This is a genomic window from Allobosea sp. FW305-C-101, assembly GCF_058783685.1.
On sequence record NZ_JBYSYT010000002.1, the window covers coordinates 1116172 to 1170890 of the forward strand.

General features: G+C 67.4%; 56 protein-coding genes (2 of these 56 only partly in view). 29 read left to right on the plus strand and 27 right to left on the minus strand.

The window, feature by feature from the left end:
• The 6 genes from AC3WMA_RS12930 to AC3WMA_RS12955 form a co-directional block, all read left to right on the plus strand.
• On the plus strand, nt 1–225 hold the 3' end of the coding sequence (locus tag AC3WMA_RS12930) for an NAD(P)/FAD-dependent oxidoreductase (protein WP_492285755.1). It extends 903 nt beyond the left edge of the window; the window shows 225 of its 1128 coding nt (coding positions 904–1128); its start codon lies off the left edge, out of view; its stop codon occupies nt 223–225.
• Nucleotides 206–514, plus strand: coding sequence for a (2Fe-2S)-binding protein (locus AC3WMA_RS12935; RefSeq protein ID WP_492285756.1), 309 nt, complete (start codon nt 206–208; stop codon nt 512–514). The genes AC3WMA_RS12930 and AC3WMA_RS12935 overlap by 20 nt, the downstream gene beginning before the upstream one ends.
• The gene (locus tag AC3WMA_RS12940) at nt 511–1965 is read left to right on the plus strand and encodes an FAD-dependent oxidoreductase (protein ID WP_492285757.1); all 1455 of its coding nucleotides are present in this window, start codon (nt 511–513) and stop codon (nt 1963–1965) included. Before AC3WMA_RS12935 ends, AC3WMA_RS12940 begins: the two co-directional genes overlap by 4 nt.
• Nucleotides 1966–2030: 65 nt before the next feature.
• The gene (locus tag AC3WMA_RS12945) at nt 2031–3089 is read left to right on the plus strand and encodes an NAD(P)/FAD-dependent oxidoreductase (protein WP_492286101.1); all 1059 of its coding nucleotides are present in this window, start codon (nt 2031–2033) and stop codon (nt 3087–3089) included.
• 22 nt (nt 3090–3111) lie between these two features.
• On the plus strand, nt 3112–3456 hold the full coding sequence (locus tag AC3WMA_RS12950; RefSeq protein WP_492285758.1) for a RidA family protein: 345 nt from the start codon (nt 3112–3114) through the stop codon (nt 3454–3456).
• A gap of 126 nt (nt 3457–3582) precedes the next feature.
• Nucleotides 3583–4740, plus strand: coding sequence for an acyl-CoA dehydrogenase family protein (locus AC3WMA_RS12955; RefSeq protein ID WP_492285759.1), 1158 nt, complete (start codon nt 3583–3585; stop codon nt 4738–4740).
• A gap of 16 nt (nt 4741–4756) precedes the next feature.
• On the opposite strand, the gene AC3WMA_RS12960 is transcribed toward AC3WMA_RS12955, so the two are convergent.
• Complete coding sequence (locus AC3WMA_RS12960; protein WP_492285760.1) at nt 4757–5992, minus strand: ROK family protein; 1236 nt, start codon at nt 5990–5992, stop codon at nt 4757–4759.
• Nucleotides 5993–6157: 165 nt separating this feature from the next.
• Between AC3WMA_RS12960 and AC3WMA_RS12965 the strand changes: the two genes are divergently transcribed.
• From AC3WMA_RS12965 to AC3WMA_RS13000, 8 genes are all read left to right on the plus strand, one after another.
• Nucleotides 6158–7417: a sugar ABC transporter substrate-binding protein gene (locus AC3WMA_RS12965; protein WP_492285761.1), complete on the plus strand. Its 1260-nt coding sequence runs from the start codon at nt 6158–6160 to the stop codon at nt 7415–7417.
• Between the two features lie 162 nt (nt 7418–7579).
• Entirely contained in the window at nt 7580–8515 is a 936-nt protein-coding gene (locus AC3WMA_RS12970) for a carbohydrate ABC transporter permease (RefSeq protein ID WP_492285762.1), read from the plus strand.
• Entirely contained in the window at nt 8515–9357 is an 843-nt protein-coding gene (locus tag AC3WMA_RS12975) for a carbohydrate ABC transporter permease (RefSeq protein ID WP_492285763.1), read from the plus strand. Before AC3WMA_RS12970 ends, AC3WMA_RS12975 begins: the two co-directional genes overlap by 1 nt.
• 5 nt (nt 9358–9362) lie before the next feature.
• On the plus strand, nt 9363–10877 hold the full coding sequence (gene argH, locus AC3WMA_RS12980; RefSeq protein ID WP_492285764.1) for an argininosuccinate lyase: 1515 nt from the start codon (nt 9363–9365) through the stop codon (nt 10875–10877).
• Nucleotides 10877–11953 (plus strand): ABC transporter ATP-binding protein, encoded by a 1077-nt coding sequence (locus AC3WMA_RS12985; RefSeq protein ID WP_492285765.1) that lies wholly within the window; start codon nt 10877–10879, stop codon nt 11951–11953. Before argH ends, AC3WMA_RS12985 begins: the two co-directional genes overlap by 1 nt.
• Nucleotides 11950–12897, plus strand: coding sequence for a carbohydrate kinase family protein (locus AC3WMA_RS12990; RefSeq protein ID WP_492285766.1), 948 nt, complete (start codon nt 11950–11952; stop codon nt 12895–12897). The genes AC3WMA_RS12985 and AC3WMA_RS12990 overlap by 4 nt, the downstream gene beginning before the upstream one ends.
• Entirely contained in the window at nt 12890–13915 is a 1026-nt protein-coding gene (locus AC3WMA_RS12995; protein WP_492285767.1) for an SIS domain-containing protein, read from the plus strand. The genes AC3WMA_RS12990 and AC3WMA_RS12995 overlap by 8 nt, the downstream gene beginning before the upstream one ends.
• Nucleotides 13916–13996: 81 nt before the next feature.
• Nucleotides 13997–14383: a RidA family protein gene (locus AC3WMA_RS13000; RefSeq protein WP_336810403.1), complete on the plus strand. Its 387-nt coding sequence runs from the start codon at nt 13997–13999 to the stop codon at nt 14381–14383.
• 28 nt (nt 14384–14411) lie between these two features.
• Here the strand turns inward: AC3WMA_RS13000 and AC3WMA_RS13005 are convergent, their stop codons facing one another.
• The 11 genes from AC3WMA_RS13005 to AC3WMA_RS13055 form a co-directional block, all read right to left on the minus strand.
• Nucleotides 14412–15143, minus strand: coding sequence for an amino acid ABC transporter ATP-binding protein (locus AC3WMA_RS13005; RefSeq protein WP_492285768.1), 732 nt, complete (start codon nt 15141–15143; stop codon nt 14412–14414).
• A complete protein-coding gene (locus AC3WMA_RS13010) occupies nt 15124–15777 on the minus strand; it encodes an amino acid ABC transporter permease (protein ID WP_492285769.1) in 654 nt (217 codons plus the stop codon). The genes AC3WMA_RS13005 and AC3WMA_RS13010 overlap by 20 nt, the downstream gene beginning before the upstream one ends.
• Nucleotides 15777–16436 (minus strand): amino acid ABC transporter permease, encoded by a 660-nt coding sequence (locus AC3WMA_RS13015; RefSeq protein WP_492286102.1) that lies wholly within the window; start codon nt 16434–16436, stop codon nt 15777–15779. The genes AC3WMA_RS13010 and AC3WMA_RS13015 overlap by 1 nt, the downstream gene beginning before the upstream one ends.
• A 124-nt stretch (nt 16437–16560) precedes the next feature.
• Nucleotides 16561–17364, minus strand: a complete 804-nt coding sequence (locus tag AC3WMA_RS13020; RefSeq protein ID WP_492285770.1) for a transporter substrate-binding domain-containing protein — start codon at nt 17362–17364, stop codon at nt 16561–16563.
• 89 nt (nt 17365–17453) lie between these two features.
• Nucleotides 17454–18431: a 2-hydroxyacid dehydrogenase gene (locus tag AC3WMA_RS13025; protein WP_492285771.1), complete on the minus strand. Its 978-nt coding sequence runs from the start codon at nt 18429–18431 to the stop codon at nt 17454–17456.
• A gap of 19 nt (nt 18432–18450) precedes the next feature.
• On the minus strand, nt 18451–19212 hold the full coding sequence (locus AC3WMA_RS13030) for a GntR family transcriptional regulator (RefSeq protein WP_492285772.1): 762 nt from the start codon (nt 19210–19212) through the stop codon (nt 18451–18453).
• A gap of 159 nt (nt 19213–19371) precedes the next feature.
• Nucleotides 19372–20151, minus strand: a complete 780-nt coding sequence (locus tag AC3WMA_RS13035) for a sulfite exporter TauE/SafE family protein (protein ID WP_492285773.1) — start codon at nt 20149–20151, stop codon at nt 19372–19374.
• Between the two features lie 145 nt (nt 20152–20296).
• Nucleotides 20297–20986, minus strand: coding sequence for an ankyrin repeat domain-containing protein (locus tag AC3WMA_RS13040; protein ID WP_492285774.1), 690 nt, complete (start codon nt 20984–20986; stop codon nt 20297–20299).
• Between the two features lie 83 nt (nt 20987–21069).
• On the minus strand, nt 21070–21561 hold the full coding sequence (locus AC3WMA_RS13045; protein WP_492285775.1) for a GlcG/HbpS family heme-binding protein: 492 nt from the start codon (nt 21559–21561) through the stop codon (nt 21070–21072).
• 126 nt (nt 21562–21687) lie between these two features.
• Entirely contained in the window at nt 21688–22293 is a 606-nt protein-coding gene (locus tag AC3WMA_RS13050) for a response regulator transcription factor (RefSeq protein WP_492285776.1), read from the minus strand.
• A complete protein-coding gene (locus tag AC3WMA_RS13055; protein ID WP_492285777.1) occupies nt 22290–23837 on the minus strand; it encodes a sensor histidine kinase in 1548 nt (515 codons plus the stop codon). The genes AC3WMA_RS13050 and AC3WMA_RS13055 overlap by 4 nt, the downstream gene beginning before the upstream one ends.
• A 195-nt stretch (nt 23838–24032) precedes the next feature.
• On the opposite strand from AC3WMA_RS13055, the gene AC3WMA_RS13060 reads away from it, so the two are divergent.
• The 4 genes from AC3WMA_RS13060 (at nt 24033) to AC3WMA_RS13075 (ending at nt 28328) form a co-directional block, all read left to right on the plus strand.
• Nucleotides 24033–25055 (plus strand): amino acid ABC transporter substrate-binding protein, encoded by a 1023-nt coding sequence (locus tag AC3WMA_RS13060; protein ID WP_492286103.1) that lies wholly within the window; start codon nt 24033–24035, stop codon nt 25053–25055.
• A 185-nt stretch (nt 25056–25240) separates the two neighbouring features.
• Nucleotides 25241–26413, plus strand: a complete 1173-nt coding sequence (locus AC3WMA_RS13065; protein ID WP_492285778.1) for an amino acid ABC transporter permease — start codon at nt 25241–25243, stop codon at nt 26411–26413.
• A 1-nt stretch (nt 26414) separates the two neighbouring features.
• Nucleotides 26415–27539: an amino acid ABC transporter permease gene (locus AC3WMA_RS13070; RefSeq protein WP_492285779.1), complete on the plus strand. Its 1125-nt coding sequence runs from the start codon at nt 26415–26417 to the stop codon at nt 27537–27539.
• Between the two features lie 105 nt (nt 27540–27644).
• On the plus strand, nt 27645–28328 hold the full coding sequence (locus AC3WMA_RS13075; protein ID WP_492285780.1) for a lysophospholipid acyltransferase family protein: 684 nt from the start codon (nt 27645–27647) through the stop codon (nt 28326–28328).
• Nucleotides 28329–28342: 14 nt separating this feature from the next.
• Here AC3WMA_RS13075 and AC3WMA_RS13080 read toward each other — a convergent pair whose 3' ends face one another.
• Nucleotides 28343–29002, minus strand: coding sequence for an EipA family protein (locus AC3WMA_RS13080; RefSeq protein ID WP_492285781.1), 660 nt, complete (start codon nt 29000–29002; stop codon nt 28343–28345).
• A 204-nt stretch (nt 29003–29206) separates the two neighbouring features.
• Here AC3WMA_RS13080 and AC3WMA_RS13085 point away from each other — a divergent pair, with 204 nt between their 5' ends.
• Nucleotides 29207–30535 carry an ATP-binding protein gene (locus AC3WMA_RS13085; protein WP_492285782.1) on the plus strand — a complete coding sequence of 443 codons (1329 nt, stop codon included), beginning with the start codon at nt 29207–29209 and terminating at the stop codon, nt 30533–30535.
• Nucleotides 30536–30550: 15 nt separating this feature from the next.
• Here AC3WMA_RS13085 and AC3WMA_RS13090 read toward each other — a convergent pair whose 3' ends face one another.
• The 8 genes from AC3WMA_RS13090 to AC3WMA_RS13125 form a co-directional block, all read right to left on the minus strand.
• Nucleotides 30551–31234: a response regulator transcription factor gene (locus AC3WMA_RS13090; RefSeq protein WP_492285783.1), complete on the minus strand. Its 684-nt coding sequence runs from the start codon at nt 31232–31234 to the stop codon at nt 30551–30553.
• A gap of 169 nt (nt 31235–31403) precedes the next feature.
• The gene (locus AC3WMA_RS13095; protein ID WP_492285784.1) at nt 31404–32045 is read right to left on the minus strand and encodes an outer membrane protein; all 642 of its coding nucleotides are present in this window, start codon (nt 32043–32045) and stop codon (nt 31404–31406) included.
• A 198-nt stretch (nt 32046–32243) separates the two neighbouring features.
• Nucleotides 32244–33119 (minus strand): alpha/beta hydrolase family protein, encoded by an 876-nt coding sequence (locus tag AC3WMA_RS13100; RefSeq protein ID WP_492285785.1) that lies wholly within the window; start codon nt 33117–33119, stop codon nt 32244–32246.
• On the minus strand, nt 33116–34147 hold the full coding sequence (locus tag AC3WMA_RS13105; protein ID WP_492285786.1) for an ABC transporter ATP-binding protein: 1032 nt from the start codon (nt 34145–34147) through the stop codon (nt 33116–33118). The genes AC3WMA_RS13100 and AC3WMA_RS13105 overlap by 4 nt, the downstream gene beginning before the upstream one ends.
• Nucleotides 34144–35136, minus strand: a complete 993-nt coding sequence (locus AC3WMA_RS13110) for an ABC transporter ATP-binding protein (RefSeq protein ID WP_492285787.1) — start codon at nt 35134–35136, stop codon at nt 34144–34146. The genes AC3WMA_RS13105 and AC3WMA_RS13110 overlap by 4 nt, the downstream gene beginning before the upstream one ends.
• Nucleotides 35133–36041, minus strand: coding sequence for an ABC transporter permease (locus tag AC3WMA_RS13115; protein ID WP_492285788.1), 909 nt, complete (start codon nt 36039–36041; stop codon nt 35133–35135). Before AC3WMA_RS13115 ends, AC3WMA_RS13110 begins: the two co-directional genes overlap by 4 nt.
• A complete protein-coding gene (locus AC3WMA_RS13120) occupies nt 36038–37015 on the minus strand; it encodes an ABC transporter permease (protein WP_492285789.1) in 978 nt (325 codons plus the stop codon). Before AC3WMA_RS13120 ends, AC3WMA_RS13115 begins: the two co-directional genes overlap by 4 nt.
• Nucleotides 37016–37099: 84 nt before the next feature.
• Nucleotides 37100–38713, minus strand: coding sequence for an ABC transporter substrate-binding protein (locus AC3WMA_RS13125; protein ID WP_492285790.1), 1614 nt, complete (start codon nt 38711–38713; stop codon nt 37100–37102).
• A 96-nt stretch (nt 38714–38809) separates the two neighbouring features.
• Between AC3WMA_RS13125 and AC3WMA_RS13130 the strand changes: the two genes are divergently transcribed.
• Nucleotides 38810–39682 carry a MurR/RpiR family transcriptional regulator gene (locus tag AC3WMA_RS13130; RefSeq protein WP_492285791.1) on the plus strand — a complete coding sequence of 291 codons (873 nt, stop codon included), beginning with the start codon at nt 38810–38812 and terminating at the stop codon, nt 39680–39682.
• A gap of 15 nt (nt 39683–39697) precedes the next feature.
• Here the strand turns inward: AC3WMA_RS13130 and AC3WMA_RS13135 are convergent, their stop codons facing one another.
• The 5 genes from AC3WMA_RS13135 to AC3WMA_RS13155 all read right to left on the minus strand — a co-directional run bounded on the left by AC3WMA_RS13135 (nt 39698) and on the right by AC3WMA_RS13155 (nt 45365).
• Nucleotides 39698–40684, minus strand: a complete 987-nt coding sequence (locus AC3WMA_RS13135) for a MurR/RpiR family transcriptional regulator (protein ID WP_492285792.1) — start codon at nt 40682–40684, stop codon at nt 39698–39700.
• A gap of 78 nt (nt 40685–40762) precedes the next feature.
• Nucleotides 40763–41608 carry an ABC transporter permease gene (locus AC3WMA_RS13140; protein WP_492285793.1) on the minus strand — a complete coding sequence of 282 codons (846 nt, stop codon included), beginning with the start codon at nt 41606–41608 and terminating at the stop codon, nt 40763–40765.
• Between the two features lie 10 nt (nt 41609–41618).
• A complete protein-coding gene (locus AC3WMA_RS13145) occupies nt 41619–42560 on the minus strand; it encodes an ABC transporter permease (protein ID WP_492285794.1) in 942 nt (313 codons plus the stop codon).
• 104 nt (nt 42561–42664) lie between these two features.
• Nucleotides 42665–44230, minus strand: coding sequence for an ABC transporter substrate-binding protein (locus AC3WMA_RS13150; RefSeq protein ID WP_492285795.1), 1566 nt, complete (start codon nt 44228–44230; stop codon nt 42665–42667).
• 247 nt (nt 44231–44477) lie between these two features.
• Nucleotides 44478–45365 (minus strand): LysR family transcriptional regulator, encoded by an 888-nt coding sequence (locus AC3WMA_RS13155; protein WP_492285796.1) that lies wholly within the window; start codon nt 45363–45365, stop codon nt 44478–44480.
• Between the two features lie 88 nt (nt 45366–45453).
• Here AC3WMA_RS13155 and AC3WMA_RS13160 point away from each other — a divergent pair, with 88 nt between their 5' ends.
• The 5 genes from AC3WMA_RS13160 to pcaDC all read left to right on the plus strand — a co-directional run bounded on the left by AC3WMA_RS13160 (nt 45454) and on the right by pcaDC (nt 49777).
• Nucleotides 45454–45894, plus strand: a complete 441-nt coding sequence (locus AC3WMA_RS13160; protein ID WP_492285797.1) for a PACE efflux transporter — start codon at nt 45454–45456, stop codon at nt 45892–45894.
• Nucleotides 45895–46076: 182 nt separating this feature from the next.
• Nucleotides 46077–46787, plus strand: a complete 711-nt coding sequence (locus tag AC3WMA_RS13165) for a CoA transferase subunit A (RefSeq protein WP_492285798.1) — start codon at nt 46077–46079, stop codon at nt 46785–46787.
• The gene (locus tag AC3WMA_RS13170; RefSeq protein ID WP_492285799.1) at nt 46787–47449 is read left to right on the plus strand and encodes a 3-oxoacid CoA-transferase subunit B; all 663 of its coding nucleotides are present in this window, start codon (nt 46787–46789) and stop codon (nt 47447–47449) included. The genes AC3WMA_RS13165 and AC3WMA_RS13170 overlap by 1 nt, the downstream gene beginning before the upstream one ends.
• Nucleotides 47446–48585, plus strand: coding sequence for a lyase family protein (locus tag AC3WMA_RS13175; protein WP_492285800.1), 1140 nt, complete (start codon nt 47446–47448; stop codon nt 48583–48585). Before AC3WMA_RS13170 ends, AC3WMA_RS13175 begins: the two co-directional genes overlap by 4 nt.
• 10 nt (nt 48586–48595) lie before the next feature.
• Entirely contained in the window at nt 48596–49777 is a 1182-nt protein-coding gene (gene pcaDC, locus AC3WMA_RS13180; protein ID WP_492285801.1) for a bifunctional 3-oxoadipate enol-lactonase/4-carboxymuconolactone decarboxylase PcaDC, read from the plus strand.
• A 6-nt stretch (nt 49778–49783) separates the two neighbouring features.
• On the opposite strand, the gene AC3WMA_RS13185 is transcribed toward pcaDC, so the two are convergent.
• The gene (locus tag AC3WMA_RS13185) at nt 49784–50659 is read right to left on the minus strand and encodes a helix-turn-helix domain-containing protein (RefSeq protein ID WP_492285802.1); all 876 of its coding nucleotides are present in this window, start codon (nt 50657–50659) and stop codon (nt 49784–49786) included.
• Between the two features lie 131 nt (nt 50660–50790).
• On the opposite strand from AC3WMA_RS13185, the gene pobA reads away from it, so the two are divergent.
• The 4 genes from pobA to AC3WMA_RS13205 form a co-directional block, all read left to right on the plus strand.
• On the plus strand, nt 50791–51963 hold the full coding sequence (gene pobA, locus AC3WMA_RS13190) for a 4-hydroxybenzoate 3-monooxygenase (protein ID WP_492285803.1): 1173 nt from the start codon (nt 50791–50793) through the stop codon (nt 51961–51963).
• Nucleotides 51964–52102: 139 nt separating this feature from the next.
• The gene (locus AC3WMA_RS13195) at nt 52103–53296 is read left to right on the plus strand and encodes an ABC transporter substrate-binding protein (RefSeq protein ID WP_492285804.1); all 1194 of its coding nucleotides are present in this window, start codon (nt 52103–52105) and stop codon (nt 53294–53296) included.
• 73 nt (nt 53297–53369) lie between these two features.
• A complete protein-coding gene (locus AC3WMA_RS13200; RefSeq protein ID WP_492285805.1) occupies nt 53370–54233 on the plus strand; it encodes a branched-chain amino acid ABC transporter permease in 864 nt (287 codons plus the stop codon).
• A 1-nt stretch (nt 54234) separates the two neighbouring features.
• Nucleotides 54235–54719, plus strand: partial view of a branched-chain amino acid ABC transporter permease gene (locus AC3WMA_RS13205; protein WP_492285806.1) — the 5' portion only. Its footprint extends 523 nt past the window's final position; only the first 485 of its 1008 coding nucleotides appear in the window; the start codon lies at nt 54235–54237; the stop codon falls past the right edge of the window.

Sequence of the window (54719 nt, forward strand, 5' to 3'; positions counted from 1 at the left end):
GTGGTCCGCACCTGGTCGGCTTTGCGCGTGATGAGCCCCGACGGCTTCCCGATCTACGACCAGTCGCAAACCCATCCTGGCGCCTTCGTCGTCACCTGCCATTCAGGCGTGACGCTTGCCGCCAATCATGCCCTGACGCTTGCTCCCGCGATCCTCGCCGGCACCTTGCCTGAGAGCGTCGCGAGCTTCACCGCAAGGAGGTTCCATGTTCCGGCCCATAGCTGACCTTGCCGCGGGCGAGGAGCTGAGCTTCACCTTCGACGGCCGGCCGCTGACGGCGCGTGCCGGCGACACGGTCACCGCTGCCCTGCTCGTGAACGGTATCACCGCCTGCCGCGAGACGCCGGTCTCCGATACGCCGCGCGCGCCCTATTGCCTGATGGGCGCCTGCTTCGACTGCCTCGTCGTCATCGACGGCATTGGCAACCGGCAAGGCTGTCTCGTCCCGCTCGCGGATGGCATGCGCATCGAGACCCAGCATGGCCGCCGCCATCTCACGGAGGCCGCGGAATGACACCGGTCGCAAGCATCCAACAGCTCTCCGAGAGCTACGACCTCCTCGTCGTCGGCGCCGGCCCGGCCGGCCTCTCGGCCGCGACGCGTGCCGCCGAACTCGGCCTCTCCGTGCTGCTCGCCGACGAGAACCCGGCGCCGGGCGGCCAGATCTACCGCGCCGTGACCACGACGCCGGTGAAGAACCGCGCCATCCTCGGCGAGGACTATTGGCGCGGCGGCGAGATCGTCGCCCGCTTCGAGCGCTCGCAGGCCACCTACGCGCCGCGCTGCACCGTCTGGTCGATCGGCCCGGACGAGACCGCGCCCGGTACATTCGAGCTCGGCCTCTCGCTCGACGGCAAGGCCCGCATCATCGGCGCCAAGCAAGTGATCCTCGCCACAGGCGCGCAGGAGCGCCCCTTCCCCATCCCCGGCTGGACCTTGCCCGGCGTGATGACCGCGGGCGCCGCCCAGATCGCGCTCAAATCCGCTGGCGCCATTCCATCGGGGCGCACGGTCATCGCCGGCTGCGGCCCGCTGCTTTACCTGCTGGCAGGCCAGCTCGCCGCCGCCGGCTGCCAGATCGCCGCCGTGCTCGATACGACGCCGTCCGCCAATTGGTCGAAGGCGCTCGCCGCCGTCCCGGACTTCCTGCGCTCGCCCTATCTCGCCAAGGGTCTCAAGCTGATGCTGACCGCGCGACGCAAGCTGCGCTTCGTCTCCGGCGTGACCAGCCTGACGGCGACCGGCAGCGGAAAGCTCGCGACGGTACAGTTCGAGCAGGGTGGCCGCACCGGCACCATCGCTTGCGATACGCTGCTGCTGCATCAAGGCGTGATCCCAAGCGTCAACTTCTCCAATGCCGCCGGCTGCGCTCATGATTTCGATACCGAGCAGCACGCCTGGCTACCGCGCGTCGATGCCTGGTTCGCCTCGACCGTGCCCGGCATCGCCATCGCCGGTGACGGGGCCGGCATCGGCGGCGCGGAAAGCGCCGCCCTGCGCGGCGAGATCGCGGCCTTCGGCGTCGCATCCCGGCTCGGCAAGCTCAGCGAGGCCGAGCGCGACCGGCAGGCGGCCCCGATCCGTACCGAACTCGACAAGAAGCTGCGCGGGCGGCGCTTCCTCGATCTGCTCTACAAGCCGGCGCCACAATTCCTGGCGCCGCCCAAGGACGAGACGATCGTCTGCCGCTGCGAGGAGGTCACTGCCGGCCAGGTCCGCGACGCCGCCAAGCGCCTCGGCGTCACCGGCCCCAACCAGATGAAGGCCTTCCTGCGTTGCGGCATGGGCCCCTGCCAGGGCCGCCTCTGCGGCCCGACCGTCGTCGAGTTGATCGCGCAGACGCGCGGCACGACCCCGGCCGAGACCGGCTATTACCGCCTGCGCCCGCCGATCAAGCCGGTGACGCTGGCCGAGCTTGCGGCCTTGCCGCAGACCGAAGCCTCGGTGAAGGCGGTCGTGCGGTGAGCACATCCGGCAATAGCGCCGATGTCATCGTCATCGGCGGCGGCATCCATGGCTGCTCGACCGCGATGCATTGCGCGCTGCGCGGGCTCTCGGTCATCCTGATCGAGAAAGACCATGCCGGGCGCCACGCCTCCGGCGTCAACGCCGGCGGCGTGCGCCAGCTTGCCCGCCATGTCGCGGAAATCCCTCTCTCCAACACCTCGATGGCGCTCTGGCACAACATCGCCGAACTGGTCGACGACGATTGCGGCTTCACCAGCGACGGGCAGGTTTTGGTTGCCGAGGACGAGGCTGACCTCGAAGGCTGCCGCGCCCGCGTCGCCGACCTGACGCTGCGCGGCTTCCACCATGAGGAGATGATCGACGCGAAAGAGCTGCGCGAAATCGTCCCCGCCGTTTCCGAGAGCTGCCCGGGCGGCGTGATCTCGCGCCGCGACGGCGCCGCGATCCCCTTGCGCGCGACGCAGGCCTTCAAGCGCAAGGCCGAAAGCCTCGGCGTCGCCATCCGCGAGGGCGTTCGCGTCACCAAGGTCGAGCAGGACGGGCCGAACTGGCGCGTCCTAACCGATGCCGGCGACTTCCTTAGCCCTCGCATCGTCAATGCCGCCGGCGCCTGGGCAGACCGCATCGCCAGCGATCTCGGCGAGCCCGTGCCGCTCTCGGTCATCGCGCCGATGCTGATGATCACAGCGCCGTTGCCGGCCTTCATCAAGCCGGTGGTGATCCTGCGTGGACGAAAACTCTCCTTCAAGCAGTTCGACAACGGCACGGTGCTGATCGGCGGCGGGCATCTCGGCACCCCCTTGCGCGACGAGAACGTCACCCTGCTCGACTGGCGCAAGCTCGCAATCAGCGCCGGCACGGTCTGGGACCTCTTCCCGATCATGCGCGGCGCGCCGGTCGTGCGCGCCTGGGCCGGCATCGAGGCGCGCATGCCGGACGACCTCCCGGTCTTCGGCAGGAGCGCCAAGCACGAAGGCGTCTACCACCAGTTCGGCTTCTCGGCTCATGGCTTCCAGCTCGGACCGGGAGCCGGTGCCGTGATGGCCGAGATCATCGCGACCGGCCGCTCGAACGTGCCGATCGACGGCCTCGACATCACCCGCTTCACCACCACCCACTGAATTTCAACGCAGGAGAAGACCCATGGCCATCAAGCGCTCCATCCGCACGCCGATCCAGAACCGCATCGTCGAGACCGGCAATCTCGTCTTCGTCGGCGGCGTCATCGCCGACGACACCAAGCAGTCGATGGGTCCGCAGACCCAGAACATCCTCGGCAAGATCGAGGGCTATCTCGGCGAGGTCGGGCTCGACCGCAAGGCGATCGTCGCCGCGCAGATATTCGTCACCGACCTCTCCCAGAAGAAGGAGATGGACGCCGCCTGGACCGGCTTCTTCGGCGAGGACATGCCGACCCGCGCCACCGTCGGCGTCGCCGATCTCGGCGGCGGCGCGATCATCGAGATCGTGGTCACCGCCGCGCGCTGAGCGGCTTGGATGGGAGAGCTGCAGGCGCGGCGCGCCTGCAGCTGATCCGGGGAAAGCGGGAACAGGGGTGCCCAACCTCCCGACGCTGGCCTAGGGTCGCGGCCTGACGCCAGCTCCGAGACCAGCATGCAGCACGCTTCCGACCATTCCGAGATCCGCGACGCCGTCGCCAGGCTCTGCGCGGATTTCCCCGGCGAATACTGGCGCAAGCTCGACCGCGAGATGGCTTATCCGACGGAGTTCGTGACGGCGCTGACCGAAAGCGGCTTCCTCTCGGCGCTGATCCCCGAAGAGTACGGCGGTGCCGGCCTCACGCTCTCGGCGGCTGCCGTCATCATGGAGGAAATCCAGCGCCAGGGCTGCAACGGCGCCGCCTGCCATGCGCAGATGTATGTGATGGGCACGGTACTCAGGCACGGCACCGAGGACCAGAAGCAGCGCTACCTCCCCAAGATTGCCTCCGGCGAACTCAGGCTGCAGGCCTTCGGTGTCACCGAGCCGACCAGCGGCACCGACACCACAGCTCTGCGCACCACCGCCCGCCGCGAAGGCGACCACTACGTCGTCAACGGCCAGAAGATCTGGACGAGCCGCGCGGCGCAGTCGGACCTGATGCTGCTGCTCGCCCGCACCACGCCCCGCGATCAGGTGCAGAAGCGCACCGACGGGCTCTCGGTCTTCATCCTCGACATGCGCGAGGCGCTGAAGGATGGCCTGACCATCCGACCGATCCGCACGATGATGAACCATGCCACGACCGAGGTTTTCTTCGACAATGTGAAGGTGCCGGCCGAAAACCTCGTCGGCGAAGAAGGCAAAGGCTTCCGCTACATCCTCTCCGGCATGAATGCCGAGCGCATCCTGATCGCCGCGGAATGCGTCGGCGATGCCAAATGGTTCATCGACAAGGCCTCGACCTATGCCAGGGAGCGTCATGTCTTCGGCCGGCCGATCGGCCAGAACCAGGGCATCCAGTTCCCGATCGCCAAGGCCTACGCCAATATGCGCGCCGCCGAACTGATGGTGCGCGAGGCGATCCGGCTCTACGAGGCCGGCGCCAATCCGGGCGCCGAGGCCAACATGGCCAAGATGCTGGCGGCCGATGCCTCCTTCGAAGCCGCCAATGCCTGCGTGCAGACCCATGGCGGCTTCGGCTTCGCCGAGGAATACGATGTCGAGCGCAAGTTCAGGGAGACGCGGCTCTATCAGGTCGCGCCGATCTCGACGAACCTGATCCTGTCCTACCTCGCCGAGCATGTGCTGGGCATGCCGCGCTCCTACTGACGCTGGCCTCTGCCTCCTAGTCCGAGGCAGGAGCCTCGGGCGTCAGGCTGACACGGTCGAGCTTCGGTGTCATCGTGTCGAGCAGGGGCAGCGCCGCCGCGCCAAGCGCTGCCGTCAGACGCCCGGTTCCGCCGCGCTGGACGCGCGGGATCGTTCGGCCGGGCCGGTTCGCCACCGAGATCGGCAAGGGCGACATCGCCGCGATCAGCGCATCGATGACCGTGTCCGGCATCTCGCCACCGAGGATGACGGTCTCCGGATCGAACAGGTTCTCCAGCATCGTCACGACAGGGGCCAGCAGCCCGGCCGCCTCGGCTATCCAACCGGTCAGAGCGGGATCCCCTTGCGCATGCAGGCGCGCGACGTCCTCCGGCCCAAGCTCGGCAATGCCGGCCTCGCGCAAGGTCTCCGCCAGCGCATGGAAGGAAGCGTAGCGTTCGAGGCAGCCATGCCCGCCGCAGGCGCAGGCGCGCCCGTCTCGGACCACCGGGATATGGCCGATCTCGCCGGCATTGCCGAAGGCGCCGCGATGGGGCTGGCCGGCGACGATGACGCCGAGGCCGAGGCCCGCGCCGAAATAGATCTGGCAGAAATGGCGCAGGTTGCGGCCGAGCCCATGGAGATGCTCTCCGACCGCCGCCGCATTGGCGTCGTTCTCGATCACCACTGGCGTGTTGAGCGCGTCCTGCAACAGCTGCGCCGCATCCTGCCCGGCCCAGCCAGGCAGCGGCGAGGTGCCGACCGAGTTCATGCCCTCGATCTCGAAGGGGCCGGGCATCACGACGCCGCAACCAAGCAGGCGCTCGGGCAGGCCGACCTCGCGCCTGATCGCGGCCAGCTCCGCCGCGGCCGTCCTCTGCACCCCAACGACTGTGGTGTCCGCGAGCGGCGCAATGCGCTGCGCCCTGATCCGCCCGGCGAGGTCGACGAGGACGGTCGTGACGTGGTCGGCCGCGATTTCCATCCCCGCCGTCATCCCGCCCTCGGGATTGACGGCGAATTCGACCGGCGGCTGGCCCCGCGCCGTCCGGCGCCGGCCAAGCTCGGTCAGGAAGCCCTCCTCGACCAGTTCGGCGACGATATTGGAGACCGCCTGTGCCGTGAGCTTTGTCAGCACCGCGATGTCGGACCGGCCGAGCTGGCCGTGCTGGCGCACGGTTTCCAGCACCACCCGGCGGTTATGGCTGCGCGTCCGCTCGGGATTGGTACCGACGGCGACGCTGCGGGAAGGAGGGACGGGACGGTTCGGCATAGGCTGTCGCGCTGGGTCGGGCGGACAGCCTGCTCCGGCAATTAATCCAACTCAAGTGAATTAATTGATTGACAGCCGCGGGCCGGTAAGACGACGATATCAGCGAGCCTCCCGAATGCCGTCCGCCGGCAGGGACGGAGGACGACGAAATCAGGGGAGAGGGTCATGCGCGGCTTACGCGGGATGCTGTTGGGTCTGATGGTCTCGGTCGGCGCGGTCGCCGGCGCCAAGGCGCAGACCATCGAGATCGAATACTGGCAGTACGTCTTCGACGCGCGCGTCAAGGCGATGACGGAGCTGATCAAGCGCTTCGAGGCCGCCAATCCGAACATCAAGGTCAAGCAGACGACCTTCCCCTATGCCGACTACCAGACCAAGATCGCCGCCGCGATGCCGGCCGGCCAGGGCCCGGATGTCGTGCAGCTCTTCTATGGCTGGCTCGACAACTTCGTCGGCGCCAAGTTCATCCAGCCGTTGCCACGTGACGCCTTCCCGCCCGCGATGATCGAGAAGGAATTCTACCCGATCGTCTCGGCGATGAAGCGCGACGGTGAGTATTACGCGCTGCCGACGGCGGTGCGCTCGCTCGCGCTGTTCTACAACAAGAAGCTCTTCCAGGAGGCCGGGCTCGACCCGAACACGCCGCCCAAGACCGTCGAAGAGCTGCTCGACATGGCCAAGAAGACGACCAAGCGCGACGGCGCCGGCAACATGCTCTCGGCCGGCATCACGCTCGACTTCCCCGGCCAGGACTATCATTGGTGGCGCGAGACGCTGCTCCGCCAGAACGGCGGCGCGCCCTATAGCGACGACAACCGCAAGGTGACCTATGACAGCGAGGCCGGCGCCAAGTCGCTGAACTGGTATGCTGACCTGCAGCGCACCCACAAGGTCGGCCAGGTCGGCTTCATGGACGAAGGCCAGGCCGCCTTCCGCGCCGGCCGCGCCGCGATGACCATCGACGGCTCGTTCCGCCTGGGCGCCTTCGGCGGCATCAAGGCCTTCGAATGGGGCGTCGCCGAGCTTCCGGCCTCGGCCGACGGCAAGAAGGCGAATTTCGCCAGCTACTGGGTCAACGCCATCACCACCAAGCCGACCGGCCCGAAGCTGGAGGCGGCCAAGAAGTTCCTCGCCTTTGTCACCACGCCCGAGGCGATGCAGCTCTGGCTCGAAACCGTCGGCGAGTTGCCGGCGCGCAAGGAAGCGGCCGAGACCGAGAAGAACCTGAACCACCCGGTCTATGGGCCGTTCCTCAAGGCGCTCAACTACTCGCACGCCACGGTCTTCGTCGACGAGCTGGCCCAGCGCCAGGTCGCGCTCGACATGATCAACCGCGTGCTGCTGCAGAACCAGGATGCCAAGGCCGCGCTCGCGGAGGCCGCCAAGGCCGAGCAGGCCATCCTCGACCGCTTCTACAAGAAGTGAGAGCCCGCGCGTGAACCACGCCGTCATCCCGGCCGCAGCGAAGCGGAGCGCCGGGATCCATCGTAAGGCTCCCGCGCTCGACGATGGATCCCGGATCTGCGCTGCTGCACAGCTTGTCCGGGATGACGCGGCGGTTCCCGCGCATGCTTCGGACCAATCGCGATGAGTTTGTCCCAGAAAGCCGACGATGCCGGCGCACGTCTCTCGTCGGGCCTCGGCATGCGCCAGAAACAGGTCCTCTGGGCCTGGTCCTTCCTGGCCGTGCCGGTGCTGTTCTATGCGGTGGTGCGCTTCTATCCGACGCTCGAAGCCTTCTGGATCGCCACCACCAACTGGAACCTGCTGACCAAGCCCTCCTTCATCGGGCTGGCCAATTTCAAGCGGCTGATGGCCGATCCGGTGTTCTGGCAGGTCTTCCGCAACACCGCGCTTTACCTGCTACTGGGCACGCCGATCAGCCTGCTGCTCGCCTTCACCATCGCCTATCATCTCGACCGCGTGCGCTTCCTGCACGGCTTCATCCGGGCGCTGTACTTCCTGCCTTTCCTGACGACCGCTGCAGCGATGGCCTGGGTCTGGCGCTGGTTCTACCAGCCGGTGCCGATCGGTCTGTTCAACAACCTGCTCGCCGGGCTCGGCATCGCCCAGCAGCCCTTCCTGCGCTCGACCACCCAATCGCTGCCGGCCGTGCTGGCGCCCGCCATCTGGGCCGGGCTCGGCTTCCAGGTCGTGATCTTCATGGCGGGCCTGCGCGCCATTCCGACCACCTACTACGAAGCCGCCCGCATCGACGGCGTCTCGAACGGGACGATCCTGCGGCGGATCACCCTGCCGCTGCTCAAGCCGACGATCGTCTTTCTCGTCGTCTTCTCCTCGATCGGGTTCCTGCGCATCTTCGATCAGGTCTACAACATGACCAGCCAGACGAGCAGCGATCCCGGCGGCCCCTTGAACGCCACCAAGCCGCTCGTGCTGATGATCTACCAGACGGCCTTCTCCTCCTTCGACATGGGCTATGCCGCGGCCCAGACCGTCGTGCTCTTCCTCGTGCTGCTCGTGGTCTCGCTGCTGCAGCTTAGGCTGCTAAGGGATCGCTGATGAGCGCCGCCGCCTCCCCCCTGGCCCTGCGCATCGAGCCCGGTCGCATCCTCGCCTGGCTCCTGCTCTTCGGCGGCGGCCTGCTGATGGTGACGCCGCTCGCCTTCATGTTCGCGACCTCGCTAAAGGATTCCTCCGAGATCTACGATCTCGCCTTCTTCCCGGCCCACCCGACACTCGCCAACTACGTGACCGTGCTCTCGGACGGCCGCTTCCTGCGCTGGTTCGCCAATTCCTTCGGCATCGCGGTTGCGGTCACGCTCTCGAACGTCTTCTTCGACAGTCTCGTCGGCTACACCTTGGCCAAATTCCAGTTCCGCGGCCGCTATCTCGTCTTCATCGCGATCCTCTCGACGCTGATGATCCCGACCGAGATGCTGGTCATCCCCTGGTATGTCATGGCCAAGAACTTCGGCTGGCTCGATAGCTACTGGGGCATCATGTTCCCGGGCATGATGACGGCCTTCGGCACCTTCCTGATGAAGCAGTTCTTCGAGACGGTGCCGAATGACTTCCTCGAAGCCGCCCGCATCGACGGCCTCAACGAATTCGCAATCTTCTGGCGCATCGCCATGCCGCTGGTGACGCCGGCCCTCTCGGCGCTGGCGATCTTCACCTTCCTCAGCAACTGGACCGCTTTCATCTGGCCGCTGATCGTGACGACGAGCAAGGAGCTTTACACCTTGCCGGTCGGCCTCACGAGCTTTGCGGTGGAATCGCAGGTCCAGTGGGAATTGATCATGACGGGCGCGGCGCTCGCCACCTTGCCGACGCTGACCGTCTTCCTGCTGCTCCAGCGCTATATCGTGCGCGGCGTGGTCCTCGCCGGTCTCAAGGGCTGATTGCCATGACGAAAACCGATCCACGGGCGAACGATACGTCCGTCTTCCCCGATCCGGTCTACAAGGAAACCGTGCTGCGCCCGCTCTTCGACGGCGCCAGGACGCATCACGTCCAGAGCTTCCGCGCCATCGATCGCGCCCATCTCGTCATGCTTGCCGAGACCGGCATCCTGCCGCGCACTACCGCCGGCCGCATCGCCCGCGCGCTCGCCGCAATCGATGCCGACATCGACCCGGCCGCGCTGAGCTATGACGGCACGGTCGAGGATTACTTCTTCCTGATCGAGGCGGAGCTGAAGAAGCGCCTGCCGGCGGATGATGCCGGGCGCCTCCATACCGGCCGCTCGCGCAACGATATCGACCACACCCTGTTCAAGCTCGCCTTGAAGCCGCGGCTCGACCATATGGCCGGCCTGCTGCGTGCATTGATCACCGCGACCCTCGACCTCGCCGAGCGCGAGAAGGCGACATTGATCGTCGCCTATACCCATGGCCAGCCGGCCCAGCCGACCACCTTCGGCCATTACCTCTCGGCCGCGATCGAGGTGATGCTGCGCGACCATGAGCGATTGGTGCAGGCGCGCGCCCTGCTCGACCTCTCGCCGATGGGCGCGGCCGCGATCACCACCTCGGGCTTCCCGCTGGATCGCGCCCGCGTCGCGCATCTGCTCGGCTTTGCCGCTCCGCTGCAGAATTCCTATGGCTGCATCGCCGCGATCGATTACCTCACCGCGACCTATAGCGCGATCGAGCTCGTCTTCCTCCATCTCGGCCGGCTGATCCAGGATTTGCAGGTCTGGACCGCCTTCGAGGTCGGCCAGCTCTATGTGCCCAACGCCTTCGTGCAGATCTCCTCGATCATGCCGCAGAAGCGCAATCCGGTGCCGATCGAGCATCTGCGCCATCTGGCATCGCAGACCGTGGCGCGCGCCCGGATGGTCAGGGACATCGTCCACAATACGCCCTTCACCGACATGAACGACGCCGAGGGCGAAACCAACGAGGCCGGCTACCAGGCCTTCGCGACGGGCGAGCGTGTGCTCAGCCTCCTCACCGCGCTGCTGCCGGCATTGCAGGTCGACGGCCGGCGCGTCGCCGAGAACATCCGCCGCTCCTGCATCACCATCACGGAGCTGGCCGACACGCTGGTTCGGTCGGAAGGCCTGTCCTTCCGCGCGGCCCATGAGATCGCCGCCGATGTCGCTCGTGCCGTGGTCGCGGCCGATGGCGACCTACCGCGCGACGGCTACGCACCCTTCCAGAAGGCCTTCCGCGAGCATGCCGGCCGCGAACCGGAACTGAACGAAGCCGCCTTCGCCGAGGCCGTTTCGCCCGAGCATTTCGTCGCGGTGCGCGAGCGCTTCGGCGGGCCGGGGCCGCAGGCGCTGGCCACCGCCTTCGCCGGTTATCGCGGCGTTCTGGTCGCTGCTGGCCTGGCCGCAACCGCGACCGCTGCGCGCGAGGCTTCCGCGCGCCATGAACTCGACGCCGCCTTCGCGGATCTGATGGGAGCAGCCTGATGGCGGGTATCGAGCTTCAGGGGCTGGTCAAGCGCTACGGCAAGACGCAGGTCGTCCACGGCATCGACCTCACGATCGAGGATGGTGAATTCGTCGTCTTCGTCGGCCCCTCCGGCTGCGGCAAGTCGACGACCTTGCGCATGATCGCGGGCCTGGAGGAGATCGACGATGGCATCATCACCATCGGCGAGCGGCCCGTGAACCGGCTGGAGCCGAAGGAGCGGAACATCGCCATGGTGTTCCAGAACTACGCGATCTACCCGCATATGAGCGTCGCCGAGAATATCGGCTTCGGCCTCTATACCGCGAAGCTCGACAAGGCCGAGAAGCGCCGCCGCATCGAGGAGACAGCCCGCATCCTCGGCCTCGAACCGCTGCTCGAACGCAAGCCCTCGGCCTTGTCCGGCGGCCAGCGCCAGCGCGTCGCCATCGGCCGCGCCATGGTGCGCGACCCCGCCGCCTTCCTGTTCGACGAGCCGCTCTCCAATCTCGACGCGCAACTGCGCGCCCAGATGCGGCTGGAGATCAAGCGCCTGCACCAGCGGCTCGGCCGCACCATCGTCTTCGTCACCCATGATCAGGTCGAGGCGATGACGCTGGCCGACCGGATCGTGGTGATGCGCGACGGCCGCATCCTCCAGGTCGGCGCGCCGATGGAGCTTTACGAGAAGCCGGCCGACGTCTTCACCGCCCGCTTCATCGGCTCGCCGACGATGAACATCCTTCCCGGCAGGACGAGCAACACCGACGGAAAGCCGAAGCTGGAGCTGGCCGGCAATACCATCGCCCTTCCGACACGCCCGGCCACGCTCCCCGCCGAGGTGCTGGTCGGCGTCCGCCCGCAGGAACTGCGCGTGCTGGCACCCGGCGACAATGCCGATCTCGTGCTCACCGGCAAGGTCGCGGTCGTCGAGCCGCTGGGCTCGGAGACCTTCGTCCATGTCGAGCATGGTGACGGGCTGATCCTCGCCTCGGCCTCCGCCAAGGCGCCGCCGGTCGTCGGCCACGAGGTCCGGCTCGGTGCCGGCATCGATGCCCTGCGCCTGTTCGACGCGGCGACCGAGCGCGCCCTATGAGCACCGGGCGCGACCTCGTCCTCAGCATCGGCCGGCTCTACTGCGACATCGTCTTCCGCGGCTTCGACGCATTGCCGCGCCTCGGCGAGGAACGTTTCGCCGAGACGGTGGCGATCGTGCCCGGCGGCGGCGGCTTCATCACGGCCGCCCATCTCGCCGCGCTCGGCACGCGGTCGGCCTTGCTCGCCCGGATCGGCACGGACCCGCTCTCCGGCACGCTTGCGCCGGCGCTGACGGAAAGCGGCGTCGATCTCCGCTGGCTCGAACGCACGCCCGAAGCCGGTCCGCAGCCGACCGTCGTCATGGTCCAGGACGGCGAGCGCGCCTTCCTGTCACGGCGCGCCGGCGGCGCCCGCCCGGCGACGCTGGACGCAGCGCTCGCCGACCCCGCCGCGCGCCATCTCCACATCGCCGAATTCGCGACGCTCGCCGAGATCCCCGACCTGATCGAGAGGGCGAAGCATGCCGGCCTGACGGTCTCGCTCGATCCGAGCTGGGACGATGACTGGATCCGCCGGCCAGACCTGATCGCGCGCGCCGCCGGCGCCGATATCTTCCTGCCCAACGCAACCGAGGCCCGTGCCATCGCAGCTTGCGAGGACCTCGATCAAGCCGGCATCCGCCTCGCCCGGCATTTCCCGCTCGTCGTCATCAAGGATGGCAGCAATGGCGCCCGCCTCTTTGATCGCGACGCCGCCACCGCCCTGCCTGCGCCCGAAGGCGGACCGGTTCTCGACACGACCGGCGCGGGTGACGCCTTCAATGCCGGTTTCCTCGCCGCCTTGCTTGCCGGACGCGCACCCAAACACGCGCTGGCGGAAGGGATCGCCTGCGGTACCCTGTCCGTCCGGTCCGTCGGCGGGGCCGGCACACGGCTTGACCGCGCCGAGGTCGAAGAGATCAGCCGGAACCTGCTGCACAGCCATGAGCGGATCGATGCCTGAAGCCATTCTCACCCGCGAAGCCGCCGAGGCGGCCGAAGTCGCCGCCTGCCAGATTTCGGCCAATGCCGGCGCGATGGCGCAGCTCGGCGAACAGCTCCGGCGGCGCAAGCCCGCCTTCATCGCGACCTGCGCGCGCGGCTCCTCCGACCATGCCATGACCTATGGCAAATACCTGCTGGAGCGCACGCTCGGGCTGCCGGTCGCCTCGCTCGGCCCGAGCCTCGCCTCGGTCTATCGCGAGGAGCTCGATCTTTCAGGCGCCGTCTTCATCGCGGCCTCGCAATCCGGCCGCAGCCCGGACGCGCTGCAACTGACCGAGACGGCCAAGCGCGGCGGCGCGTTGACGGTCGGCCTGATCAACGACATGGACTCGCCGCTGGCGGCTCTGGTCGATGTCGCCCTGCCGCTCGCCGCCGGCCCCGAGACCAGCGTCGCCGCCACCAAGAGCTTCCTCGCCACTGGCATCGCCCTCCTGCATCTCACGGCCGCCTGGAGCAGCGAGCGCGCCCTTTCGGACGCGCTCGTGCGTTCGCCGGAGCTGCTGCGGCAGGCTGGCCTCTGCGACTGGTCACCTTTTCTCCGCCGCCTCGAACAGGCGACGAGCCTCTATGTCATCGGGCGCGGGCTCGGCCTCGGCATCGCCCAGGAGATGGCGCTGAAGTTCAAGGAGACTTGCCGCATCCATGCCGAGGCCTTCAGTGCCGCCGAAGTGCTGCACGGCCCGCTGGCACTGGTCGGGCCGGGCTTCCCGGCGCTCGTCCTCGACCCCGCCGACGAAGGCAGCGAAAGCACGCTTTCGGTCGCCCGCAACTTCGCAGCGCTGGGAGCGGAGGTCGCCTATGCCGGCTCCGATGCGGCACCGGGCATCGCCCTGCCCGTGCCGGCCGAGGCGCCGCCCGTGCTGATGCCGCTGCTGCAGGCGCGCGCGTTCTATGGCGGCATCGCCGCGCTGGCAGCGGCCCGCGGGCTCGACCCCGACCGCCCGCCGCATCTGCGCAAGGTCACGCAGACGATGTGAGTGGGGCGAGAGCCTTGGTTTCGTTGCGCCGCGCGATGTCCTAGACCTAGCGCGCCCGCTACGCCCACGGATCGTCAGTTCATGAAACAGCCCCTCACGCCCGCTTCGCTCGCCCCGCCTTTCGGGCAGTATTCCCATGGCATGAAGGCCGACGCGCAAGGCGTCCTCCTGACATCCGGCCAACTCGGCATCAACAGCGACGGCAGCGTCCCGGAGGATGCCGGCGAGCAGGCCCGCATCTGCTTCGAGAGCATCGCCGCGATCCTGCGCGAAGGCGGCCTGTCGATGGCGAATATCGTGCGCCTCAACGCCTTCGTCACCGACCGCAAGCATATGCCGGCCTATATGAAGGCCCGCGACGAGGCGTTGGCCGATTGCCCGGTGAAGCCGGCATCGACGCTGGTCATCGTCTCCGGCTTCAGCCGCCCGGAATTCCTGGTCGAGGTCGAGGCGACGGCCGTTTACTGAGCCGGCTGAGCTTCAAACTCATGGGCGCTCAGTGGGCGCCCGCCTTGACGAAATTGGCGAGTTCCGGCGTCTGCGGATTGGCGAAGAGCTCCTTCGAAGGCCCGCTCTCCCAGATCAGCCCCTGATGCATGAAGACGGTGGTGTCCGCCACGGTGCGCGCGAAATTCATCTCGTGCGTCACCAGCAGCATGGTCATGCCGCCCTTGGCGAGCTTTTCCATCACCAGCAGCACCTCGCCGGTCAGTTCCGGATCGAGCGCCGAGGTCACCTCGTCGAACAGCATCACCTTGGGCTGCATGGCGAGCGAACGGGCGATCGCGACGCGCTGCTGCTGGCCACCGGAGAGGTTGTCGGGATAGCTGTCGAACTTCTCGGAGAGGCCGACCTGCGCCAGCACCTCCTTGGCCAGCGCCAGAGCCTGCGCCTGCGGCACGTTCTTGGTGATGCGCGGCGAGAGCATGATGTTCTGCCCCACCGTCAGATGCGGGAACAGGTTGTAGCTCTGGAAGACGATGCCGACATCCTTGCGCAATTCGCGCAGCTTCGTCGGGTCCTGCGTCATCGTGTGGCCGGCGACCTCGATCTTGCCGGCATGGAAGCTCTCGAGCCCGTTGATGCAGCGCAGCAGCGTCGACTTGCCCGAACCCGAGCGGCCGATGATCGCGACGACCTGTCCGGTATCGACGCTGAGCGAGACGCCTTTCAGCACCTCCAGCGAACCGAAGCGCTTGTGGATGCCTTCAATGAGAACGGCTGGCATTCATCACCTTTTCGAGATGGCGGCTGAGCCGGGAGAGCGGGAAGCAGATCGCGAAATAGATCGCCCCGACGAGCGTGAAGATCTGGAAGGCCTGGTAGGTCGCGTTGTTGACCAGCATGCCGGCGCGCATCAGGTCGACGAAGCCGACGACCTGCACGATCGAGGTGTTCTTCACGAGCTGGACGAGGAAGCCGACCGTGGGCGGCAGCGAGATGCGGATCGCCTGCGGCAGGATGACATGGGCGTAGGTCTGGGCGGTCGTATGCGCCAGCGAGGCCGAGGCCTCCCATTGCTGGCGCGGCACGGATTCGATCGAGCCGCGCCAGATCTCGGCGAGATAGGCCGAGACATAGATCGAGAGCGAGGCCGAGGCCGCGAGGAAGGGCGGCAATTCGATGCCGAGCGCCGAGAGCCCGTAATAGCTCATGAACAGCACCATCAGCACCGGGATCGACTGGATCACCAGGATGTAGCCGGCCGCAAAACGGCGCAGCCAGCGGATGCGCGACAGGCGCATGATCGCGAAGGCGCCGCCGATGATGCTGCCGATGAAGAAGGCGATCGCCGTCAGCGCCAGCGTCCAGCCGGCGGAACGCAGGATGAAGAGGGCCTCTGGCCAACCGAAGGTCTGCATCAGGCGGCCTCCCCATGCGCTTCGGTGAGGCGCGCGAGGCCCGAGACCTGCGGGAAGAGCCTCCGGCCGAGCCAGTTGAGGAAGAGTTTGAAGGAGAGCGCCAGCACCAGATAAAGCACGGTGACGACGATATAGGTCTCGAACGAGCGGAACGTGTCCTGCTCGATGATCGCCGCCGTGCCCGACAATTCCTGCACCGAGACGAAGGAGCAGATGCTGGAGGCCAGCATCATCAGCACGAACTGGCTCGACAGCGCCGGCCAGACCCGGGCGAAAGCCGGCTGCAGCACGACATGCTTCAGCACCTGCCACCGGGTCATGGCGAGCGCGAGCCCGGCCTCGATCTGCGATTTATGGATGGAGTCGACGCCGGCGCGGATGATCTCGGTCGCGTAGGCCGCGAGATTGAGCGTCATCGCCAGCAGGGAAGCTTCGAGCCCGTTGAGGCGGATGCCGATCTGCGGCAGCCCGAAGAAGATCATGAAGAGCTGCACCAGAAACGGCGTGTTGCGCATCAGCTCGACATAGGCATCGACGATGTAACCGGCCCAGCTGCCTGCGAGGCTGCGCAATGCGGTCATCGCCGTCGCCAGCAAGAGCCCGAGCCCGATCGCGACGAAGGACAGCACGATCGTGAGCCAGACCCCGTTCAGGATCATCGGCCATTTGGAAAAGACGTCTTGGAAGAGCAATGGCCCGCTCCTTCGGCCTCAGGGGTAGGTCGAGGTCGCCGGCGCGCACTGGGCGCGCCGGCTGTTCGGCAGATCCGGTGGAAAAGGCGGATCAGAAGGTCGGGAGCGGCGGCAGCGGGCTGCCGACCCACTTCTGGGCGATCGCGTCGAGTTCGCCATTCTGCTTGACGTAGTAGATGAAGTTGTTGAGCCACTGGCGCAGCTCATAGGCGTCCTTGCGCATGGTCATCGAGTTCGGCTGCATGCCGAAGACGAACTTGAGCTCGGTCTCGGTCTCGCCGCGCGCCTTCATGGCGGCGTTGGCCTGCGCGTCGGGGCCGGCAATGGCCTGGACCTGGCCGGAGAACAGCGCCTGCATCGTGGTCGCGTCGTCCTCGAAGCGCAGGATGGTGAGATTCAGTTCCTTCTCGCGATTGGTGAACTCGCGCTCGACGCTGGAGCCGCGGTTGACGCCAACCTTCATGCCCTTGAGATCCGCCCAGGTTTTGATCGCGACGTTCTTCTTGGCGTAGATGCCGGTCTGGAAGGCGCTGTAGGGGATCGAGAACATCACCGCCTTGGCGCGCTCGGGCGTCGGGGCCAGCGTGGCGACGAGGAAGTCGACCTTGTTGGCTTCGAGCGCCGGGATGCGGGCCGGCGGGGTCAGCTGCACCAGCTCGACCTTCACGCCGAGATATTTGCCGATCAGCGCGATGACGTCAGCGTCATAGCCGATGGCGTTGCCCTGGGAATCGACCGAGCCATAGGGCGGCGCGCCGATCAGCACGCCGATCTTCACCGAGCCGCGCTTGATGATGTCGGTGACCGTCTGGGCCGAGGCCTGGCCGGCGGCGAGCATGCCGGCGCCGAGCGCGAGCAAGGTGCCGGCAATCCGGAGATGCTTGAGCATATTCATCTGGTGTCTCCTCTGCTGCGGCCTTGCCGCTTGTCATGACCCGGCTTCTGGCGGCCGGTTCGGGAAGAAACGGGTCAGCGCATCGGCGGTCAGGCGCTGGCGCGCACGACGTTGACGAGCGGCTCGCCGGCGAAGCGGCGCTTGATGTTCTCGGCAATGACCCCCTGCCGGCGGCTGATCGTGCCGCTGGTCCATCCGGACATGTGCGGCGTCATTAAAACGTTTGAAAGCTCATGAAAAGGCAGATTCGCCGGCAAGGGCGTGCTGTCCCCAGCGCTGGGGTAGCGATACCAGGTATCGATGATCGCCCCGCCGATGCGGCCGGTCTTGAGGGCGTCGAACAGCGCCTGCTCGTCGATGGTCGGGCCGCGCCCGACATTGATGACGACCGCGCCCGGCCGCATCGCGGCAAAAGCGGCGGCGCCAAGAATGCCCCTGGTCTCCTCGGTGAAAGGCACGGAGACGACGACGACATCGACCGAGCCGCAGAATTCCGCCAGCGCATCGAGCGTGAAGGCGCGGTCGACCAAGCCTGAGACCGGCACGGCGCTGCGATTGGCGACATGCACCTTCATCTCGAAGGCCTTGGCCCGCGTCGCGATCGCCTTGCCGATATGGCCGAAGCCGAGCAGGCCGATGGCCTGGCCGGCGATCTCGCCATGGACGCGCTCCGGCGCGCCGGCCCAATAGGCCCAGTCGCCCTGGCGCAGGCGCCGGTCGGCATCGGCGAGCGGGATGCTGCGGGCCAGCAGCGCCGCCATCACGTATTCGGCGATGGCCTGCTCATGGCCGAAGCAGTTACAGACCGCGGCGGAAACCGGCAGCGCGCCGAGATCGACCATGTCGTAGCCGGCGCCCGGCACATGGAACAGCTTGAGCCCGGCAGGCTGCGGCAGTCCGGCATCGAACTTCACGCCGACGATGACCTCGGCCTCGGCATAGGCCCTCTGGTCTGCTCCCGCTTCGAGATGGTCAGGCAGGAGCCGGATCTCGGCTTGGTCGCCGACGAGCCCGGCAAAGCCGTGGCTGAACGAGGCGGCATTCTCGCCGTGGAAGACAATACGCATGATCCGGTGGTCCCTTCCGTCAACTCTTCAGCAGCGGCTCGACCCTGCAATCCAGCAGGGATGGGTCGATGCCCGCCTCCATCTCGTCGAACATGCCGTCCACGAAGCCGATCAGCGCATCGGAGGCGGCCACGGCCTCATCCGCCCGCCGTGCCGCGATGGCGTTCAGCACCGCGATGTGGTGATCGATCGAGACCGAGAGTGCGACACGCTGCGGCATCGCGCTGTGATAGATGAAGCCGATGCGCCGGAAGATCGTGTGCAGCGGGCGCAGCGTATGCTGGAGGAAAGGCTCCGCCGCAGCCGAGAGCACCGTCTCGTCGATCCGCCGGTCGAGCGTGTTGAAATCGGCGAGGCTCAGGCTGTCGCGGCGCTCGCGCAGCAGCCGCTCGATATGCAGGAACTGGTTGCGGTGGGAGGCGCCCGCCCTCTCGGCCGCGAGCCCAATGACGAAGCGCTCGAGATCGCGCCGCAACCGCAGCAGCACGCGTTCGCGCGCCAGATCAATCGGCGCGACCTGCAAGCCATGCCGCGGGCGGACGACGATCAGCGTATCCGCCGCCAGCCGATTGACGGCGTGATGCACCGGCGTGCGGCCATAGCCGGTCATGTCCTGCAGGTCCTGCAACGACAGGAACCGGCCCGGCGGCAGCTCGCAGGTGATCAGCATCGCCTCGATGCGCTCATAGGCGAGCTCGAACAGGTTGACGCGGTTGCGCCGCTTCGGCGCAGACGCCTCCTCGACCTCGGCCTGTCTCGGCTGGACCGCGCTGCGCGCCATCCCGGTCTCCTCCATGAAGGCGCTCTTGAGCGGCACCCGTTGACCGGAAGCCTAGACATGTTGTGAAATTTTACAAGAAGCTATTTGCAGCCCCGAAGGACTGTCGCGATCTTGGTGACACCCGATCAGCTTCAGCTGATCGGCGCGTCCATGCGTGCCCTAGCCGCCATTGCCCCACAGAGCATGGACCGACTGCGCGATGGCAAAGCCGCTGACGGCGAGCAGGATCACGATCGCGACGATGCGGTAATGGCGTTGCAGGGTGGAGCGGAACAGGCGCGTCCCGATCACCTGCCCGAGAAACAGCGCGGGAATGGTCACCGCCGCCAGCACCGCCGTGGATGCGACCAGAAGCCCGGACGCTCCGGCAAAGCCGATCGCGACCGCATCCGAGAGCAGGAAATACAGGATGATCGAGGCGCGCCCGACATGCATCGCCGTCTGGGCGTTGAGGTAGAACAGCACCACCGGCGGGCCGCTCATCGCTGCCGCGCCGTTGAGCAGGCCGGACAGGATGCCGACACCGAAGGTCGCGGGCGCGCCCGGCTCGCGGCTCGCCTTCAGGCCGGCCGCCAGCGCACAGGTCGTCGCGAGCACGACCAGCGCGATGATGAGGCGCATCACATCGGCTGGTAGCGCGGCGAGCCCATAGAGGCCGATCGGGGTCGCCAGCAGCGCGCCGGCGACGAGCAGCATCACCGAGCGCAGATGCGCGGAGCGCCAGAGGCCGGGCAGCAGTTGCAGGCTGCCGACGACCTCAAGCAGCAGCACCATCGGCACGGCGGTGACGGGGTCGGCGATCAGGGCGAGAAGCGGCACGGCCACGAGCGCGAAACCGAAGCCGGTATAGCCACGCATGATCGCCGTCAGGAAGACGACGAGGATGCAGGCCGAAACCTGCCCCGTGCTGAACGGCTGCAGCAGCCCGGAGATCGTCATGAAAGCCCCCGCGAATGGACCAGCGTCGTATGGGCGCGACCGCACCGTCTGCCTAGAGCCATTCCGGCAAAACTGCTTGGCGGCTTTGCATGGCGTCAAAGCGGTCCGGCGGCAGCTTCGGCGCACAAACCATGAAAGGCTGGCTTCAGCGAAGAGCTCCAGCCTCCAACAGCGTGACCATGGCGGCGTATCCGCGCGAGCGTGCGTGCTGCAGCGGCGTGACGCCCTGGTTGTCGACGAGATTGCGGTTGGCGCCGGCCGCGAGCAGGGCCCGCACGGTCTCGACATGGCGCTTGCCGCCATCGCCGAGGATCACCGCCTCGATCAGGGCGGTCCAGCCGAGATTGTTGACATGGTCGAGCGGCGCCCCGGCCACGATCAGTTCGCGGACGATGCCGTCATGGCCGAGATGCGCGGCGGCGATCAGGGCCGTGCCATCATAGCGGCTGGTCGTCAGCTTGGCCGAGGCGCCCGAGGCCAGCAGGGCCTTCAGGGCCGGAACGTCGTCGCTCACGGCGACGATCGTGACGGCGTCATAGCGCTGGTTGTCGAACAGGCCGGGGTCGGCTCCGGCGGCGATCAGCGCGCGGATCGCCTCGACCTGACCGCGGAAGGCCGCGACATGCAGGGGCGTGCGGCCATTGCCGTCGCGTGCGTCAAGCCCCTCGCGGGCTCCCGCGAGGCGACGGATGGCAGCGACATCGCCGGAGGCCGCCGCAGCATGCAGACCGCGATAAGCGGCGAGTTCGGCCGCATCGGGCGGCGTCTGCGCGACGGCCGGGCCGGTCAGGGCGGCAACGGCCAGGGCGACAGTGATCAGCAGCATCCTCGCCATCACGGCGCTCCTCCTTGCGACGATATGACGAAACAGGCGGCCGCTTCCGCAACCGCCTGCCCCGTTTCAAACTGGATTCAGGCTCAGCGCAGCTTGGCCTTCACCTTCTCGATGCCGGCATTGGCGCATTCTTCGTCGAGATGGCCGCCCGGGGCGCCACCGACGCCAACCGCGCCGATCACCTCGTCGCCGACCTTAACCGGCACGCCGCCGCCGAGCAGCAGGAAGCCTTCGATCCCGGCCATGTTGCGCGCGGCCGGGTTCTTCTCGACGTTCTCGGCGATCGCGCCGGTGGCGTTGCGGGCGGAAGCGGCGGTGAAGGCCTTGTCACGGCTGGCGGCAACGGTGTGCGGGCCGGCGCGGTCGGCACGGAGCACGGCGCGGGTGACGCCGGCGCGGTCGACGACCGTCGCGGTGACGTTGAAGTTCTTGGCGGCGCAGGCCTCGACGGTCGCCTGGGCGATTTCCTGGGCGATGGCGAGCGGCATGTTGCGCTCCTGCAGGACCTGGGCGCCGGCAGCGGCCGGAACGAGCGCGAGCACAACGGCAGCGGCGGCGAAACGGATCTTGGACATGATCTCTCCGGGACTTGAGCGAGGACGAGCCGTAAGCTCGATGACCGCAAGCTAGCCGGTCCCGTCAGGCGTTTTGATCGGTGCGGTGCCGGAGCCGCCTCCGTAGTCCTACGGAGAGATCCACGCCTATCCCTCCAGCGCGAAGCGCACCATCTCGGCGACCGAGCCCGCCCCAAGCTTCTCGGCGATATGGGCGCGGTGGGTCTCGACGGTCCGCGGCGAGACGTCGAGCGCCCGCGCGATCTCCTTGGTCGACAGCCCCTCGGCGACGAGGTCGAGGATTTCGCGCTCGCGCTGGGTGAGCTTTGCCATGAGGGCGTCGCGGCCGGCGCGCGCGGCCTCGGTCCGGTTGCGGGCGTCGAGCGCCGCGAAAGCCGCCTCGATGGCTTCGAGCAGCACCTGCTCGTCGATCGGCTTGGTCAGGAAATCGACCGCGCCCGCCTTGAAGGCGCGCCGGCAGGCGGCGACATCGCCATGGCCGGTGATCATCACCGTCGGCATGCCACCGGCCTCCTTGGCCATGCGCTCCAGCAATTGCAGACCGGAGGTGCCGGGCATGCGGATGTCGACGACAAGGCAGCCGTCCTGGCGCGGGTCGGGCCGGTCGAGGAAGGGCTGTACGCCGGCAAAGGCGCGCGGCGCGAAGCCCATCGTGCGCAGCAGCAGGACGAGCGCATCGCGCACATCGGCATCATCGTCGATCAGGTAGACCTTGCGCGGCGCGGGCTTCATTCGGCGGCCATGCCAAGTTCGGCCGCCAGCGCCGGAAAGCGTACGCTGAAGATCGCCCCGCGCTCCGGCCCATTACGCACGGCGATCCGCCCGCCCGCCGCTTCGACCAAGCGCTCGCACAGCGGCAGGCCGAGCCCCATCCCGCTGCTCTTGGTCGTGAAGAACGGCTCGAACAGGCGGGCCATGTCGGCTTCCGCAATGCCGGGACCGTCATCGGCCACGATGATCTCGGCCTCCCCGTCGACGAGGCGCGTGGTCAGCACGATCTCGCGCCGGCCGGCCGGCATGGCCTCGACCGCCTCGGCGGCATTGCGGACGAGATTGTGCACCACCTGCTCGATCGAGACCCGGTCGAGCAGCGCCTGCGGCCCGGGTTCGTTCAGCTGCAGCCGGAGCGCGACGCCGCGTTCCTGCAGGTCGCGCTGGCTGAGCTCCACCACATTGCTGACGACCCGATTGAGATCGTTCGGCTGACGCTGCGGCTCCCGCCGCGTCACATAGGCCCGCAACCGCTCCAGAATCTCGCCAGCCCGGCGCGCGTGCCGGACATTGGCCTCGAGCACGCCGGTGAGATCGCCGGGCGCCGCCTCCCCCGATTTGGCGAGCCTCAGGCCAGCCTGGCTCTGGCTCAGGATCGCGGTCAAGGGCTGCGTGATCTCATGCGCGATGCCGGAGGCCATCTCGCCGACCGTGTTGACCCGCATGGCATGGGCGAGCCGGGCGTCGTGCTCGTGCAGGCGCACGGCCTCGCGTGCCCGCCGGCTGGCGCGCCGCTCGCGCAGCACCGCCAGCAGCAGGAAAAGGCCGAGCCCCGCGACGATCGGCCAGCCGAACAGCAGGATCGGCGGCAGCAATTCGGCGAAGGCCGGCCGGCGCGCCAGCTCCAGCACAAGCGGCTGCGATCGGCTGCTCAGCGCCTTCGTAAAGGCGATCTCCGGGATCGACGCCCCGGCTTGCAGCGGCCAGCCATGCTGGAGGATCGCTGTCCCTGAGGCATCGCTCAGCTTCAGCGCGGCATCATCCGGCAACCCGCCTTCCGGCTCGGTCAGGAGCCGGGCGTCGATGACGAGAACCAGCGCCCGCGGTCCATGGCCGACATCCGGCACGCGCTTCACCAGCGCATAGAACGGCTTGCCCGAGCGGCTTGCGAGCGTGACGGCCTGGCCCGACGCCAGCGCGCTCACGCGCGCCGACAAGGCGGCCGGATCGAAATCGGCAAGGCTGGCCGGCGTGGCCCCGGCAGAGACGGTCTCGATCAGCTCGACGGCCGCAATACGCGGATAGAAACGCTGCATCGCCTCGACGACCGCCCGGAAGCTCGCCGATTCCGCGTTCGAGCTGGCCAGCACCGCAGCCAGGCTGGTCAGATGCGCATCATGCTGCTCGACACGCTGGGAGACGATGCGATGCAGCGTCGTTCCCTCGCGCTGGAGCGCCTCGCTCGCGCGCATGAATTCAACGACGGCGCCGAGCCCCAGCCCGGCCAGAGCCAGCGGAACCCACAACAGCAGGAAAGGGGCGAGGCGCGGTGTCAAGGATTTCATCCGGTTTCCAGCCGAGCTTACAGCGCCGGGCCCCAGCCGTCACCGCCGTGCAAAGAGCAAATGCTGTGACGCAAAGGTCGAAAATCCATCGTGCCGGACGCCTGCAATACTCTTGCGGACGCCATCACGCCCCAATAGGCTCGCTTTCGACGCGCCGATCACAGGCGCGCGCAAGGGGAAACGCCTATGTCAAAGATGATCACCAAAATGGTCGCATTCGGCCTTGCCGCTGCGGCCTTTTCCGTATTTGCCGCGCCGGCTTCGGCGCAGGCGACGCTCGAAGCCGTCAGGAAGCGCGGCAAGGTGCTCTGCGGCGTCTCCCCGACGGCCCCGGGCTTCTCCTATGCCGACGACAAGGGCGTCCGCCAGGGCTTCGACGCCGATGTCTGCCGCGCCGTCTCCTCCGCCGTCTTCGGCGTGCCGGACAAGGTCGATTTCGTTCCGCTGAACACCAATGTCCGCTTCCAGGGCCTGCAATCGGGCGAGGTCGACCTGCTCTCGCGCCAGACCACGATGACCTTCTCGCGCGACACCTCGCTCGGCCTCGATTTCGCGCCGGTCGTCTTCTATGACGGCCAGGGCCTGATGGTCTCGACCAAGCTCGGCGTGAAGAGCGCTGCCGAACTCTCGCAATCGGCCGTCTGCATCCTGCCGGGCACGACGACGCTGCAGAACCTCGAGGACTATTTCAAGCCGCGCAACATCAAGTACGAGGCGGTCGTCTTCGAGAATCCCGACGAGTGGCGCAACGCCTTCTTCTCCGGCCGCTGCGACGTCATCACCACCGACCGCTCGGACCTCGCCTCGGTGCGCGCCATCGCCAACGACCCGAAGCAATACGTCATCCTGCCCGAGACGATCTCGAAGGAGCCGCTCGCCCCGGTCGTCCGCCAGAACGACAGCAACTGGCGCGACATCGTCTCCTGGACGGTCAACGCCCTGATCGCGGCTGAGGAATACGGCATCACCAAGGGCAATATCGACGAGCAGCTCAAGAGCAAGGATCCCGAGGTCCAGCGCCTGCTCGGCGTCAACGGCGATCTCGGCAAGATGCTGAACATCGACAACAAATGGGCCTATAACGCGATCAAGCAGCTCGGCAATTACGGCGAGCTCTTCGAGCGCAATCTGGGCGAGAAGACCCCGCTCGGCCTGACTCGCGGCCCCAACCAGCTCTGGAACAAGGGCGGCCTGATCTACTCCCCGCCCTTCCGGTGATTCCGGCCCTCGCTTCGGGCGGGAAGGCGGCCTGCGCTTTTCCGTCCGAGGCGACAATAAACACATCGATCGCTGTTGCCGCGTCCGGCGGGACGCGGGAGCGATCTGCCATGCGTTCCCTCGATTGACCTGAGACAGCCGGCCGCCTTCGCGCGGCCGGTGCGTCCCCAGCCCGGAACAGCCCGATGGCCACCTCCGATTCCAGCCCGGTGCGGCTGCTCTATGACGTGCGCGTCCGCGCCGTGCTCTATCAGGTCGTCGCGGTCGCGCTCGTCGTCGGCATCGGCCTCTATCTCTTCGGCACCGTCTCGCGGAAGCTGGCGGCGCAGAACATCGCGACCGGCTTCGACTACCTCTCCCGGCCGGCCGGCTTCGTCATCAGCCAGTCCTTCATCTCCTACGATTCCGGCAACACCTATGGCCGCGCCATTCTGGTCGGCCTGCTCAACACGATCTGGGTCTCGGTCTTCGCCGTCATCCTCTCGAGCGTGCTCGGCCTCGTCGTCGGCATCGCCCGGCTGTCGCGCAATCCGCTGCTCTCAACGTTGGCGCTGCTCTATGTCGAGGCGCTCCGCAACGTGCCGCTGCTGCTCTATCTCTTCCTCTGGTACGCGCTCATCGTCGCGGTCTTCCCGCCGGTGCGCGAGGCCTGGCAGATCCTGCCGGACGTCTTTCTCAGCAATGGCGGCCTGATCGTACCATCGCTGCGCTGGTCGCCCGCCCATACCGGCGTGCTGGCCGCCGTCGTGATCGGCATCGTGCTGGCCTGTGTCATCGCCTCGTCCTTCCGCCGCAAGCGTGTCGCCACCGGCCAGAGCCGCATGGCCTGGCCCTTCATCCTGCTCGCGCTCGTGATCCCGCCGCTTCTCGCCATGCTGGTCTTCCAGCCTGAGATGGCGGTGAACTGGCCGGAAAAGGGGCGCTTCCGCATTACCGGCGGCCTTCAGGTCACCCCGGAATTCACCGCGCTGCTGGTCGGCCTCGCTCTTTCGGCTTCCGCCGGAATCGCCGAGATCGTGCGCGCCGGCATCCTCTCGGTCGGGCGCGGGCAATGGGAGGCGGCGCGCGCGGTCGGGCTGCATGACCGCCAGACCATGCGGCTCGTCGTGCTGCCGCAGGCTTTGCGCGTGATCATCCCGCCTCTGACCAGTTCCTATCTATCGACCTTCAAGAACTCGTCGCTGGCCATCGCCATCGGCTATCCCGATCTCGTCATGGTCTCCAACACGACGATGAACCAGACCGGGCAGGCGATCGAGGGCATCGCCATTTTCATGCTGGTCTATCTGGGCATGTCGATCACGATCTCCATGCTGATGAACTGGTACAACGCCCGCGTCGCGCTGGTGGAGCGTTGAGATGACCGACACCGCTCAGCTCAACACCCTCGCCTCCATCCCCGACGAACGACCGGTGCGGCCGGCGCGCAGCTGGTTCGCGTTGTTCAAGCCCTATATCGGCTCGCCCCTCAACGCCGTCGTCACCTTCGCCTGCCTCTGGCTGATCTACCGGCTCGTCACCGGCGCCTGGGGCTGGCTCGTCACCCGCGCCATCGTCGAAGGCGGGCCGCAGACCTGCAAGGCGGCGGCCGGAGCCGGCGCCTGCTGGCCGTTCCTGGCGGCGAAGCTGCGCTTCATGATCTTCGGCTTCTTCCCCTATGACGAGCACTGGCGCCCGGCTCTGGCGGTGCTGCTCTTCCTGGGCGCGATGATCTATTCGATGATCCCGCGCTTCTGGTCGCGTCGCCTGCTCTGGCTCTGGCTCGCCGTCGTCGTCATCTGCGGCGTGCTGATGTATGGCGGCATCTTCGGCCTGAGCATCGTCAACACCACGAACTGGGGCGGCCTGCCGCTCTCCTTCATGCTGTCCTCGGTCGGGCTCGCCTTCGGCTTCGTGCTCGGGGTGCTGCTGGCGCTGGCGCGCTCGTCGAAGCTGCCGGCGATCCAGGTCATCGCCGTCGTCTTCATCGAGATGGTCCGCGGCGTGCCGCTGGTCTCGATCCTGTTCATGGCCTCGGTGATGCTGCCGCTGTTCATGCCGGATGGCGTGACCATCGACAAATTGCTGCGGGCCCAGGTCGCGATCATCATCTTCGCCGGCGCCTATATCGCCGAGACGGTGCGCGGCGGCCTGCAGGCCGTGCCGAAGGGCCAGCACGAGGCAGCCGCCTCACTCGGCCTCGGCTACTGGCTGTCGATGCGCAAGATCGTGCTGCCGCAGGCGCTGAAGATCGTGATCCCGCCGCTGGTCAACATCTTCATCGGCTTCTTCCAGGACACGACGCTGGTCACCATCATCGGCCTGCTCGATTTCCTCGACACGGTGCGCTCAGCGATGCGCGATCCGGCCTGGCAGGGCATCGCCGTGCTGGAGGGCTACATCTTCGCGGCGCTGGTCTATGCCGTGTTCAGCTACGGCATGGGCTCCTATAGCCGCTTCATCGAAAGGCGCCTGAAGACCGATCACAGCCACGGCCGGCACTGACAAGGGCTTTTGCGGCCATTGCGTGGGCGTATTCGCGCCCGCGCAATGTTCCAGCAAGCCGCCGCGCCGACCACTCCCGATGATTCTCATCGCGGAGATCGGACGATGCTCTTCAACCCAGACCGGTCGGCGGCACTCGCCGGCCGCGCCCTGCACGCCTATCTCGACCTGATCAAGCGGACGACGCGCTTCAAGCCGGTCATCCCCGGCGCCCGCCCCTGGGAGCGCAACCGCGAGCCCTTCATCGCCCTGACCTGGCATGGCCAGCAGATGCTGACCCTCGCCGCGCTCGAAGGTGCCACGCGCGTCGCGGTCCTGACCTCGCTCCACTTCGACGGGGCGGTCGTCAGCTCCGTGGTCGAGCGCGCCGGATTTCGCAGCATCCGCGGCTCCGGCACGCAGACCCCGGCCAAGATCATGGCGAAGCGCTCCGTCCCGGCCTTCTTCGAGATGCGCGAAGCCCTGCGTCAGGGCACGAGCCTGATGCTGACCGCCGATGTCCCCAAGCTGTCGCGCATCGCCGGCAAGGGCGCCGTCCAGCTCGCCCGCGCGACCGGCAGGCCGATCTATCTCTTCGCGGCCGTCACCAGTGCGCGGGTCGATCTCGACAATTGGGACCGCGCCAGCATCGCCCTGCCCTTCGGGCGCGGCTGCGTCCTCTGGTCCGAGCCTCTTTACGTGCGCAAGGCCGCCGACGCTCGCGAGATCGGCCTGATCGCCATGGATATTTCGGAGCGCCTCGACGAGCTCCATGCCGTCGCTCAACGCAATATCGGCAGCGAACGCTGACCCGGCCCCCCGCTTCAGCGGCGCCCTGGCGGCGCGCAGCCGCCGGGCGCTCCGCAGATATCCGCGGGCGGGCGCAGCGTCTCCGGCTCGCCGCCGGGCTCGATCCGAATCCGGCTAAGGTCTCCCGAAAGCCTGAGGCCGAGTCCCGACGAAATCAGCACGATCCGCGCCCGGCTGGAGGCAAGGATGGTCGCATTCGCACCGGCGAGAAAATGCGCGCTGCCGCCGAGGCTGGCATAGGTGCCGAACACATCCTCCTGCCGGTCGAGCCCGTAGACCAGCATGATCACCCGCCCGTAATCGGCGCCGAGCCCGATGCCGACCGAGAGCGCCGACCAGATCACCGGCATCGGTATCCCGTCCGAGAACCGCAATTCGCCGCTGCCATGCCGCCCGCCGACCACGAAAGACCCGCTGAGCTCGCCGCCGACGATATAGGCGTTCGGTTCGCCGAACAGCGCCAGCGAGCGCTCGATCGGCACGCTGACGGTCTTGGAGGCCGTGTCGAACACACCATCGACCAGCCTGGCGATGTCATGTCGCGACGCGGTCGGCAATTGGCCGGGCCTGATATCGTCTCGTTGGGGAACGCCTTGCGCGAAGACCGGCGCCTGAATCTGCGCGATGGCGAGCAGAACCGCCAGCGCCAGGCGCTGGCGGAATCGTCCGGCCATGGCGCGCGGCGCATGCATCAGGCGAGGCGATCCATGAGGGGGTTGAACGGCAACGGTGATACGGTCCATGCAGGGCCCGGCAGGGCGACGCCCCCGGCCCGAGAAGCCATACCCGCACAGAGGCTCCGTGACGACCCGCAACGTTGAAACCGTTTCGATATCCCCTGCGTCGAAACGCGCGCGGCGGCTGACGGGTGCCCGGCGATGACCTCGCTCTCGCGCGCCCTCACCATCCGGCTGACGCTGCTCGGCATCGTGCTGTTCGTCGCCTTCATCGCGTCCGTGCTCGCCTTCACCTTCATCACCGAGGACCCGGGCGTCCTACGCAACGATGTCACCTCCCAGATCATTCGGCAAAGCGTGCGCCCCTCCGGCAGCGCGGCGCTGCAGGTCGAGAAATCGCCGGGCCTGATCAAGGTCGAGCAGGCCAGCCCGCTGCTCTGGTATCTGGTCTCCGACGGACGTTCGGTCGTCGAGTATGCGCCAGAATTGCGGCCGGGCCTGCCGATCGACATCCGGCTGGACGGCCCGACCATCGCCGCGCAGATGCGGGTCGGCGGCGACGACGCGCTCTCGGTCGACGTCGCCGAGCAGGACGGCAGCCGCATCCTCGTCGCCACCGGCGGCGGGCGGCCGGGTTGGGCCGTGATCCTCGGCTATTTCCTGCGCGCCATCGCAGGTTCCGCAGCAGCGATCTCGGTCGTGTTCGGGATCATGATCGCCGCGGCGATCGCCATGTCGGTGTCCTACATCACCAGCCGCTTGCGTAGCGCCGCCGAGGCCGCCGCCCGGATCGATCCGCGTGCCCCACGTGGCCTGCTGCCGACGGAGGAGACCCCGGTCGAATTGATGCCGCTGACGACCGCGCTGAACTCGGCGCTCGACCAGATAGCGGGCAATATGGAGGTGCAGCGGCGCTTCATGAACAATGTCGCGCATGAACTGCGCACGCCGCTCGCGGTGATGCGCACCAAGGTGGATTCGCTGTCCGACGAGGGCGAGCGCCTGGCGCTGACGACCGATGTCAGCCGCCTCACCACCATCGTCTCCTCGATGCTGCAGCTCGCCCGGCTGCACAACACCGAGCTGCCCTTCGAGCCATTGCGCCTCAATGTACTGGCGCGCGATGTGCTCGCCGATCTCGCCCCGCTCGTGCTCAGCAACGGCATCGGCATCGCGCTCGAAGAGGAAGGGACGCGCGATGTCCTGATCGCAGCCAACGAGGCCACCACCCGCGCGGCGCTCGCCAACCTCATCGACAATGCGCTGCGCCACGCGCAGGCGCGCTCCTCCATCCTGGTCAAGGTCATCGACGGCAGCGTGCTGGAGGTCAGCGACGACGGCATCGGGATCACCGCCGCCAAGCGCGCGCAGGTCACCGAGCCGTTCAACCGGATGTCGCCGCATTCGACCGGTGCCGGGCTCGGCCTGACGATCGTGCGCGACATCATGGCCGCCCATGGCGGCACGCTCGATCTCAGCGACACCGAAGGCGGCGGCACGACGATCCGCCTGACCTTCCGGGTCGTTTAGTCGGAACAAGCCGCGCTACAGCGCCGGCTCGGCCTTCTTCAGGATATAGCCGATGCCGCGCAGCGAAGTGATTTCGACATCCGCCCCGGCATCGCGGAGCTTGCGCCGGACCCGCGAGATCTGCGCTTCCAGCGTGTTGGACTCGATCAGGTCGTCGAAGCCGTAGACCGCCTCGATCAGCACGTCGCGCGTCACGACGCGGCCGGTGCGCTGGACCAATGCCTCCAGGATCAGCGCCTCGCGCCGACGCAGGTCGAGCGCTTCCGTCCCGACCGAGGCGTTGCGGCCTTCGAGATCGAGCGAGAGATTGCCCGCATTGAGGACGAGAGAGCGCTTCGGATTGCGCCGGCGTGCGAGAACGCGGACGCGTGCGATCAGTTCGCCCGGCTCGAACGGCTTGACCAGATAATCGTCCGCCCCGCCGTTCAAGCCCTCGATCACGTCGGGCTTGGCGTCACGCGCGGTCAGCATCAGGAAAGCCGGGCGGTTCTCCGCCGTGGCCATCGCCTTGACGATCGACAGCCCGTCGCCATCGGGCAGGCGCCGGTCGACCACGGCGATGTCGAACGGCGCCGTCCGCAGGGCCGCAAGCGCGGTTTCCACGCTATCCGTGCGGTCCACGACCAGCCCCGCATTGCCGAGCAACAGCGAGAGATAGGACATGAGCTCCGGCTCGTCCTCGACAATCAAAGCGCGCATGTCACGTCCGTGGTGATGCATGGATGGAACGTCATGTCGGAGAAGGGGCGACAAATCCAGACATGACGCTCCACCCATGACCGGTTGCGGTCGGCGCGACAGCGACGCACGCGCGGTGTACCGCAACCCGAACCAGGCCGGCTGACGGGCCGGCCCGGAACCTGCGCGATCAGAACCGGTAGTTCAGGCCGGCCTTGACCAGATGCTCGGTGACGCCGACCCGCGTGCGGCTGTTGCCGAGCTGGAAGTTGTCCTTGCCAAGCGAGACGTAGTTGTACTCGACCTTGGCCGAGAGATTATCGGTGATGCCGTATTCGGCGCCGGCGCCGACGACATAGCCGGTCTTGCCGCGCGTCTTGGAGAGCAGGCCGTCGCTCGCCTTGATGCTGCCATAGGCGAGACCACCGGTTCCGTAGACCAGCAGGCGGTCGAAGGTGACACCGGCGCGCGCCTTCAGCGTTCCGACATAGCGCATGTCGGCACTGGTGCCGCTGCCACGCTTCGAGCCCTTGCCGAAGCCGTTCATCGACAGGTCGCTTTCGACGCCGAAGAGCATCGTGCCCATCTGGACGTTGTAGCCGACCTGTCCGCCGAACAGCACTTCGTTGCGGCTCTTCTTGCTGACGCCGTTGAAGCGGTCGAAGGCGCCGCCGGCATGCGCGCCGACATAGAGGCCATTCCAGTTATAGGCACGCGGCGCCGAATAGGCCGGCCATTCCTGGGGCCGCGGCCGTGCCCGGTCGGCCGCCTCGGCGGGCAACGCGAACAGGGCCATCAGGCCGAGGGCGGCCATCGGAAGGATACGAGACATCGATTACTCCTTGCGGGGCTCCTCGCCACCGACACATCTGCCAGCCGATTCGGCTCCGTGGGTCGGAGCGGGCCGGCATGCGCAGATTGCGGGCGAAGATTACGGCAAGGTTGCCCATTCCGAGGGCAAGGACGGCCGAAGCCGAGCGATGTCGAAAAAAGGCCCCGCCGATGGTGGGCGGGGCCGGATAGAGGCTGGTCAGAGAACCGGAGCCGCCTGCTTGCCGAGCTCCTCGGCCGGCGGAATCCGGCCGCCCTCGAACCAGTAGGACGCGGCCGCGCGGGACATCGCCGCCCCGTCATGGCCGATGCCGGCAACCGTGAGCAGTTGCCAGTTGCAGGGCACGCCGAGACGCGCGGCTTCGGCCTTGCCGAAATCGAGCATGAAATGCGCACGGCCATAGCGATGCGGCCCCTGCGCCAGGGCTTCCGCCTGCGCCGGCAGGTTCGGGTCATCCGTCGCGATGTCGCGATCGCCGGCGAAGAGGATCATCGGATAGGCGAGCCAGCGCGTCAGCGCCGCCTTGTCGAGCCCAAGCCCGCCGAGCCCTTCCGGAAAATTCCGCTCCGGCGTCGGCAAGGTGTACCAGCCGGGATTGGAGGCCATCGCCGCCGCGAACAGCGCGCCGCCTTCCGTTGCCAGCATGCGATGCACGAACTGGCCGCCGGCCGAGTGGCCGAAGATGCGGATCACCGGCTTGTCGATCACGCCGGCGGCACGCAGCGCGTCGATCACGCGGCCGGGCACAGCATAGAGCCACTCAGTGCGCGGGACGATCGCGCCATCGCCCGAAACGACCAGGCCATTGTTGTAGCCTTCGGCCTTGGGGAAAGGCTCGTTCGGGAAGGTCGGTGCGACGATCAGCAGGTTGTGCTTCTCGGCCGCGTCGATCCAGAAATCGCGGTAGTCGTCGCCATTGCGCAGCATGCCGTGCTGCACGACGATCACGGGATCGTTCGGCTGGTGCCGCGCCGGGCGGTAGAAATTGACCTCCAACGGCTTGTCCGGATGGCTGACGTCGATGAAGGGCAGCGCGCTGCGCCCGGTCGGCGGGTTCAGGGTCGTGGTGGTCATGCGGCCTCCGGAGCCTTGTGCAGATGGCAGGCGGCGCTGCGGCCGGGCGCGATCTCGGTGAGAACCGGCCGGACCTCGCGGCAGACCGGCATCGCCTGCTCGCAGCGCGGATGGAACGGACAGCCCGGCGGCGGCGCCAGGGGCGAGGGCAACTCGCCCTTGAGCGGCTGGAAGGCGCGCTTGCGCCGCGCCGCCGAGGGAATCGCGGCGATCAGCGCGGCGCTATAGGGATGCGCCGGCTTGGCGAAGATCTCCGCCGCCGTGCCGACCTCGACGATGCGGCCGAGATACATGATCGCGACGCGGTCGCTGATATGGCGCACGAGGCCGAGATCATGGCTGACGAAGAGATAGGTCAGGCCGTGGCGCTCGCGCACATCCATGAACAGGTTGATCACCTGCGCCTGGATCGAGACGTCGAGCGCCGAAACCGGCTCGTCGCAGACCAGGAAATCCGGCTTCACGGCCAGCGCCCGCGCGATGCCGATGCGCTGGCGCTGGCCGCCCGAGAACTGGTGCGGATAGCGTTCGCGATAGGCGAGATCGAGCCCGACCTCGCTCAGCGCCTGGTCAACCGCCCCATCGATCTCCGCCTTGGGCAGGAGCTTGTGGACGCTCAAGGCCTCGCCGACAATGCGGCTGACCTTCATGCGCGGGTCGAGCGAAGCGTAAGGGTCCTGGAAGATCATCTGGACCTTCAGCAGGAAATCGAGCCGTTCCTGGCCCTTGAGCCCCACGACCGGCCGCTGCTCGTAGACCACCTCGCCGGTCGTCGGCTGCAGGATGCCGGTGACGACACGCGCCAGCGTGGACTTGCCGCAGCCGGATTCGCCGACGAGGCCGAGCACTTCGCCGCGCTTGACGCTGAGATCGATACCGTCGACGGCGCGCAGCACCGGCGGCGCCTTGCCCCGCCCGGTCGCCATCAGGATGCGTTCCGCCAAGGTCGGCTTGCGGCGGAAATGCTTGGTTATGCCCTTGAGCTCGATGATCGGGGCGCCGGTCTGGGCGGTTGTCGAAGCACTCATGCCGCTTCTCCCACCGGCACCGGATTGTGGCAGCGGAAGCGGTGCACGCCCTCGCCTGTCGTTTCAGGATCGCGCTCGGCGCAAACCGGCTGGACGCGCGGGCAGCGCGGCCGGAACGGGCAGCCGCTCGGGCGGGCATCGATACGCGGCGCGACGCCGTCGATCTGGTTCAGGCGCTCGCCCGGCGCGACATTGGCGGCCGAGGAATGGAGCAGGCCGAGCGTATAGGGATGGCGCGGTGCGTCGAGCACCGCGTCCACCGGTCCGATCTCGACGACGCGGCCGGCATACATCACCGCCACCCGGTCGGCGAGCTCGGCCACGACCGCGAGGTCGTGCGTGATCCAGAGCACGGCCGTGCCGGTCTCGCGGGCGAGCTTCTGCACCTCGAACAGGATCTGGCTCTGGATGGTGACGTCGAGCGCCGTCGTCGGCTCGTCGGCGATGATCAGGTCGGGTGCGTTGAGTAACGCGGTCGCGATCGCGACGCGCTGGCGCATGCCGCCGGAGAACTCGTGCGGAAACTGCTTCAGCCGCGCTTCCGGCGAGGAGATGCCGACGCGGGCCAGCGCCTTCGCCGCTTCGCCGAGCGCTTCTTCGCGGCTGCAATCGCGATGCTCCAGGATCGCCTCGCTCATCTGCTCGCCGATGCTGAGCACCGGATTCAGGGTCATCAGCGGGTCCTGGAAGATCATGGCGATGCGGTCGCCCCGGAGGTCGCGCAGGCGCTCCTCGGTCGCAGCGCGCAGGTCTTCGCCGCCGAAGCTGATCGTGCCCGCGACGATCTCGCCGGGCGGATCGATCAGGCGCACCAGCGAGAAGCCGGTCACCGACTTGCCGGAACCGGATTCGCCGACGAGCCCCAAGACCTCGCCGCGCGAGACGCTGAGATCGACGCCGTCGACGGCGGGCCAGGCGCCGTCGAGCGCATGGAAGACGGTCCTGAGGCCACGAACCTCGAGCAAGGGGTTGGTTGTGAGATCGGTCATGAGCGCACGTTGAAGCTGCGGCGCAGCCGGTCGCCGACGAGGTTGAGCGAGCCGATCAGCAGGACCAGCGCGATGCCGGGGAAAACCGCGATCCAGTATTCGCCGGAGAGCAGGAACTCGAAGCCGTTGGCGATGAGCAGGCCGAGGGAGGGCTGCGTCACCGGCACGCCGACACCGAGGAAGGACAGCGTCGCCTCCAGCGTGATCGCGCCGGCGATGCTGATCGAGGCGACGACCAGCACGGAGCCGACCGAGTTCGGCAGCAGATGCGCGATCATGATGTGCCGGGTCGGCAGGCCGAAATTGAGCGCCGCCTCGATGTATTCCTTGCGCCGCTCGACCAGCGCGGAAGCGCGCATCAACCGGGCATATTGCGCCCATTGCACCAGCACGATGGCGAGGATGACCTTGTCGACCCCGCGCCCGATCGAAGCGAGCAGCACCAGCGCGATCAGGATCGAGGGGAAGCCGAGCATGAAGTCGACGACGCGCATGATCACGGCATCGACGACCCCGCCGAACTGCGCCGCCACGAGCCCGGCCGAGATGCCGATGAAGAGCGCCCCCAGCGTCGCGGTGAGCCCGACCATCAGGCTGGTGCGTAGGCCGTAGAGGATCGCGCTCAGCATATCGCGGCCCTGCGAATCCGTGCCGAGCCAATAGGTCATGCCGTTCATGCCGGCCTCGCCCGGCGGCAGGCGGTTGTCCATCACGCTGAGCGCAGCGAGGTCATGCGGGTTCTGCGGCGTGATGAAGGGCGCGAGCAGGGCGAGCGCAACCATGATGCCGAGCAGGATCGCGGCGCCACGCGTCGTCGGCCGGTTGCGGATGCGGCGCAGCACCTTCTCGCGGAGCGGCGTGTCGGCATAGGCGGGGATGGCCGGGGCTTTCGCTGGGGCGTTCATGCCATATCTCCCGTCAGCTTCACCCGCGGGTCGAGCGCGGCATAGAGGATGTCGACGAGGAAGTTGACGGTGACGAAGAGCAGCGTCGCCAGCAGCACATAGGCGACGACCACCGGCCGATCGAGCTGGTAGACCGAGTCGATCAGCAGCTTGCCCATCCCCGGCCAGGCGAAGACCGTCTCGGTGATCGTCGAGAAGGCGACGAGGCTGCCGAACTCGATGCCGACCACGGTGACGACCGGGATCAGGATATTGCGCAGCACATGCCGGCCGACGACGCGGCGCGGCTTCACGCCCTTGGCGCGCGCGTATTTGACGTAATCCTGCGTCATCGCCTCGGTCGTGCCGGCAGCGACGAGGCGGATCATCAACGCCATCTGGGGGATCGCGAGATTGATCGCCGGCAGGGCGAGATGGCTAAGCCCGTCCCGGGTCAGCAGGCTGGTCTGGATGCCCAGGACCGAGACCGTCTCGCCACGTCCCGCCGTGGGCAGCCAGCCGAGCACCACCGCGAAGAGCAGGATCAGCATCATGCCCTTCCAGAAGCTCGGCAGCGAGAAGCCGAGAATGGTGCTGCCCATGATGATGCGCGACGGACGGCTGTCCGGGTCGAGCCCGGCATAGAGCCCGAGCGGCACACCGGTGACGATAGCGAGCGTCATCGAGAGCAGGACGAGCTCGAAGGTCGCGGGCAGGCGGCCGAGGATCAGCTCGATCGCCGGCACGCCATGCACGAAGGAGCGGCCGAGATCGCCCTTCAAGGCGTTGCCCATGAAGACGAAATATTGTTGCCAGACCGGCAGGTCGAGGCCGAGACGCCGGACCAGCGCCTCGCGCTCGGCCGCGCTGGCCGAGGGCGAGACGAGCAGTTCGATCGGATCGCCGATGCCGTAGACGGCGAAGAACACCACGACCGAGACCGCGAGCAGCACGAGCACGCTCTGGATCAGTCGCTGCAGGACATAGGCGCTCATGACGCTCGACCAGCTCCGCTCAATGGTTCACGGGCCGCCCTGCGAGAGGCGGCCCGGCTTGTCGATGGCCTGTCGGCCGGCGGCTTACTTGGCCTTCGGCTTCACCGACATCGCCAGCATGAACTGGTCGGCGCGGCCCTTGACGTCGAGCTCGGACTTGAAGGCCCAGATGCCGCTCTCGAAGTGCAGCGGGATGAAGGCGTAGTCGTCGATGACGATCTTGCCGGCTTCCTGCAGCAGCGACGCGCGCTTGCTGTCGTCGAGCGTGGTGATGGCCTCGCGGATGATCTTGTCGAACTGGTCGTTCTTGTAGCCGCCATAGTTCGAGCCGCCGATCGTCTTGGCCTCGTTCGGGGTCGGCGGCCACTGGCGCAGGAACGACGCCGCCTCGCCGGTGCCGGAGCCCCAGCCGCCGATCGCGACCGAGAATTCCTTCTTGGCGCGGCGCGGGAAGTAGATCGCGCGGGTCATCGCGTCGACCTCGGCCTTGATGCCGACCTGGGTCAGGTACTGTGCGACGGCCTGGGTGATCTGGCTGTCGTTGATGTAGCGGTCGTTGGTGGTCGAGAGCGTGAGCTGGAAGCCCTTGGGATAGCCGGCTTCGGCCAGGAGCTTCTTCGCTTGCGCCGGATCATAGGCCAGCTTCGGCGGGTTCGCCCGCGTGCCGAACATGCCGGTCGGCAGGTACTGGTAGGCCGGCTCCGCGGCACCGTCCATGATACGCTTCACGATGGCGTCGCGATCGATGGCAAGCGACATCGCCTTGCGGACGCGCAGGTCCTGCAGCGGGTTCTTGCCGTCCTCGGACTTGACGAAGGGGCTCTGGTCGCGGGCGACGTCGAGCTGGAAATAGACGACGCGGGTCGAGGGCGTGATGACATGGCCGAAGCGCTTGTCGTCCTTGATCCGGCCGAGATCGCGTGCCGCCGGGTTCTCGATCACATCGTAATCGCCAGCGAGCAGGCCGGCGAGGCGCGGGCCAGCATTGGTGACGGGAAGCAGGCGCACGGTCGCCCAGGGCTCGGCCTTGCCCCAATGGGTCGGGTTGCGCTCGAGCTCGATCGCGGAGCCCCGCACATAGGACTTGAGCTTGTAGGGGCCGGTGCCGACGGCGAGCGTGCCGTCGTTGAAGCCGGTCACGGTCGGCCAGGGGCCGGTGACGCCGCAGTTCTTGGCGACGTCGTAGCTGATCGCGCCATGCTCGACGATCGAGGCCGAGAGGATGCTCAAGCCCGACAGCAGGTTCGGCAGCAGCGGCTCGGGCTCCTTCGTGTTGATCACCAGCGTCTGAGCGTCGGGCGTCTCGACCGAGGCGAAATTGCCGGTGATGTCGGCGAAGGAATCGGAGACCTTGGTCTCGTTCTTCAGCGTGCGGCAGAAGGTGAAGACCACGTCCTCGGCGGTGAACGGCTTGCCATTGGTGAACTTCACGCCGTCGCGCAGCTTGAAGGTCCAGCGGTTCTTGCCATCGTTCTCCCAGGCGGTGGCGAGGCCGGGATGCAGCTTCTGCTGCTCGTCCTGGCGCACCAGCGAGTCGAAGATATGCTGGGCCAGTGCATTGTTGGGGGTGAGGTCGTGGTAATGCGGATCGACGGCCGTCGGCTCCGAAGCCAAGGCGATGCGCAGCGTCTGCGCCGAGACGGTCGTGCCGGCAAGGCAAGCGGCCGCGAAGGCCGCAAGGAAAATGGGTTTACGCATGATCAGGTCCGCTCCCGGTTGAAACCGCTTTTGACAGTTTTATTTTCGTCTAGTAGCAAACATGAAAATTTTCGAACGTCAATCGGGTAGCCGCGCATGTCACAGGGCCTGAAGCCGACGACGGACCTTTCCAATCGGATCGCCCAGATTTACCCGTCGCTGAGCAACGGCCATCGTCGCGCTGCCGATTTCGTGCTGCAGCACCCGCTCGATGTCGCGACCATGACGATCGAGGGGTTGGCCGAGGGCAGCGGCACCTCCAACGCGACGGTGACGCGCTTTGTCAGGGCGCTCGGCTACGCCAACTACAGCGAATTCCGCGGGGGGCTTTCGGCAGCCCTGAAATTCGCCCATGACCCGGTCGACAGCTTCGCCGGCGCCCGCTCCGCCGCCGGCTCGATCTTCGCGACCTTCACCGCCGCGCTCGCCGACCAGAACGCCAATCTCCAGGCCTCTCGCGACGGGCTCGACGAGTCTTCCGTGACGAAGGCTGTCGAATTACTCCTGAAGGCGCCGCGCGTCTTCATCGCGGCCTCCGGCGCCAGCCATCATGTCGCTTCGTTCCTGGAGGACGGGCTCGCGCTCTATCTCGATGCCGACGTGATCTTCGCGTCATCGCGCACCGGCCCGGAGCGCGCCATCCGGCACATGATGTCGGCCCGCCCCGACGACCTCGTCGTCGCGATCTCGGTGCCGCGTTATTCCCGCGCCACGCTGGATCTCGCGAGTTTCGCCAAGAAGCGCGGCGCCTCACTGCTGGCGCTGACCGACAGCCCGACCTCGCCGCTCGCCCCCGTCGCCGATGTCACGCTCTTCGCCCCGGCCCGCAGCCGCTTGCTGCCGAACTCGCCGACCGCCGTCTTCGCCCTGGCCGATGCGCTGATTGCCGCCGTCGCGCGCGAGCGGCCGGATGCGGTCGAAGCCCTCAAGGAACTCAGCGAAAGCCTGCTCTGGACCTTCCACCAGTAGCCGGCAGCACCGGGATCAATCGGTCTCGGATGTACCGTCCGCGGATTCCAGCATCTGCCGCCAGCCGGCATGCAGCACGGAAGGGTCCTCGCGATCGACGCCATAGGTGTTGAGCACGTGCTGGAGATCGTTCATCCGCGCGATCAGCCCCGGCCCCTGCCGCAGGCCGACGAGGATCATGAGCACCTCGATCGCGATCAGCTGCACGACATAGGCGTCGGTGCCGACCAGCATGGTCGCATCGCGCGGCACGTCGATCGGCACCACGATATGGCCGAGTTCGGCGAGCGGCGTCCCGGTCTGCGTCAGCACGATCACGGTCGCGCCCCGCTCCCGGCCGACCTCGACGGCACGCAAGAGCGCCGGCATGCGCCCGACGAAGGAGATCGCAACCAGCACATCGGCCGAGGTCAGAGTCGCTGCCGCAACGAGCTGGAAATGCGCGTCCGAGAAGGCGTTCGCGGTCAGACCCAGGCGGAACAGCCGCGCCTGCAGGTCCTGCGCCAGGAAATGCGAGGTCGCGCCGGTGCCGAGGCAGTCGATCCGCCGCGCCCGCTTGATCGCCGCCGCCGCCCGGTCGAGCTCGGCCGGGTCGAGCCGGCGCTGCCATTCGGCGATGACCGTGGTCACGCTGCCGGTGACGTTGCGCACGACATCGTTGGCGGTCTCGCCGACATGCACCGAACGGTGCAGGAACGGCGCGCCCAGCGCCAGCGCGCCGGCGAGCTTCAGCTTGAGATCCTTGAGGCCCTCGCAGCCTGCCGCGCGCGCGAAGCGCACGATGGTCGGGGCACTGACACCGGCCCGGGCCGCGATATCCTCGACATTGGCCTTCACCGCCCAGTCGGGATCGTCGAGGATCAGCCGCCCGACGCGCCGCTGGCTCTCGGACATCGTGTCGAGCCCGGCGCGAATGGCGCTGAGGATATCGGACGCGCCGACCGTATCCTCAGGCCCGGCAGGCCGGCCGTTGATATCGGAGGCTTGGGATCCGCGCGTCATGCCGCAAGCCCTCGGTTGGAGATGATCATGCAGGCCGGCCAGAGCCGGCCTGCGGGAACTGCGTTGGCCGGGCGGCCATCACAGCGCCTTTCTGAGGCGCGGGTCCAGCATGTCGCGCAGGCCATCACCGACAATCTGCAAGGACAGGGCCACGAACACGATGGCCAGGCCCGGGAAGGCGACAAGCCAGAAGGCATCATCGGCGAATTGCTGGCCGGACGCGATCATCGTGCCCCAGGTCGGCACCTCCGGCGGCACGCCCGCGCCGAGGAAGGAAAGCCCCGCTTCGGCCAACACCGCATAGGCGAAGATGAAGGTCGCCTGCACCAGCACCGGCGAGGCGATGTTGGGCAGGAGATGGATCGACAGGATGCGAGCGGTCGAGGCTCCGATAGAGCGGGCGGATTCGACGAAGGGCATCTCGCGAACGACGAGCGTCGAGGCACGGATGACCCGCACCACGCGCGGCGTGTAGACGATCGACAGGGCCAGCACGACATTGCCGGCCGAGGCGCCGAGCACGGCGACGAGGAAGATCGCCAGCAGGATATCGGGCAGCGACATCAGCGCATCGACCAGCCGCATGATCGGGCCGTCGAGCCGCTTGAAATAGCCGGCAAGCAACCCGAGCGCCGCGCCGAGCGTGATCGAGATCACCACGACCGAAAAGCCGATGCCGAGCGAGGCGCGCGCGCCCCAGACGACCCGCGAGAAGATGTCGCGGCCGAGCTCGTCGGTACCGAACCAGTTGACCTCGCTCGGCGGGCGCAGGCGCCTGACCACGCGCATCGCGCCGGGATCGAAGGGCGAAAGCCAGGGCGCGAACAGCGCCAGCACGAAGGCGATCAGGAGCACGAGCGTCGCGACGAGCACCAGCTTGCGCCGGAACAGGCTGCGGCAGAAGGCGAGGACAGGTGAGTTCATCGTCGCCCCCTCAGTAACGGACGCGCGGATCGACCAGCGTGTAGATCAGGTCGATGAGGAGGTTGATCAGGACATAGATCGCGGCAACCGCGAGCAGCGCGCCCTGGATCACCGGATAGTCGCGCCGCAGCACCGCCGAGACCACGAGATTGCCGACGCCGGGCAGCCCGAACACGGTCTCGGTGACGATCGCGCCGCCGATCAGCAGCGCCAGCGTCAGGCCGAGCACGGTGATGACCGGCACGAGGATGTTGCGGAAGGCATGCTCCAGCAGCACGCGCCGCTCGGACAGGCCCTTCGCCCGCGCCGTGCGCAGGAAATCGGCGCTGAGGATGTCGAGCATGCTGGCGCGGGTGAAGCGCGTGATCAGCGCCGAATTGACCACGCCGAGCACGGCAGAAGGCAGCAAGAGGTGCTGAAGTCGCTCGGCGAGGCTGGCCTCCGGCGAGCCGTAGCCGGCGACCGGGAACCAGCCGAGCTTGACCGCGAAGAGCTGGATGAAGATCAGCCCGAGCCAGAAGCTCGGGATATTCGCGGCGAGCATCGCAAGCCCGCTGACTGCCTGGTCGATCGGGCGCCCGCGCCAGACCGCCGAGGCGATGCCGGCCGGCACGCCGATCGCGGTGGCGATCGCAAGCGAGAACATCGCCAGGAAGAAGGTCGGCTCGGCCCGTTCGAGTAGGGCCTGCGTCACCGGCCGCTGCAGGAAGATCGAGTGGCCGAGATTACCGCTCGCGACCTCCTTCAGCCAGAGCACGAACTGCACCACCAGCGGCTTGTCGAGCCCGTAGGCAGTGCGCAGCTTGGCGATGTCCTCGGCCGTGGCCTGGTCGCCGAGCATCAGCGCGGCCGGGTCGCCGGGGGCCAGCCGCGTCAGGAAGAAGACCAGTGCGGCGACGATGAAAAGCACGAGCAGCAGGCCGGCGAACCGGCGTCCGAGATGCACGAGCATCGGATACGCTCCGTTGGCTGGAGGCAGGCGTTTCGGGAAAAGGAGAAGCGGCGCGGTCGAGACCGCGCCGGGGAGGCGTCAGATGTGACGGCGATCCCTTGGGATCACTTGCCCAGTTCGACGTTCCAGAAGGACGGCCACGGCATCGCCGCGAAACCCTTCATCTTGGCCGAGGCGCCGGAGAGCGCGGCGAAATTGCCGGCGCGGATATAGGGCACCTCGTCATAGACGACCTGCTGGACCTTGGCCCAGAGCGCGCCGCGCTTGGCCGGGTCGGGCTCTGCGTTGAAGACGGTGAGAGCGGCTTCCTTGGCCTGGCTCGACCACCAGCCGGGCGCGCCTTCGCCGAGCTGCGGCGGCGAAAGCATCGGCTCCGGCAGGAAGGCCGAGTGGGTGATGTAGATGTCCCAGAGAGCGGCGTCGCCGCGGCGCTGGATCAGCGTGGCCCAGTCGACGACGTCGAGCTGCACCTTGAAGCCCGCCGCCTTCATCTGCTCGGCCATGACCAGCGCCATGCGATGATGGAAGTCGTACTGCTTGGAGTTCAGGATGCGGATCGGCGTGCCGTCATACTTGGCCTCGGCCAGCAGCTTCTTGGCGCCGGCAGCGTCGGCCTTGCTGTATTTGTCCTTGCCGGCCTCCGAGAAGAAGGGCGAGCCCTTCGGGAAATGCTCGGGCGCCAGCGCGAAGAACTTCGGGTCGCCGAAGCCGGCCATCAGCACCTCTTCGAGGTCGAGCGCCATCTGGAAGGCCTGGCGGACCTTCACATCGGTCATCGCCCCCTGCTTGGTGTTGGTCGGGAAATAGGGGAAGCCGAAGGGCATGGTCAGCACGGCGCGCGCCGCGCTGGCACCCGACAGCTTCTTGAAGGCCTCGACCGGCAGCTGGTCCGAGAACTGGTACTGGCCGGCGATCACGCCCTCGACACGGGTATTGGCGTTCGGCACGGGAATGAAGCGCAATTCGTCGATCTTGGCTTCGCGCTTGCCGGCATAGCCGGAGGCCGGCTCGCTGCGCGAGGCGTAAGTGTCGTGCTTGACGAGGACGACGAACTGGTCGGGCCGGCGTTCCCGGAACTTGTAGGGGCCGGTGCCGACGAATTCGACCAGCGGATTGGCAATCGATTCCTTCGCCATGATCGCGGCGAAGCCCGACGGCAGGGCGAGATGCGCCAGCAACGCCGGCTCGACCTTGCTGAGCACGATCTCGACGCTCGACGGGCCCTTGGCACTCAGGCTCGCGACGCTCTTGGCGAGGCCCTTGCCGCGCGGCGTCATCTCCAGCCAGCGCTTCAGCGAGGCGACCACGTCCTCGGCATCGAGCTCGCGGCCGTTATGGAGTTTCACGCCCTTGCGCAGCTCGATCGCATAGGTCTTGCCGTCGGCCGAGACGGTCGGCTGGGCCGCCGCCAGCATCGGCTGGATCGCCCAATTGGCGTCGAAAGTGAACAGCGGCTCGTAAACGTGCTGCATGATCGTGCCGACGAGATCGGCGGTCGAGGCCATCGGATCGAGCGACTGTGGTTCGCCGACCATGGCGAGGTTAGCGCTCGTAGCGCCCTGCGCCAGGGCGGCGACCGGAGCGAGCATCGTCGAGGCCGCGAGACCGGCGGCAAGGCCGCTGAGGCCACGGCGCGTCAGGCCGGCACGAGACAGGACATCGTTCTGCATGATCACTCCCCGTAGAAGCCGCTATTTGCGGCGTTATGAAATTTTATTACGGATCATTTACCGCAGCGGCAGCCGAAGTGCAATCGAGATTCGTCGATACCCCCGCCATGGGCGCAGATCTGCCCGACTTCACCCAACGATCACCGCGGAGCGCTGAAGTCAAATATGTAATTTAATTCCTAAATCCGAACAGCTGAGCAGGTGGCATCTCACTAAGGATGGGGATTCCCGGCCTGACCGGACCTGCTCAGGCCGCGCCGATCCGCGCCGCCGCAAAGCGCTCGCGCAGCCAGCGCGCCGCCGGTCCGCAGGGGCGCTGCTTGTGCCAGACCATCTCCAGCGCCACCGGCAGGTCGAAATCGTCGAACTGGAGATCGGGCGTGACGAGATCGGCCGTCACCGGCGAGTTCGCGATGACATAGCTGGAGACGAAGGCCCAACCGATGCCCTGCTTGACCAGTTGCAGGATCACCCAATGGCTCTCGACCCACCAGACTTCGGCCGCGACCCTCAGGCGCTGCTTCTCCGGCCCGTCGCCGCGCGCCGCCACGAGGATCTGGCGATGACGCTTCAGCTCCTCCCAGTCGACACGCGTGCCGGCGAGCGGATGGCCCTTGCCGCAGACGAGCTTGATCGGCACCCAGCCGACTGTCTGGAAGCCTAGCTCCGGCGGCAGCGCCTCCTGGCGCCACATCACGCCGATATCGGCCTGACCGGCCAGGACGAGCCGGCTGACATCCTCCATCAAGGGAAACAGCAATTCCAGTTCGACATGCGGGAAATGCCGCGCGAAATCGGCGAAGAGCGCGCCCAGCAGATGCTCGGGATACAGCTCGTCGATGGCGACGACGAGCCGCGTCTCGACAAGACTCTCGAAACTGCTGGCGACGCCGATCAGATGCGCGCGCCGGTCCAGGATCACCTTCGCCTCACGCAGCAGGCGCTCGCCCGCCGCCGTCAGCACGGGATTGCGCCCGGCCCGGCTGAACAGCGCGACGCCCAGGTCCTCCTCCAGATTGGCGACCTGCGTGCTCACCGCCGACTGCGCCTTGCGCAGCGCGCGGCCAGCAGCCGAGAAGGAGCCCTGCTCGGCCGCCGCGACGAAGGCCTCCAGCTGCTCGAAGGAGAGATTCATCTATCTGATATCCAGATACAAACTAACTTGAGATAGCCAGATTTAGCGATAGAAGGCACCGCGTCAACGAGAACGACAGGTGTTTTAGATGTCCATGCGCTCCTTCCCCGATCGGGTTCGCCACACGGTGCTGTTCGAGATCATCGGGCTGGCGCTGGTGATCCCCGGCGGCGCCATGCTCTTCAACCTGCCGGCGACCCATATGGGCGTGATCGGCGTCGGCTCGGCCACCGTCGCGACGCTCTGGAACTTCGTCTACAATCTCGGCTTCGACCACGCGATGCTTCGCTTCACCGGCCATACCCGCAAGAGCCTGCGGCTGCGCGTGCTGCACGCGCTGCTGTTCGAAGGCGGATTGCTGGTCCTGCTGCTGCCGCCGATGGCCTGGTATCTCGGGATGGGCCTGTGGGAGACCCTCGTGATGGACCTCGCCATCGTGGTTTTCTACGTGGTCTACGCCTTCCTCTTCAATCTCGCCTATGACCGGGTCTTCCCCGTCCCGGCGCAGCCACAGCTGGCCGTCGCCTGAGCCTCCCGCCGGCCTGACGCGGTCGTAGCGCTTAGGCCCTCCCAGCCTGCCGGCGATCTGTGCTACGGCAGCCATGGACATTCGCGGGCGATCGTATTCTGATCGCCCGGAACCTCCGGGGCGGCCTGCCCGTCCCGGCGCGAATGCATGTCGCGGCAGCAGGCCGCGCCCTGGGAGGAACGATGACAGGCAAGATCTATGACGGCCCGGCGGCTGCGCTGGAAGGGCTGCTATTCGATGGCATGACGATCATGTCGGGCGGCTTCGGTCTGTCGGGCAATCCGGAGAGCCTGATCCCGCAGATCCGCGATTCCGGCGTGAAAAACATCACCGTGATCTCGAACAATGCCGGCGCCGATGGCTTCGGCCTGTGGATGCTGCTGCAGAGCCGCCAGATCAAGAAGATGATCGCGTCCTATGTCGGCGAGAACAAGCTGTTCGAGCAGCAATATCTCGCCGGCGAGCTGGAGCTGGAATTGAACCCGCAGGGCACGCTGGCCGAGCGCATTCGCGCCGGCGGAGCCGGCATCCCGGCCTTCTATACCAAGACCGGCGTCGGCACCGTGGTCGCCGAGGGCAAGCCGGTCGAGGAGTTCGAGGGCCAGCTCTATGTCCGCGAGACCTGGCTGCGCGCCGATGTCGCCATCGTCAAGGCCTGGAAGGCCGATACCGCCGGCAATCTCGTCTATCGGAAGACCGCGCGGAACTTCAATCCGAACATGGCGACCGCCGGCAAGGTGACCGTGGCCGAGGTCGAGGAGATCGTCCCGGTCGGCTCGCTCGATCCCGAGGCGATCCACACGCCCGGCATCTATGTCGACCGCGTCATCAAGAGCACGATCAACGAGAAGCGCATCGAGAAGCTGACCGAGCGCAAGAGGGAGGCAGCCTGATGGCCTGGACCCGCGAAGAGGTCGCCGCCCGCGCGGCCAAGGAGCTGCAAGACGGCTTCTACGTCAATCTCGGCATCGGCATCCCGACGCTCGTGGCGAACTACATTCCTGATGGCGTCGACGTCACCTTGCAGTCGGAGAACGGCCTGCTCGGCATCGGTCCCTTCCCCTATGAGGGCGAGGCCGATCCGGACCTGATCAATGCCGGCAAGCAGACGATCACGGTGCTGCCGAGCTCGAGCTTCTTCTCCTCGGCCGATAGCTTCGCGATGATCCGCGGCGGCCATATCGACCTGACCATCCTCGGCGCCATGGAAGTGGCCGCCAATGGCGACATCGCCAACTGGACCATCCCCGGCAAGATGGTGAAGGGCATGGGCGGCGCGATGGACCTCGTCGCGGGCGTGAAGAAGGTCATCGTCGTGATGGATCACGCCAACAAGGCCGGCGAATCCAAGGTGCTGGAGCGCTGCTCGCTGCCGCTGACCGGCGCGGGCGTCGTCGACATGATCATCACCGATCTCTGCGTGATGACCTGCGACAAGGCCAATGGCGGCGGGCTGACCCTGGTCGAGATCGCGCCGGGCGTCACGCTCGACGAGATCAAGGCCAAGACGCAGGCCGCCTTCGCCGTCGCGCCAAGCCTCGCAAAGGCCGCGTGAGCGGCCTCCTCCGCGCACGGCCGGCGACGACCCCAGCCATGCTGGCCGCGTTCTCGGACGCGGCCACGTTGCGTCATGCCCTCGCCTTCGAGGCCGAACTCGCGCGCGCAGAGGCGGCCGACGGTCTGATCGGCGCCGAGGTGGCCGAAGCGATCGCTAAGCTTTGCGCCACGATCACGATCGACCCCGCAGAGCTCGCGGAGGAAGCGGCGCTCGCCGGCACGCTGGCGATCCCGCTGGTGGCGCGCTTGCGCGCCGCCCTGAGTGGTGACGCCGCCAAGGCCTTGCACAAGGGCGCCACCAGTCAGGATGTCGCCGACACGGTTTTGGCCTGCCAGATCCGCGCTGCGAGCGGCCTGCTCGACCGCGACCTGATCCGCATCACGACGGCGCTTGCCGTTCTCGCCAAGCGCCACGCCGCGACACCGGCGATCGGCCGCACACTATTGCAGGATGCGCTGCCGATCGGCTTCGGCCTGCGCATCGCGCATTGGCAGGCTGGCGTTGCGGAATCCGCAACCCGCCTGCGCCATGAAGTCGAGACAGGTGCCGCCCTACAATTCGGCGGCGCGGCCGGCTCCCGTGCCGGCCTCGACGGCAAAGCGGCGGCCGTCTCCGCCCGTCTCGCTGCGGCGCTCGGCCTGCCCGACGCGCCGCCCTGGCATGCCCGCCGCGGCGGCATCGCCGGCATCGCGACGGCGCTCGCCATTGCCATCGGCGCGCTCGGCAAGATGGCGCGCGACGTCTCGCTGCTCGCCCAGAACGGTATCACTGAGGCCCGCGAACCCGCCATTCCCGGCCGCGGCGGCTCTTCCGCCATGGCCCATAAGCGCAACCCGACTGGCTGCCAGGTCGCGCTCTCGGCCGCCTTGCGCGCGCCCGGCCTCGTTGCCGGCATCCTCGCTGGCCTCCCCGCCGAGCAGGAGCGCGGCCTTGGCGGCTGGCAGGCGGAAGGCCCGGCACTGGCCGATCTCTTCCTGCTTGCGGCCGGCGCGACTGAGGCCATGGCGACGGTCGCGGAAGGGCTGGAGATCGACGAGGCCGCCATCGCCCGCAATCTAGCGGCGGCTGGGCTCGGCAACGATATCGGCGAGAGCGCAGCCCTGGTCGCCGCGCTGCTCGCAGAGGACGATTGAGGAACGCACGATGCCTTTCGCAGCGAATAGCGGCGCCCGCATCTACTGGAAGCTGGAGGGCAGCGAGGACAAACCTGCGCTCGTCCTGCTGAACTCGATCGGCACCGATCTCGGCTTATGGGACGCGGCCATGCCGGCCCTGCTCGGCGCCTTCCGGACCTTGCGTCTCGACACGCGCGGTCACGGCGCCTCCGATGCACCCGATGGCGACTACACGCTCGGCATGCTGGCGGGTGACGTCGCCGCCGTCATGAACGCAGCCGGCATCGCACGGGCGGCTGTGGCCGGCGTCTCGCTCGGCGGCATGATCGCGATGGAGCTGGCGCTCTCGCGGCCCGAGCGCGTCTCGGCGCTGGCGCTGATCTGCACCTCCGCCACCATGGACAAGGCAGCCTGGCAGGACCGGATCACAAAAGTCCGCGCTGGCGGCACCGCCGCGATCGCCGATCTCGCGATGCAGCGTTTCCTGTCGCCGGCCTTCACGGCGGGGCAGACGGCCATCGCCGAGAGCGTCCGCCGCAACCTCGTTGCCATGAACAGCGAGGGGTATGCCGGGGCCGGCGCCGCGATCCGCGACATGGAGCTGATCGGCCGCATCCCCGCGCTCGCCTGCCCGACGCTGGTCGTCGTCGGCGAGCGTGATGCCTCGACGCCCTTCGCCGGCCATGGCGAGAACCTCGTCGCGGCCATCCCCGGCGCTGCGCTGGAACGGCTCGATTGCGGCCATCTCTCTCCGCTGGAAGCGCCCGCCGCGCTGGCCGGTGCCCTGCGTGCCTTCTTCACGCCCGCCCCGGATACACAGGACGCGGCGGAGGCCCTGTTCGAAGCCGGTCTCAAGAACCGTCGCCGCGTGCTGGGCGACGCCTGGGTCGACCGTTCTCTCGCCAATCGCACGCCGTTCAACGCCGAGTTCCAGGCGATGATCACCCGCATCGCCTGGCAGGAGATCTGGAGCCGGCCCGGCCTCGACGACCGCACGCGCCGCCTGCTCGTGCTCGCGATCACCGCGAGCCTCGGCCGTTGGGAGGAGTTCCGCCTGCATGTCCGCGCCGGGTTGACCAGAGGCGGCTTCACCCGCGACGACCTCAAGGAGGTGCTGATGCAGACGGCAATCTATGCCGGCGTGCCCGCCGGCAACACCGCCTTCGCCGAGGCCGCCGCCGTGATGAAGGAGATCGAGGCGGCAGGCTAAGCTACGTCAGGCCTTCGCCCGATAATCCGAGGGCGACACGCCCGCTCGCTTGGCGAAGAAGCGCGAGAAATAGGCAGGATCGGCAAAGCCCAGCCGGAACGATATCCGCGAGATCGACATCGACGTGTAGACGAGATCACGCCGCGCCTCGATCATCAGCCGATCCTGAATGACCCGCGCGGCGGAGCGGCCGAGCAGTTCCCGGCAGGAGCGCGAGAGATGCGGCACCGAGGTGCCGAGCATCCGCGCATAATCCGTCAGCGCATCATGATGCTGGAAGCGCGTCTCGACCCGCTCGACGAAGCGGCGGACGAGATCGGCCCGCGCATCGCGCGCCGGCTCCGCGACCGCCCGCGCCCCGCGCATCGCCCGCACGAACCAGGCCGCGATCAGGTCCGCATAGGCGCCGAGGGAGAACTCCCGCACCGGCCGGTTGGCGGCGAATTCACCCATCGCCAGCCGGAGCGTGGCATCGAGCCCGGCATATGGCCCCTCGCCGACCGGCACATGCAGCACCGCCGCGCTACCGAGCAGCGCGCGCGCCTCCGGTTCGCTGGCGAACAGGCGCTTCAATGAGGTCGCGGCCGCGCTGGCGACGAAGCCGTCGGTACCGTCGAGGAAGGCGAATTCATGGATCGTCGAGGGCGGCAGCAGCAGCACCGAGCCGGGCGACAGGGCGTGCTCGCGCCCGTCCACGCGCGTGCGTCCTCCCCCCGCCGTGACGAGAAAGAACTGGAACAGGTCGTGATGCATATGCGGCTGGATCGTCCAGCCATGCAGGGAGCTGCGCGCCACGATCGGCTCGATATGCAGCGCGTCGGGAAAGCGCTCCGTCAGGCGTTCGCCATAGAGCCAGTAGGCGGGGACGCTTCTGCCGGGCATGGCGCACTCACGATCGATTTGTCCAAGACAATGCGCGAATCCTCCATTCCGTCAACGTCGGTGAAAGCGTTAGCATCGACCTGCGGATCGAACGGTGCAAACCGTGGAGCCGCGGGAGGCAAAGAAGAACAATGCGGACGCAGGTCGCCATCATCGGCGCCGGGCCCGCGGGATTGCTGCTTGGGCAGCTCCTGTCGCGCGCCGGCATCGACAACGTCATCCTCGAACGGCGCAGCGCCGACTATGTGCTGTCGCGCATCCGTGCTGGCGTGCTCGAACAGGGCATGGTCGACCTCCTGCACGAGGCCGGCGTCGGCGAACGCCTGGATCACGAAGGTCTCGTCCATGACGGCTTCTCGCTCGCTTTCGGCGGCGCGCTCCATCGCCTCGATCTGAAAGACCTGAGCGGCGGCAAGACGGTCACCGTCTACGGCCAGACCGAAGTGACGCGCGACCTGATCGCAGCCCGCCAGGCCCTCAGTCGCCCGGCGATCTACGAGGCCGAGGACGTCGCGCTCCACGATTTCGATGGCGCCGCGCCGCGCGTGACCTTCCGGGCGAACGGGCAGGAGCAGGAGCTGCATTGCGATTTCATCGCCGGCTGCGACGGCTATCACGGCGTCTCGCGCGCCTCCGTCCCGGCCAGCGCCTTGCAGACCTTCGAGCGCGTCTACCCGTTCGGCTGGCTCGGCCTGCTGGTCGACAAGCCGCCGGCCGCGCATGAACTGGTCTATGCCAATCACGAGCGCGGCTTCGCGCTCTGCTCGATGCGTTCGGCCGAGCGCAGCCGCTACTATGTCCAGGTCCCGCTGGAGGAAAACGTCGGGAACTGGTCGGACGACGCCTTCTTCGACGAATTGCGTCGCCGCCTGCCATCCGAGATCGCCGAGACCGTGCAGACCGGACATTCGCTGGAGAAGAGCATCGCTCCGCTGCGCTCTTTCGTCGCCGAGCCGATGCGGTTCGGGCGGCTCTTTCTCGCGGGAGACGCCGCCCATATCGTGCCGCCGACCGGCGCCAAGGGACTGAACCTCGCCGCCAGCGACATCCGCTACCTCTTCGACGCCTTCCGCGAGCATTATCGCGAGGGCTCGAATGCCGGGCTCGACCGCTATTCGGCGCGCGCGCTCGCCCGTGTCTGGAAGGCCGAGCGCTTCTCCTGGTGGATGACCAACCTGCTGCATCGCTTCCCGGAGCGCGACGGCTTCGATCAGCGCATTCAGCAGGCGGAGTTCGACTATCTCGTCCATTCCCGCGCGGCGGCCACCGCCGTCGCCGAGAACTATGTCGGCCTGCCTTATTGAGGGCATTGCCCTCGCGGCAGAAAATTGCGTTGGTGACAACAAGAGGCACGGCGCCATGGCGGCGACCGGCCCGAGCAGCTAGAGCTTCGACCCACGCAAGGCATTTGCGGGATCGCAGGCAGGATCGGGAGGAGATGGAATGACCAAGGGTTTCCTGAACAGGTTGCTGCCAGCCAGCGCGCTGGCTCTCGCCGGAGCACTGGCGCTCAGTGCTTCCGCCATGGCGGACACGATCAAGGTCGGCATCATCGGGCCGTTCTCCGGCCCCTTCGCCCTGCAGGGCAAGAATTTCCAGGCCGGCGCCGAGGCCTGGCTGGCGCAGAACGGCAAGACCGTCGCCGGCCACGATATCGAGCTGGTCTATCGCGACCTGCCGACAGCCAATCCGCAGCAGGCCCGCGCGCTGGCGCAGGAGCTGATCGTGCGCGACAAGGTGCAGTATCTCGGCGGCGTCTATTTCACGCCGGACGCGATGGCGATCACCCCGCTGCTGAAGCAGGGCAATGTCCCGCTGGTGATCTTCAACGCCGCGACCTCGGCGATCATGAATTCCTCGCCGCTGGCGGTGCGTACCTCCTTCACCCTGTCGCAGACCACGACACCGCTCGGCAAGGCGGCGGTGGAGCGCGGCGTCAAGAAATTCGTCTCGATCGTCAGCGATTACGGCCCGGGCGTCGATGCCGAGGGCGCCTTCAAGAAGGCGATCGAGGCGGCTGGCGGCGAGGTCAAGGAAGCGATCCGCATCCCCCTCAATACCACCGAGTTCAGCCCGATCATGCAGCGCATCCGCGATGCCGGGGCCGAGGGCGTCTTCGCCTTCCTGCCGTCGGGCCCGCCGACGCTCGGCTTCGTCAAGGCCTTCAGCGATACCGGACTGAAGAAGGCGGGTGTCAAGCTCTTCGCGCCGGGCGACCTGACCCAGGAATCGGACCTGCCGGCTCTCGGCGAGGCGGCAGCCGGCCTGATCACCTCGTTCCACTATGCGGTCTCGCATGATTCCGAGATCAACAAGCGCTTCGTCGCCGCAGCCGAAAAGGCGATCGGCGCACCCGATCTCGTCTCCTTCCCGGCCGTTGGCGCCTATGACGGGATGTTCGTGATCTCCAAGATGATCGCGGCCACGGCCGGCAAGCAGGACGCGGAAAAGGCGGTCGAGGCGGTGAAGGGGCTCGGCTGGGAAAGCCCGCGCGGCCCGGTCAAGATCGATCCCGAGACCCGCCACATCACGCAGACGATCTACCTGCGCGAAGTCGCGAAGGATGCGCAGGGTCGCTGGATCAACAAGGAAATCGCCAGCGTGCCGGAGCAGAAGGATTCCGGCCTGACGAAGTAACGGCCTTAAGCCTGAAACGCGGCGGGAGCGCGCAAGCTCCCGCCCTCCGCTCCCGTTCGACGAGGCCCGCAACATGCAGACCGCGCTGAGCATCGCCATGGACGCGCTGGCCTATGGCATGGCGCTGTTCATCATCTGCATCGGCCTGTCGCTGACCATGGGTCTGATGCGGGTGGTGAACCTCGCCCATGGCGCCTTCGCCATGATCGGCGGCTACATCGCCTCCTATGCCGCCCGTGACCTCGGCCTCGGCTATGCCTTCGGCATCATCCTCGCCATGATCGGCACGGTCATCATCGCCGTGCCGCTGGAGCGGCTGCTCTATCGCCGCATCTATGACCGCAGCGAACTCTCGCAGGTGCTGATGACGATCGGCATCACCTTCTGCGTCATCGGCATCACCAACTATTTCTTCGGCCCGACCCTGAAGACCATTCCCCTGCCGGCGGAGCTCGCCCGCTCGGTCGATCTCGGCTTCCGCAGCATCGCCGGCCACCGGCTCTTCGTCATCGCGAGCGGCCTCGTCGTCGCCGGCGGCCTGTGGTTCCTGATCGAGCGCACCGGCTTCGGCATCCATCTGCGCGCCGCCGTCGAGAACGCGCCGATGGCGCGCACGCTCGGGATCCGCACCGAGATCATCTATGCCGCGAGCTTCGCGCTGGCGATCGGGCTCGCGGCCTTCGGAGGCGTGGTCGGCGCCGAGTTCCTGCCGATCGAGCCCTATTACGCCCTGCGCTACATGGTGACCTTCCTCGTCGTCGTCTCGGTCGGCGGCGCGGGCTCGATTCCCGGCGCGCTGGCGGCCTGCCTGCTGCTCGGCGCCATCGACGTCACCGCGCGCTATCTCGTCCCGGATTTCGGCAATTTCTTCTTCTATCTCGCGGTGATCCTGGTGGTCTGCGCCTTCCCGCGCGGCCTGATGGGGCGGGCGCAGTAGCATGGCACTCACGACGCCCCTGCCCGCTGCTCCATCCGCAAGCCGCACGCTCGGCCGCGATCTCCTTGGCCTCGCGTTGATCGCGCTCGCGGGCTTCGCCGGCTATTGGCTCTTTCCCGACAATCTCGCTTTCCTGACCCGCGTGATCTCGGTCGCGCTGCTTGTGCTCTCGCTCGACCTGATCGTCGGCTATTGCGGCGTCGCCTCGCTCGGCCAGGGCGCGCTCTATGGCGCCGGGGCCTATGCTGCCGGCATCGCCTGCGTTCACGGCGTCACGGACCCGGTCCTGCTGATCCTGATCGGTGCCGGGGCCGGCGCGGCCATGGGGCTTCTGATGGGCGCGATCATGCTGCGCGCCCATGGCCTGCCGCAGCTCGTGCTCTCGATCGCGATCGTCCAGCTCCTGCACGAGGCCGCCAACAAGGCCTCCTCGATCACCGGCGGTAGCGACGGCCTCTCCGGCATGAGCCCGGCCCCGCTCTTCAG

What these genes read in the sequence shown, in the direction of transcription:
- AC3WMA_RS12935 (WP_492285756.1), top strand. Translation starts at nt 206, where the DNA reads ATGTTCCGGCCCATAGCTGACCTTGCCGCGGGCGAGGAGCTGAGCTTC.
- AC3WMA_RS12940 (WP_492285757.1), top strand. Translation starts at nt 511, where the DNA reads ATGACACCGGTCGCAAGCATCCAACAGCTCTCCGAGAGCTACGACCTC.
- AC3WMA_RS12945 (WP_492286101.1), top strand. Translation starts at nt 2,031, where the DNA reads ATGCATTGCGCGCTGCGCGGGCTCTCGGTCATCCTGATCGAGAAAGAC.
- AC3WMA_RS12950 (WP_492285758.1), top strand. Translation starts at nt 3,112, where the DNA reads ATGGCCATCAAGCGCTCCATCCGCACGCCGATCCAGAACCGCATCGTC.
- AC3WMA_RS12955 (WP_492285759.1), top strand. Translation starts at nt 3,583, where the DNA reads ATGCAGCACGCTTCCGACCATTCCGAGATCCGCGACGCCGTCGCCAGG.
- AC3WMA_RS12960 (WP_492285760.1), bottom strand. Translation starts at nt 5,992, where the DNA reads ATGCCGAACCGTCCCGTCCCTCCTTCCCGCAGCGTCGCCGTCGGTACC.
- AC3WMA_RS12965 (WP_492285761.1), top strand. Translation starts at nt 6,158, where the DNA reads ATGCGCGGCTTACGCGGGATGCTGTTGGGTCTGATGGTCTCGGTCGGC.
- AC3WMA_RS12970 (WP_492285762.1), top strand. Translation starts at nt 7,580, where the DNA reads ATGAGTTTGTCCCAGAAAGCCGACGATGCCGGCGCACGTCTCTCGTCG.
- AC3WMA_RS12975 (WP_492285763.1), top strand. Translation starts at nt 8,515, where the DNA reads ATGAGCGCCGCCGCCTCCCCCCTGGCCCTGCGCATCGAGCCCGGTCGC.
- argH (WP_492285764.1), top strand. Translation starts at nt 9,363, where the DNA reads ATGACGAAAACCGATCCACGGGCGAACGATACGTCCGTCTTCCCCGAT.
- AC3WMA_RS12985 (WP_492285765.1), top strand. Translation starts at nt 10,877, where the DNA reads ATGGCGGGTATCGAGCTTCAGGGGCTGGTCAAGCGCTACGGCAAGACG.
- AC3WMA_RS12990 (WP_492285766.1), top strand. Translation starts at nt 11,950, where the DNA reads ATGAGCACCGGGCGCGACCTCGTCCTCAGCATCGGCCGGCTCTACTGC.
- AC3WMA_RS12995 (WP_492285767.1), top strand. Translation starts at nt 12,890, where the DNA reads ATGCCTGAAGCCATTCTCACCCGCGAAGCCGCCGAGGCGGCCGAAGTC.
- AC3WMA_RS13000 (WP_336810403.1), top strand. Translation starts at nt 13,997, where the DNA reads ATGAAACAGCCCCTCACGCCCGCTTCGCTCGCCCCGCCTTTCGGGCAG.
- AC3WMA_RS13005 (WP_492285768.1), bottom strand. Translation starts at nt 15,143, where the DNA reads ATGCCAGCCGTTCTCATTGAAGGCATCCACAAGCGCTTCGGTTCGCTG.
- AC3WMA_RS13010 (WP_492285769.1), bottom strand. Translation starts at nt 15,777, where the DNA reads ATGCAGACCTTCGGTTGGCCAGAGGCCCTCTTCATCCTGCGTTCCGCC.
- AC3WMA_RS13015 (WP_492286102.1), bottom strand. Translation starts at nt 16,436, where the DNA reads ATGATCCTGAACGGGGTCTGGCTCACGATCGTGCTGTCCTTCGTCGCG.
- AC3WMA_RS13020 (WP_492285770.1), bottom strand. Translation starts at nt 17,364, where the DNA reads ATGAATATGCTCAAGCATCTCCGGATTGCCGGCACCTTGCTCGCGCTC.
- AC3WMA_RS13025 (WP_492285771.1), bottom strand. Translation starts at nt 18,431, where the DNA reads ATGCGTATTGTCTTCCACGGCGAGAATGCCGCCTCGTTCAGCCACGGC.
- AC3WMA_RS13030 (WP_492285772.1), bottom strand. Translation starts at nt 19,212, where the DNA reads ATGGCGCGCAGCGCGGTCCAGCCGAGACAGGCCGAGGTCGAGGAGGCG.
- AC3WMA_RS13035 (WP_492285773.1), bottom strand. Translation starts at nt 20,151, where the DNA reads ATGACGATCTCCGGGCTGCTGCAGCCGTTCAGCACGGGGCAGGTTTCG.
- AC3WMA_RS13040 (WP_492285774.1), bottom strand. Translation starts at nt 20,986, where the DNA reads ATGGCGAGGATGCTGCTGATCACTGTCGCCCTGGCCGTTGCCGCCCTG.
- AC3WMA_RS13045 (WP_492285775.1), bottom strand. Translation starts at nt 21,561, where the DNA reads ATGTCCAAGATCCGTTTCGCCGCCGCTGCCGTTGTGCTCGCGCTCGTT.
- AC3WMA_RS13050 (WP_492285776.1), bottom strand. Translation starts at nt 22,293, where the DNA reads ATGAAGCCCGCGCCGCGCAAGGTCTACCTGATCGACGATGATGCCGAT.
- AC3WMA_RS13055 (WP_492285777.1), bottom strand. Translation starts at nt 23,837, where the DNA reads ATGAAATCCTTGACACCGCGCCTCGCCCCTTTCCTGCTGTTGTGGGTT.
- AC3WMA_RS13060 (WP_492286103.1), top strand. Translation starts at nt 24,033, where the DNA reads ATGATCACCAAAATGGTCGCATTCGGCCTTGCCGCTGCGGCCTTTTCC.
- AC3WMA_RS13065 (WP_492285778.1), top strand. Translation starts at nt 25,241, where the DNA reads ATGGCCACCTCCGATTCCAGCCCGGTGCGGCTGCTCTATGACGTGCGC.
- AC3WMA_RS13070 (WP_492285779.1), top strand. Translation starts at nt 26,415, where the DNA reads ATGACCGACACCGCTCAGCTCAACACCCTCGCCTCCATCCCCGACGAA.
- AC3WMA_RS13075 (WP_492285780.1), top strand. Translation starts at nt 27,645, where the DNA reads ATGCTCTTCAACCCAGACCGGTCGGCGGCACTCGCCGGCCGCGCCCTG.
- AC3WMA_RS13080 (WP_492285781.1), bottom strand. Translation starts at nt 29,002, where the DNA reads ATGGCCGGACGATTCCGCCAGCGCCTGGCGCTGGCGGTTCTGCTCGCC.
- AC3WMA_RS13085 (WP_492285782.1), top strand. Translation starts at nt 29,207, where the DNA reads ATGACCTCGCTCTCGCGCGCCCTCACCATCCGGCTGACGCTGCTCGGC.
- AC3WMA_RS13090 (WP_492285783.1), bottom strand. Translation starts at nt 31,234, where the DNA reads ATGCGCGCTTTGATTGTCGAGGACGAGCCGGAGCTCATGTCCTATCTC.
- AC3WMA_RS13095 (WP_492285784.1), bottom strand. Translation starts at nt 32,045, where the DNA reads ATGTCTCGTATCCTTCCGATGGCCGCCCTCGGCCTGATGGCCCTGTTC.
- AC3WMA_RS13100 (WP_492285785.1), bottom strand. Translation starts at nt 33,119, where the DNA reads ATGACCACCACGACCCTGAACCCGCCGACCGGGCGCAGCGCGCTGCCC.
- AC3WMA_RS13105 (WP_492285786.1), bottom strand. Translation starts at nt 34,147, where the DNA reads ATGAGTGCTTCGACAACCGCCCAGACCGGCGCCCCGATCATCGAGCTC.
- AC3WMA_RS13110 (WP_492285787.1), bottom strand. Translation starts at nt 35,136, where the DNA reads ATGACCGATCTCACAACCAACCCCTTGCTCGAGGTTCGTGGCCTCAGG.
- AC3WMA_RS13115 (WP_492285788.1), bottom strand. Translation starts at nt 36,041, where the DNA reads ATGAACGCCCCAGCGAAAGCCCCGGCCATCCCCGCCTATGCCGACACG.
- AC3WMA_RS13120 (WP_492285789.1), bottom strand. Translation starts at nt 37,015, where the DNA reads ATGAGCGCCTATGTCCTGCAGCGACTGATCCAGAGCGTGCTCGTGCTG.
- AC3WMA_RS13125 (WP_492285790.1), bottom strand. Translation starts at nt 38,713, where the DNA reads ATGCGTAAACCCATTTTCCTTGCGGCCTTCGCGGCCGCTTGCCTTGCC.
- AC3WMA_RS13130 (WP_492285791.1), top strand. Translation starts at nt 38,810, where the DNA reads ATGTCACAGGGCCTGAAGCCGACGACGGACCTTTCCAATCGGATCGCC.
- AC3WMA_RS13135 (WP_492285792.1), bottom strand. Translation starts at nt 40,684, where the DNA reads ATGACGCGCGGATCCCAAGCCTCCGATATCAACGGCCGGCCTGCCGGG.
- AC3WMA_RS13140 (WP_492285793.1), bottom strand. Translation starts at nt 41,608, where the DNA reads ATGAACTCACCTGTCCTCGCCTTCTGCCGCAGCCTGTTCCGGCGCAAG.
- AC3WMA_RS13145 (WP_492285794.1), bottom strand. Translation starts at nt 42,560, where the DNA reads ATGCTCGTGCATCTCGGACGCCGGTTCGCCGGCCTGCTGCTCGTGCTT.
- AC3WMA_RS13150 (WP_492285795.1), bottom strand. Translation starts at nt 44,230, where the DNA reads ATGCAGAACGATGTCCTGTCTCGTGCCGGCCTGACGCGCCGTGGCCTC.
- AC3WMA_RS13155 (WP_492285796.1), bottom strand. Translation starts at nt 45,365, where the DNA reads ATGAATCTCTCCTTCGAGCAGCTGGAGGCCTTCGTCGCGGCGGCCGAG.
- AC3WMA_RS13160 (WP_492285797.1), top strand. Translation starts at nt 45,454, where the DNA reads ATGTCCATGCGCTCCTTCCCCGATCGGGTTCGCCACACGGTGCTGTTC.
- AC3WMA_RS13165 (WP_492285798.1), top strand. Translation starts at nt 46,077, where the DNA reads ATGACAGGCAAGATCTATGACGGCCCGGCGGCTGCGCTGGAAGGGCTG.
- AC3WMA_RS13170 (WP_492285799.1), top strand. Translation starts at nt 46,787, where the DNA reads ATGGCCTGGACCCGCGAAGAGGTCGCCGCCCGCGCGGCCAAGGAGCTG.
- pcaDC (WP_492285801.1), top strand. Translation starts at nt 48,596, where the DNA reads ATGCCTTTCGCAGCGAATAGCGGCGCCCGCATCTACTGGAAGCTGGAG.
- AC3WMA_RS13185 (WP_492285802.1), bottom strand. Translation starts at nt 50,659, where the DNA reads ATGCCCGGCAGAAGCGTCCCCGCCTACTGGCTCTATGGCGAACGCCTG.
- pobA (WP_492285803.1), top strand. Translation starts at nt 50,791, where the DNA reads ATGCGGACGCAGGTCGCCATCATCGGCGCCGGGCCCGCGGGATTGCTG.
- AC3WMA_RS13195 (WP_492285804.1), top strand. Translation starts at nt 52,103, where the DNA reads ATGACCAAGGGTTTCCTGAACAGGTTGCTGCCAGCCAGCGCGCTGGCT.
- AC3WMA_RS13200 (WP_492285805.1), top strand. Translation starts at nt 53,370, where the DNA reads ATGCAGACCGCGCTGAGCATCGCCATGGACGCGCTGGCCTATGGCATG.